At 59.1% G+C, this 57,671-nt stretch carries 50 protein-coding genes and 1 pseudogene (2 of these 51 cut by a window edge); 37 read left to right on the top strand and 14 right to left on the bottom strand.

From position 1 onward, the window contains the following. The 3 genes in view from ACYJRZ_RS24130 to ACYJRZ_RS24120 are tightly spaced (at most 34 nt apart) and all read left to right on the top strand, a layout consistent with a single transcriptional unit that may run on beyond the window. Nucleotides 1–85, top strand: the 3' end of a protein-coding gene (locus ACYJRZ_RS24130) for an ABC transporter ATP-binding protein (RefSeq protein WP_459463286.1). It extends 734 nt beyond the left edge of the window; the window shows 85 of its 819 coding nt (coding positions 735–819); its start codon lies beyond the left edge, outside the window; its stop codon occupies nt 83–85. Continuing rightward, nucleotides 82–852, top strand: coding sequence for an ABC transporter permease (locus ACYJRZ_RS24125; RefSeq protein ID WP_459463284.1), 771 nt, complete (start codon nt 82–84; stop codon nt 850–852). The genes ACYJRZ_RS24130 and ACYJRZ_RS24125 overlap by 4 nt, the downstream gene beginning before the upstream one ends. A gap of 34 nt (nt 853–886) precedes the next feature. Continuing rightward, nucleotides 887–1,918, top strand: a complete 1,032-nt coding sequence (locus ACYJRZ_RS24120; protein WP_459463282.1) for an ABC transporter substrate-binding protein — start codon at nt 887–889, stop codon at nt 1,916–1,918. A gap of 71 nt (nt 1,919–1,989) precedes the next feature. Here ACYJRZ_RS24120 and ACYJRZ_RS24115 read toward each other — a convergent pair whose 3' ends face one another. Next, entirely contained in the window at nt 1,990–2,583 is a 594-nt protein-coding gene (locus ACYJRZ_RS24115; RefSeq protein WP_459463280.1) for a TetR/AcrR family transcriptional regulator, read from the bottom strand. A 133-nt stretch (nt 2,584–2,716) separates the two neighbouring features. On the opposite strand from ACYJRZ_RS24115, the gene ACYJRZ_RS24110 reads away from it, so the two are divergent. Next, nucleotides 2,717–3,940, top strand: coding sequence for an MFS transporter (locus tag ACYJRZ_RS24110; protein ID WP_459463278.1), 1,224 nt, complete (start codon nt 2,717–2,719; stop codon nt 3,938–3,940). 80 nt (nt 3,941–4,020) lie between these two features. On the opposite strand, the gene ACYJRZ_RS24105 is transcribed toward ACYJRZ_RS24110, so the two are convergent. From ACYJRZ_RS24105 to ACYJRZ_RS24095, 3 genes are all read right to left on the bottom strand, one after another. Then, nucleotides 4,021–4,662, bottom strand: coding sequence for a Pr6Pr family membrane protein (locus ACYJRZ_RS24105; RefSeq protein WP_459463276.1), 642 nt, complete (start codon nt 4,660–4,662; stop codon nt 4,021–4,023). Between the two features lie 329 nt (nt 4,663–4,991). Then, entirely contained in the window at nt 4,992–6,620 is a 1,629-nt protein-coding gene (locus tag ACYJRZ_RS24100; RefSeq protein WP_459463274.1) for a thiamine pyrophosphate-binding protein, read from the bottom strand. 313 nt (nt 6,621–6,933) lie between these two features. Beyond that, entirely contained in the window at nt 6,934–7,266 is a 333-nt protein-coding gene (locus tag ACYJRZ_RS24095; RefSeq protein ID WP_459463272.1) for a hypothetical protein, read from the bottom strand. Nucleotides 7,267–7,955: 689 nt separating this feature from the next. On the opposite strand from ACYJRZ_RS24095, the gene ACYJRZ_RS24090 reads away from it, so the two are divergent. The 3 genes from ACYJRZ_RS24090 (at nt 7,956) to ACYJRZ_RS24080 (ending at nt 12,718) form a co-directional block, all read left to right on the top strand. After that, complete coding sequence (locus ACYJRZ_RS24090) at nt 7,956–9,005, top strand: porin (protein WP_459463270.1); 1,050 nt, start codon at nt 7,956–7,958, stop codon at nt 9,003–9,005. A 543-nt stretch (nt 9,006–9,548) separates the two neighbouring features. Beyond that, on the top strand, nt 9,549–11,645 hold the full coding sequence (locus tag ACYJRZ_RS24085; protein WP_459463269.1) for a carboxy terminal-processing peptidase: 2,097 nt from the start codon (nt 9,549–9,551) through the stop codon (nt 11,643–11,645). A 488-nt stretch (nt 11,646–12,133) separates the two neighbouring features. Beyond that, entirely contained in the window at nt 12,134–12,718 is a 585-nt protein-coding gene (locus tag ACYJRZ_RS24080; RefSeq protein WP_459463267.1) for an IMPACT family protein, read from the top strand. A gap of 59 nt (nt 12,719–12,777) precedes the next feature. Here the strand turns inward: ACYJRZ_RS24080 and ACYJRZ_RS24075 are convergent, their stop codons facing one another. Both ACYJRZ_RS24075 and ACYJRZ_RS24070 read right to left on the bottom strand, forming a co-directional pair. Continuing rightward, entirely contained in the window at nt 12,778–14,070 is a 1,293-nt protein-coding gene (locus ACYJRZ_RS24075) for an MFS transporter (protein WP_459463265.1), read from the bottom strand. Nucleotides 14,071–14,137: 67 nt separating this feature from the next. Then, complete coding sequence (locus ACYJRZ_RS24070; RefSeq protein ID WP_459463263.1) at nt 14,138–14,596, bottom strand: VOC family protein; 459 nt, start codon at nt 14,594–14,596, stop codon at nt 14,138–14,140. A 73-nt stretch (nt 14,597–14,669) separates the two neighbouring features. On the opposite strand from ACYJRZ_RS24070, the gene ACYJRZ_RS24065 reads away from it, so the two are divergent. Beyond that, nucleotides 14,670–15,590 carry a LysR family transcriptional regulator gene (locus ACYJRZ_RS24065; protein ID WP_459463261.1) on the top strand — a complete coding sequence of 307 codons (921 nt, stop codon included), beginning with the start codon at nt 14,670–14,672 and terminating at the stop codon, nt 15,588–15,590. Nucleotides 15,591–16,233: 643 nt separating this feature from the next. Beyond that, a complete protein-coding gene (locus ACYJRZ_RS24060) occupies nt 16,234–17,793 on the top strand; it encodes a glycosyltransferase family 39 protein (protein ID WP_459463259.1) in 1,560 nt (519 codons plus the stop codon). A 72-nt stretch (nt 17,794–17,865) separates the two neighbouring features. Here the strand turns inward: ACYJRZ_RS24060 and ACYJRZ_RS24055 are convergent, their stop codons facing one another. From ACYJRZ_RS24055 to ACYJRZ_RS24040, 4 genes are all read right to left on the bottom strand, one after another. Beyond that, entirely contained in the window at nt 17,866–18,486 is a 621-nt protein-coding gene (locus ACYJRZ_RS24055; RefSeq protein WP_459463257.1) for a YdeI/OmpD-associated family protein, read from the bottom strand. 131 nt (nt 18,487–18,617) lie between these two features. Further along, on the bottom strand, nt 18,618–19,049 hold the full coding sequence (locus ACYJRZ_RS24050; protein ID WP_459463256.1) for an SRPBCC family protein: 432 nt from the start codon (nt 19,047–19,049) through the stop codon (nt 18,618–18,620). Then, the gene (locus tag ACYJRZ_RS24045) at nt 19,046–19,369 is read right to left on the bottom strand and encodes an ArsR/SmtB family transcription factor (RefSeq protein ID WP_459463254.1); all 324 of its coding nucleotides are present in this window, start codon (nt 19,367–19,369) and stop codon (nt 19,046–19,048) included. Before ACYJRZ_RS24045 ends, ACYJRZ_RS24050 begins: the two co-directional genes overlap by 4 nt. Nucleotides 19,370–19,503: 134 nt before the next feature. Continuing rightward, a complete protein-coding gene (locus ACYJRZ_RS24040) occupies nt 19,504–20,580 on the bottom strand; it encodes a LacI family DNA-binding transcriptional regulator (protein ID WP_459463252.1) in 1,077 nt (358 codons plus the stop codon). Nucleotides 20,581–20,801: 221 nt separating this feature from the next. Here ACYJRZ_RS24040 and ACYJRZ_RS24035 point away from each other — a divergent pair, with 221 nt between their 5' ends. The 12 genes and pseudogenes from ACYJRZ_RS24035 to ACYJRZ_RS23980 all read left to right on the top strand — a co-directional run bounded on the left by ACYJRZ_RS24035 (nt 20,802) and on the right by ACYJRZ_RS23980 (nt 34,605). Further along, a complete protein-coding gene (locus ACYJRZ_RS24035; RefSeq protein WP_459463250.1) occupies nt 20,802–21,755 on the top strand; it encodes a sugar phosphate isomerase/epimerase family protein in 954 nt (317 codons plus the stop codon). Between the two features lie 59 nt (nt 21,756–21,814). Next, nucleotides 21,815–23,047: an ABC transporter substrate-binding protein gene (locus tag ACYJRZ_RS24030; RefSeq protein ID WP_459463248.1), complete on the top strand. Its 1,233-nt coding sequence runs from the start codon at nt 21,815–21,817 to the stop codon at nt 23,045–23,047. A gap of 70 nt (nt 23,048–23,117) precedes the next feature. Further along, a complete protein-coding gene (locus tag ACYJRZ_RS24025; protein ID WP_459463246.1) occupies nt 23,118–24,005 on the top strand; it encodes a carbohydrate ABC transporter permease in 888 nt (295 codons plus the stop codon). Then, nucleotides 24,005–24,889 (top strand): carbohydrate ABC transporter permease, encoded by an 885-nt coding sequence (locus ACYJRZ_RS24020; protein ID WP_459463244.1) that lies wholly within the window; start codon nt 24,005–24,007, stop codon nt 24,887–24,889. Before ACYJRZ_RS24025 ends, ACYJRZ_RS24020 begins: the two co-directional genes overlap by 1 nt. Before the next feature lie 4 nt (nt 24,890–24,893). Next, entirely contained in the window at nt 24,894–25,976 is a 1,083-nt protein-coding gene (locus tag ACYJRZ_RS24015) for an ABC transporter ATP-binding protein (RefSeq protein WP_459463242.1), read from the top strand. A gap of 30 nt (nt 25,977–26,006) precedes the next feature. Beyond that, the gene (locus ACYJRZ_RS24010) at nt 26,007–27,659 is read left to right on the top strand and encodes a GMC oxidoreductase (protein WP_459463240.1); all 1,653 of its coding nucleotides are present in this window, start codon (nt 26,007–26,009) and stop codon (nt 27,657–27,659) included. A 468-nt stretch (nt 27,660–28,127) separates the two neighbouring features. After that, nucleotides 28,128–28,403 (top strand): annotated as a pseudogene (locus ACYJRZ_RS24005) (xanthine dehydrogenase molybdopterin binding subunit); the annotation flags it as partial. A 5-nt stretch (nt 28,404–28,408) separates the two neighbouring features. Next, nucleotides 28,409–29,257 (top strand): xanthine dehydrogenase accessory protein XdhC, encoded by an 849-nt coding sequence (xdhC, locus tag ACYJRZ_RS24000; protein WP_459463238.1) that lies wholly within the window; start codon nt 28,409–28,411, stop codon nt 29,255–29,257. Between the two features lie 246 nt (nt 29,258–29,503). Beyond that, on the top strand, nt 29,504–31,132 hold the full coding sequence (locus ACYJRZ_RS23995; protein WP_459463236.1) for an MFS transporter: 1,629 nt from the start codon (nt 29,504–29,506) through the stop codon (nt 31,130–31,132). A 327-nt stretch (nt 31,133–31,459) separates the two neighbouring features. Beyond that, nucleotides 31,460–32,554, top strand: a complete 1,095-nt coding sequence (locus ACYJRZ_RS23990) for a hypothetical protein (protein ID WP_459463234.1) — start codon at nt 31,460–31,462, stop codon at nt 32,552–32,554. Between the two features lie 219 nt (nt 32,555–32,773). Then, nucleotides 32,774–33,631, top strand: coding sequence for a helix-turn-helix domain-containing protein (locus tag ACYJRZ_RS23985; RefSeq protein WP_459463232.1), 858 nt, complete (start codon nt 32,774–32,776; stop codon nt 33,629–33,631). 98 nt (nt 33,632–33,729) lie between these two features. Further along, on the top strand, nt 33,730–34,605 hold the full coding sequence (locus ACYJRZ_RS23980; protein WP_459463230.1) for an NmrA family NAD(P)-binding protein: 876 nt from the start codon (nt 33,730–33,732) through the stop codon (nt 34,603–34,605). Between the two features lie 45 nt (nt 34,606–34,650). On the opposite strand, the gene ACYJRZ_RS23975 is transcribed toward ACYJRZ_RS23980, so the two are convergent. Together ACYJRZ_RS23975 and ACYJRZ_RS23970 are read right to left on the bottom strand one after the other, a co-directional pair. Further along, complete coding sequence (locus tag ACYJRZ_RS23975) at nt 34,651–35,709, bottom strand: ATP-binding protein (protein ID WP_459463228.1); 1,059 nt, start codon at nt 35,707–35,709, stop codon at nt 34,651–34,653. Beyond that, a complete protein-coding gene (locus ACYJRZ_RS23970; RefSeq protein WP_459463226.1) occupies nt 35,693–36,385 on the bottom strand; it encodes a response regulator in 693 nt (230 codons plus the stop codon). Before ACYJRZ_RS23970 ends, ACYJRZ_RS23975 begins: the two co-directional genes overlap by 17 nt. 294 nt (nt 36,386–36,679) lie before the next feature. On the opposite strand from ACYJRZ_RS23970, the gene ACYJRZ_RS23965 reads away from it, so the two are divergent. From ACYJRZ_RS23965 to ACYJRZ_RS23950, 4 genes are all read left to right on the top strand, one after another. Then, nucleotides 36,680–37,810 (top strand): efflux RND transporter periplasmic adaptor subunit, encoded by a 1,131-nt coding sequence (locus tag ACYJRZ_RS23965; RefSeq protein ID WP_459463357.1) that lies wholly within the window; start codon nt 36,680–36,682, stop codon nt 37,808–37,810. 7 nt (nt 37,811–37,817) lie between these two features. Next, nucleotides 37,818–40,976 carry a multidrug efflux RND transporter permease subunit gene (locus ACYJRZ_RS23960; protein WP_459463224.1) on the top strand — a complete coding sequence of 1,053 codons (3,159 nt, stop codon included), beginning with the start codon at nt 37,818–37,820 and terminating at the stop codon, nt 40,974–40,976. 352 nt (nt 40,977–41,328) lie between these two features. Further along, nucleotides 41,329–42,900: a gamma-glutamyltransferase family protein gene (locus ACYJRZ_RS23955; RefSeq protein ID WP_459463222.1), complete on the top strand. Its 1,572-nt coding sequence runs from the start codon at nt 41,329–41,331 to the stop codon at nt 42,898–42,900. After that, the gene (locus ACYJRZ_RS23950) at nt 42,897–44,141 is read left to right on the top strand and encodes an amidohydrolase family protein (RefSeq protein ID WP_459463220.1); all 1,245 of its coding nucleotides are present in this window, start codon (nt 42,897–42,899) and stop codon (nt 44,139–44,141) included. The genes ACYJRZ_RS23955 and ACYJRZ_RS23950 overlap by 4 nt, the downstream gene beginning before the upstream one ends. Before the next feature lie 93 nt (nt 44,142–44,234). On the opposite strand, the gene ACYJRZ_RS23945 is transcribed toward ACYJRZ_RS23950, so the two are convergent. Beyond that, nucleotides 44,235–45,149: a proline iminopeptidase-family hydrolase gene (locus ACYJRZ_RS23945; RefSeq protein WP_459463218.1), complete on the bottom strand. Its 915-nt coding sequence runs from the start codon at nt 45,147–45,149 to the stop codon at nt 44,235–44,237. A 54-nt stretch (nt 45,150–45,203) separates the two neighbouring features. Beyond that, nucleotides 45,204–45,986: a LuxR family transcriptional regulator gene (locus tag ACYJRZ_RS23940; RefSeq protein ID WP_132720426.1), complete on the bottom strand. Its 783-nt coding sequence runs from the start codon at nt 45,984–45,986 to the stop codon at nt 45,204–45,206. Between the two features lie 131 nt (nt 45,987–46,117). Here ACYJRZ_RS23940 and ACYJRZ_RS23935 point away from each other — a divergent pair, with 131 nt between their 5' ends. The 12 genes from ACYJRZ_RS23935 to ACYJRZ_RS23880 form a co-directional block, all read left to right on the top strand. Beyond that, nucleotides 46,118–47,008: a proline iminopeptidase-family hydrolase gene (locus tag ACYJRZ_RS23935; RefSeq protein WP_459463216.1), complete on the top strand. Its 891-nt coding sequence runs from the start codon at nt 46,118–46,120 to the stop codon at nt 47,006–47,008. A 51-nt stretch (nt 47,009–47,059) separates the two neighbouring features. Beyond that, nucleotides 47,060–47,998, top strand: coding sequence for an ABC transporter permease (locus tag ACYJRZ_RS23930; RefSeq protein WP_459463214.1), 939 nt, complete (start codon nt 47,060–47,062; stop codon nt 47,996–47,998). After that, on the top strand, nt 47,995–48,846 hold the full coding sequence (locus ACYJRZ_RS23925; RefSeq protein ID WP_459463212.1) for an ABC transporter permease: 852 nt from the start codon (nt 47,995–47,997) through the stop codon (nt 48,844–48,846). The genes ACYJRZ_RS23930 and ACYJRZ_RS23925 overlap by 4 nt, the downstream gene beginning before the upstream one ends. Beyond that, entirely contained in the window at nt 48,843–50,546 is a 1,704-nt protein-coding gene (locus ACYJRZ_RS23920; RefSeq protein ID WP_459463210.1) for a dipeptide ABC transporter ATP-binding protein, read from the top strand. Before ACYJRZ_RS23925 ends, ACYJRZ_RS23920 begins: the two co-directional genes overlap by 4 nt. A 19-nt stretch (nt 50,547–50,565) precedes the next feature. Further along, complete coding sequence (locus tag ACYJRZ_RS23915) at nt 50,566–52,080, top strand: ABC transporter substrate-binding protein (protein WP_459463208.1); 1,515 nt, start codon at nt 50,566–50,568, stop codon at nt 52,078–52,080. Nucleotides 52,081–52,201: 121 nt separating this feature from the next. Further along, on the top strand, nt 52,202–52,486 hold the full coding sequence (locus ACYJRZ_RS23910) for an acylphosphatase (protein ID WP_459463206.1): 285 nt from the start codon (nt 52,202–52,204) through the stop codon (nt 52,484–52,486). Between the two features lie 138 nt (nt 52,487–52,624). After that, entirely contained in the window at nt 52,625–53,266 is a 642-nt protein-coding gene (locus ACYJRZ_RS23905) for a Rieske 2Fe-2S domain-containing protein (RefSeq protein ID WP_459463204.1), read from the top strand. Beyond that, nucleotides 53,266–54,111, top strand: a complete 846-nt coding sequence (locus ACYJRZ_RS23900; RefSeq protein ID WP_459463355.1) for an aromatic ring-hydroxylating dioxygenase subunit alpha — start codon at nt 53,266–53,268, stop codon at nt 54,109–54,111. The genes ACYJRZ_RS23905 and ACYJRZ_RS23900 overlap by 1 nt, the downstream gene beginning before the upstream one ends. Beyond that, a complete protein-coding gene (locus ACYJRZ_RS23895) occupies nt 54,108–54,764 on the top strand; it encodes a glutathione S-transferase family protein (RefSeq protein WP_459463202.1) in 657 nt (218 codons plus the stop codon). Before ACYJRZ_RS23900 ends, ACYJRZ_RS23895 begins: the two co-directional genes overlap by 4 nt. 4 nt (nt 54,765–54,768) lie before the next feature. After that, the gene (locus ACYJRZ_RS23890; RefSeq protein WP_459463200.1) at nt 54,769–56,148 is read left to right on the top strand and encodes an amidohydrolase; all 1,380 of its coding nucleotides are present in this window, start codon (nt 54,769–54,771) and stop codon (nt 56,146–56,148) included. Between the two features lie 21 nt (nt 56,149–56,169). Beyond that, nucleotides 56,170–57,270, top strand: a complete 1,101-nt coding sequence (locus ACYJRZ_RS23885; RefSeq protein WP_459463198.1) for a BMP family ABC transporter substrate-binding protein — start codon at nt 56,170–56,172, stop codon at nt 57,268–57,270. Between the two features lie 7 nt (nt 57,271–57,277). After that, a protein-coding gene (locus ACYJRZ_RS23880; RefSeq protein ID WP_459463196.1) for an ABC transporter ATP-binding protein crosses the window boundary here: on the top strand, nt 57,278–57,671 show its 5' end (the start). 1,130 nt of this gene lie beyond the right edge of the window; the window shows 394 of its 1,524 coding nt (coding positions 1–394); its start codon is at nt 57,278–57,280; its stop codon lies beyond the right edge, outside the window.

Raw genomic sequence — 57,671 nt, 5'->3', positions numbered from 1 at the left:
CAACCAGCTTCATCGCGATATCTGGCAGGCACTGCGCGACGAGGTGATGACCGCCTATCGCCAGAGTAGCGGAGAAATCGCATGAACCGTTCTCTCCTTCTCCTGCTGCAGATCCTGGTGGCTGTGGTCCTCCTGACCATCTGGCATCTGGCGACGAATACCGGCCTCTTCGGCAATCCGAAGACCATATCCTTCTTCTTTGCCGATCCGCTCAAGGTGGCGCAGCGCGTCATCCAATGGTTCGTAATTGGATCGATCTGGTATCATCTCTGGATCACGTTATCGGAATCGATCCTGGCCTTCCTGCTCGGGGCCTTCGGCGGCGTCGTCTTCGGCTTCTGGTTCGCCCGCCGTCCGCTGATTGCTGCCGTTTTCGACCCTTACGTGAAGGCAGCGAACGCGCTGCCGCGCGTCGTGCTGGCACCGATCTTCGCGTTGTGGTTCGGCCTCGGCATCTGGTCCAAGGTGGCGCTCGGCATCACGCTCGTCTTCTTCATCGTCTTTTTCAACGTTTACCAGGGTGTCAAGGAAGTCAGCCAGCCCGTGCTATCCAACGCTCGGATGCTCGGCATGAACGAGCGGCAATTGCTGCGCCATGTCTATATGCCGTCGGCGCTCTGCTGGGTGTTTTCCAGCCTGCATACCTCGGTGGGTTTTGCTGTCGTTGGCGCTGTTGTCGGAGAATATCTAGGCTCTGCCGCTGGCCTCGGCTATCTCATCCAGCAGGCCGAGGGCGTCTTTGACGTGACGGGCGTCTTTGCGGGCATGGTGGTTCTGACCGCTTTTGTCCTGCTGGTGGACTGTCTGATGACGATGGTTGAACGGCGCCTGCTCGCCTGGCGCGGCCAATAGCGCATTGAGAACAGCGAAGTGGAGGAACAAAGACATGGAACGCAGGACATTTCTGATCGGGACGGCGAGCTTCGGTATCGGCGCGTCGCTTGCCGGAATTCTACCGACCGCGGCGCAGGATGCGAAGCCGGAAAAGCCGGATCTGTTGATCGGCGTCGGCGGCAAGCCACTACTCTATTACCTGCCGCTGACGATCGCCGAGCGGAAGGGCTTCTTCAAGGAAGAGGGCCTCAATGTCACCATCAATGATTTCGCCGGCGGTTCGAAGTCGTTGGAGGGCTTGATCGGCGGCTCTCTCGATATCGTTGCCGGCGCTTACGAGCATACGATCCGCATGCAGAACAAGGGTCAGGATATCGTCGCAATCTGCAATCTCGGCCGCTTCCCCGGCATCGTCATCGCCGTGCGCAAGGATCTCGCCGGCGAGATCAAGTCGATGGCGGACATGAAGGGCCGCAAGATCGGCGTCACCGCGCCAGGCTCCTCTACGGCGCTCATGTTCCAATATGCCATGCTGAAGAACGGGCTGAAGACCGACGATGCGTCGCTGATCGGCGTTGGCGGTGGGGCCGGCGCAGTTGCCGCGGTCAAGAGCGGACAGATCGACGGCCTTTCCCATCTCGATCCCGTCATCGCGCAACTGCAGTATGACGGTGACATCAATGTTCTTCTGGATACCCGCACCGAAGCCGGGACCCGGGCGCTCTTCGGCGGCCCGAACCCGGCTGCAACGGTCTACATCAAGCGCGAGTTCGCTAAGGAAAACCCGATCACCACGCAGCGGACGGTCAATGCCTTCATGAAGGCACTGAAATGGATCGCAACGGCAAGCCCCGAGGATGTCGCCAGCGTCGTGCCCGAGGATTACCTGCTCGGCAATCGCGACCTCTATATGCAGGCCTTCAAGAATTCCAAGGAAATGTATTCACCGGACGGCATGGTGACGTTGGAGGGCTATAATTCCATGATGGGTGTCTTGAAGGCGCTTGATCCCGATCTCGCCAATGCCGACGTGCCGTTCGAGAAGACATTCGATCCGACTTTCGCCAAGGCCGCAAAAACCTGACCGAGACAATGGGTGACACGCGGTAACCAGCCTGCCGCCATCATGCACGCGACGTCACGTCCCTTCGGGAATCAGTCCTTGTCGACCCGCAATCCTTCGAGAAAGGTGCGAAAAGCGCCGACCGCCCGTTTCGAGGTCGTCTCTGGATCGTCCGAATTGGCGATCCACTGCGCCGCGCAGCTGCTTGCCGCATTGATGAGGCGAGCGCCCGCTTCCGGATCAATATCGACGATGATACCGTCTTCGCGAAGACAGCGAAGGCTTTCTCTAATCGTGGCGATACAACCGTTGGCGCTCGGCCATCCCGAGGGTTCGCCGAGCACGGCCGGACCGTCGCGAAACATGATACGTTGAATCTCCGGCTCCAGCGCCATCTCGACATAGCCGACATTCTCATCGACGAACGCCTGCCAGCGCGACGGCGCTTGGGATGAGATCTGGCAGAGCCTCGCAGTCATTTCGGCATCGATCTCGTTGACCACGGCCTGCAGCAGCCCCTTCTTGTCGCCGAAGTGGTGATAAAGGGCCCCTCGCGTCAGCCCGGCAGCCGCTGTAAAATCATCCATCGATGCCTCTGCATAGCCGACGCTGCCGAACGCCTTACGGCCGGCGGTCAGCAACTTGGCTCGCGTTTCGGCAATCATTTCACTGCGAGGTTTGCGCATTGCGTCTCCGTCGGCTCTTCACATTCATTTGCATACGCTGCGTATATTAGTTGACATACGCGGCGTATGCAATTATCCATTCACATACGCCGCGTATGCGTACGCAATCTCGTTCAATTCAGGAAATGTTCCGATGTCCAATCCATATAGAGAGATTTTTCGAGCGCCCGGAGCCAAAGGCTTTTCAGCCGCCGCCTTCTTTGCCCGACTTCCGCTTGCTATGGCGCCGATCGGCATCGTCGCCATGCTGTCGCAGACACGGGGTGAATATTGGCTGGCCGGGGCGGTTTCGGCCACCTTCGCCCTGACCAATGCTTTCGTCTCGCCGCAGATATCCCGCTTCGTCGACCGGCTCGGCCAAAGTGCCGTTGTCGTGCCCACCACCATCGTTTCGGTCGTCGCCTTCATCCTTCTGGTCGTCGCGGCAAATCAGGGCTGGCCAGCCTGGACACTGTTTGCCTCGGCCTTTTCCGCGGCCGTCATGCCGAGCATCCCTGCCCTGGTGCGCGCACGCTGGACGGAAATCTTTCGAGACCGGCCCGAATTGAACACGGCCTTCGCATTTGAATCGGCAGCCGACGAACTCGTCTACATTACCGGCGCATCCCTTTCCGTCGGGCTTGCCGTCGCGCTATTCCCGGAAGCCGGAATGGTCGCCAGCACCATCTTCCTCGCGCTCGGATCGGCAGCCTTTCTGATGCAGCGATCGACGGAGCCAAAGGTTCATGCAGCCGATGCGCAAGTGCCGCAACACTCCGCGATCTGGCTGCGGCCAGTCCAGATCATCACGCTCGCCCTGATCTTCGTCGGAGCTACCTTCGCCACGGCGGAAGTCAGTGCTGTGGCCATCACCAAGCAACTCGGCGAGCCGAGTGCCGCAAGCATCGTCATCGGTGTCTATGCGCTCGGCTCCTTCATCGTCGGCCTCATCATTGGAGCGCTGAACCTAAAAATGCCGCTGCAACGCCAACTGCTGCTGGCCGTCACTGTTCTTGCCGTCACCTCCCTGCCGCTTCTTGCAGCCAGCACCTCGGTCGCGCTGCTCGCCTTTGCCGTTTTCCTCAGCGGCGTCGCCATTTCACCGACCTTCATCACTGCCTTCGGGCTGATCGAACGCCGCGTGCCGGAGGCCATGCTGACGGAAGGAGTGACCTGGGTCATGACCGGCATTGGTATCGGCATGGCACTCGGCGCCTTCGTCTCCGGCTTGGTGGTGGATAGTTTCGGTCCCGCTCACGGCTTCTGGGTTTCAGTGGGGGCAACTATCGCAGCCGTCATCGTCGTGGCGCTCGGCCAGGCAAGCCTTTCCGGCGCACGAGCGCCCAGCTCGGCCGCCGTTACGCAGCTGGCCGAATGAGGAAACGGGAGAGCCTTCCGCGGCGGCATATTGCTTCGTGACAAATTTGTCCTCGGAACAACATTGCCTACTCCCGTAGCCTATGCGCGCCGAAAGACCCGTTGCCGGGTGCTGACCCAGTCGAGAAAAGTCAGCACCCCTCCCAAAACCAGAAAGGCTGCGGCCAGCAACCCCATGTTCAACAAGACGGCTTCAAGGCCGATATCGCGAACGTCCAGGAAGGGGTAAGGGTAAAAGCGGGAGACATACCCATGCGCAAGCGTATAAACGGAGTAGCCTGCGGGAAAAGCCAGCCACCAGAACACATCACGCCAGGAAAGCTTGCCGCGTTCACTCAGAAAAACCCAATCCAAGGCATACAGTACCGGAACACAATAATGGAGTATCTCGTCCCCGAGCAGTTGCCAGCCGCGAGGATGCCAAACGTCCCTTAGCATCAAAACATAAACGATGCCCGCAATCCCGACGTAGATGAGAAGGGCGCTTCGTATTGATGGCTTGCTCGACCATCGGCCAATCGACGAGCGCGGCGCGATTTGCGCGCAAAGCAGTGTCACAGCGAGCAGAAAATTGGACTGAATGGTGAAATAGCTGAAGAAATTCACCGTCATCGTCAGCCGTGAAACATGCGCACCGGGTATAATAGCGAAATATGAGATCGCGATACCCGACAAAGCAACAAACGCAAGCAGACAGCGATAGATGCGAATCAAGCCTGCCATGAGGCCTCACTTGCTGAATCGATGCCGAAGCGGAAGCTGCAAAAATTTAACATCGACCCGTTCGATTTCATCGAAATTCCATAGCTCATTGAGGGCAAGGCGCGCCCTGAAACTTCCGCCGACCTTCGCGGCAAGATCGACGGTATTGGAGACATATATCGTCTCGCAGAAGACTATTCGATTGCGGCAAATCGAAAGCAAGCATCGAACGGCCGAAGAAATCCTTCAACTGTGAAACGACCACAGCTCTTCACTGGATCGCCGACTTGATACCGGCACGTTGGTCCTTTGAAAGTAGCTTGCCGCGCGCGCGCCCTCGCAGGATGTCGTCAGATGCGCATTCGCGGCACGTCATTGGGATCGAGACGCAGCTCGATCAGCACCGGGCGATTGCGATTCCTGATGGCGTCCAGAGCCCCTTCAAGCTCATGAGCCGAGCTGACGGCAATACCGTGGCCCCCGAGCGCCCTGGCGACCTCGGCAAACGAAGGCCAGTTGAACAGGGTGAGACCCGGATCCATCTTCCGATCGCAAAACTGGATATGTTCGGCTCCATAGGCGGAATCGTTGCAGACGATGACGATCAGGTCCTGCCCGAGACGTACGGCGGTATTAAACTCGTTGACGCCGCTCATCATGAAACCGCCGTCTCCGGTGAAAAGCACCACCGGCCGATCCGGCGCGGCAACGCTTGCGCCGATCGCTTCCTGCAACCCTAGACCGATCGAGCCGAAATTTGCCGTCACGACGAAGCTCCGCGGATCGCTGACCGAAATCCGGCACCAGACCTCGGTCATGAAACGCCCGCCGTCGGTTACAAGCACCCGGTTCTTAGGCAAGGCCTTTTCCAGCTCTTCGAGAGCCCAGATGTAGTTCACATATCCCGCATTCGTCTTGCCGCGCTGATCGCGTGGGTGGGTGGTGAGCGAGGGGATATCCAGTTCATGCGTGAAGCCGCTCGGCGGAATCTCCGCCTCGTCCAGCCAATGGATGAAGTTGTCTGCCGTCAACCCCGCATCGGCCACCAGGGCAGCATCCGGATGAATGTTCTTGCCGATGGCGCTGGCATCCATATCGATCTGGACGATGCGCTTGCCCTTCAGGAGCTTGCCCCTGTCTGTGGTGAAATCATGCAATCCCGCTCCGAAACAGACCAGGCAATCCGTCCTGGCAATCAGGTCGTAGGCGGCAGGCGTGCTAAGCGTGCCGAAAATGTCCATACTATAGGGATGACCGACGAAGAGCCCCTTTGCTTTCAGCGTCGTCGCAAGCGGAGTCTCCAGCCGATCCGCCAGCCGGATCAGCTGATCGCGCGCACCGCAAGCGCCGCCGCCTGCGAGGATGAGCGGCCGCTTTGCCGAAGCGATTATGCCGATGGCCCTATCCAGCGCATCCCCCTCGGGCACATATCCGGGAGCATCGAAGACTTCGAAGACGGCCCGCTCGTAAGCTTGCTCGCACCACATGAAATCGGCCGGCATGTTCAAGACGATCGGCCGCCGCTCGACGCGGGCGCGGTAGAAAGCGCGAGCGACATCCCGGGTTGCGGTTTCCGGTGAACGCATCTGCTCGAAGCCTGCGCCGGTGGCCTTGACCACCTCGCGCTGGTCGATGCTTTGCAGATGGTGCGGGTTGACGACCGGCGTGTCGCCCGCCAGGAGCACCATGGGGATGGAGCCGCGGGCGCCTTCGGTGAGTGCTGTGACACAATTGGTCAAAGCCGGCCCGTGGGTCACGCTCGCCACGCCCACCCTGCCTGCGACATGCGCATAGGCAAGCGCCATCAGGACCGAACTACCTTCATGCGCTGCCGGCACGAAGTGTCCGCCGCAGCCGCGTACATAATGGTCGATCATGAAGAGATTGGCATCTCCCATGAGACCAAACATCGTGCCGACATCATGATCGCGAACCGCGCGCGCAATCGACTGATACACATAGATCGCATTGTCGGCCATTTCAGGTATCTTCGCCTCCCGCAGAGCGTCAACTCGTTGATGCTCAGAATATCAGGAAGACCATGCAAGAGGTGCGCGATGTGGGGAGAAAGCTCTTCTATCAGCACAAGATAAGCATCGTCTTCGCTTATATTGCGCACAATTCGTGCGGCGATAGACATGATAGTTTCAACATGCCGCACTTCAGGCTGGTGATGCGTGTCAATGTGGTTGATGTCCCGGCAAACCTGCGGAGGCCGCCTCAAAATCCGACGCATCCACAGAACGAGCTCGTTCGCAAAATTCTTCATTGGCCAAAAGGAAATCTCCCCTCCTATCGGGGAAGATGATGCTCTTCGCCTGAAAATGTCTGCTTGGCATCGTCAAGCTTGTTGTAGCCTGCCTGAATAATATCAATATCGCACGCGTGACAGATGCCGGCCAATTTGTAGAGGACATCGCCGACGGCTAGATCCACGCGCGGTTTGTTCTTCGAATAGACCTTCTCAACCATCGGCTTAATAGCACCTTCGGTACCACCAGCGGCAAAATAAAGCTCCAGAGCCCGGTGCAGAAACGCATCTCTGCGATCGTTCAAATCCATCAGAGACTTATTGCTTACAGTCGATGCCAGCAGCCTGACAGCTTTATTTTGGTATTCACTCATATAATCCATCCAAATCTTCTGAACGATATTCGAATCGAAAATCTACTATAGGCTTTGCCCATCTATTCTTTCGCGAGACTGAATCGATTTCGGCAATTGCATAAGCTCCCGCGACGATGATTGCCATTACCGGGCATGGTGGCATACGGCGGTCCTCGGTGCAGTCATTGCGGCGTTTTTCAAGTTCGCAAGTAGGCTGTGGGCGAGTTTGGCTTTGAGCGCAGCCATGAAACACCTTCGTGTCACCACATGTAGACCAAGTGGTTACAAACCCCGCTCTGCCTTCCTTCGACAAGCCGCTAATGACCTTGAGTGAGATCGTGTCGATATTCGCGTTTGTACGCGATTCGCCTTTGCATCTCACAGTATAATTTCTATGCAAATCTTATTATTTCGGCTGAATTCTCCAAAATTAATATACATCTCGTATGTTTATTATGTATATCCGCAGTTTTACATAATTTACATACTAAGATCGCGTTAGTTTTTGGTGTATTTTTGCATCTGTGACGAATTTATGATGAGAAATACATAAAAATTGCGAGTTATTCTATTCCGATGCGTCGTTAGCCTCGCTAGCGTGCCAACACGAAAGTCTTTCGGGCTTTCGGTAAGAGGGAACCCCGAATTGGTGGACGCGGCGGAAACATCCGGCTGCGTTCCGATCCGGCAAATCGATTGGAGAAAAAATGAATATCAAGAGCCTTCTTCTCGGCTCCGCTGCTGCCCTGGCAGCAGTATCCGGTGCTCACGCGGCTGACGCGATCGTCGCAGCCGAGCCGGAGCCGCTGGAATACGTTCGCATCTGCGACGCTTATGGCGCTGGCTACTTCTTCATCCCGGGCAGCGAAACCTGCCTCAAGATCGGCGGTAAGGTTCGTACCGAAGGCAAGTGGTACGACGCCTACAGCCCAGACACTCACTTCGGCACTCTCTGGCACACGCGCGCTGAGCTGCAGTTCCAGACGGCAACCGACACCGAATACGGCCCGCTGAAGACCAACACCGAGCTGCGTTGGGATTGGCAGGAAGGCCAGCCGACCGGCACCAATCTGCTGCACGCCAGCATCAGCCTCGGCGGCTTCACCGTCGGTAAGGAAGACTCGCAGTTCAACGTCTTCACCGGCTACGCCGGCGACGTTATCAACGACGACGTGATCGCCGATGGCCCGTACGAACTGAACCAGATCACCTACAACTACGACGCCGGCAACGGCTTCACGGCTGTGATCTCGGTTGAAGACAGCAACTCCGGTAAGGGTGCCGTTGGTGCCAATGGCGAAGACAGCCACAACCACTACGCCCCGGACGTTGTTGCCGGTGCTGGTTACAAGGCCGGCGCATGGTCCTTCAAGCTCGTCGGCGGTTATGACTCGATCGTCGAAGAAGGCGCCATCAAGGCTCGCGTCGATGCCGACTTCGGCGTCTTCTCGGCCTTCTTGATGGGCGCTTGGAACACCGACGGCAAGAAGCTCAACAAGTATGCGCCTGGCGATTCGATCGGCCAGAGCTGGGGCGATTGGGCTGTCTGGGGCGGCGTTGGCGTACCGGTCAACGACAAGCTGAAGTGGAACCTTCAGCTCGCTTACACCGACAACAAGACCTTCTCGGCAACGACGAACGTCAAGTGGAAGCCGGTCAAGAACCTGCTCGTCGAGCCGGAAGTTACCTACACCAACTGGGACTCCATCAATCAGGACCAGTGGGCTGGTATCCTCCGCTTCGAGCGCTCGTTCTAATCTGATCTGAACTAGACCTCCGATCAGAGACGGAAGAAGATCCGGTTTCCCTCCGGGTCTTCTTCTATAATTCGTTAAGCCGTATTCCGGCAGCCATTCCGATCCGCATGGCACGCGCTCCTCAGAAATGCGCGAGGAAATGCTCGTGTACCGACGCGAAACTTTTCAGCGTAGTGGCCTGCGCCTACTGCGATAGAGGCGCGCTAAGGGAGGACACCGCTTTCGCGACCTCTCCCGTTATCGTGCATTGCCCGCCGCAAAACCCAAGAAGATCCTCCAGCCCTCAGTATCCGAAGACGACACCCGCCCGACACACCTCGGCATGGCCAGGCAACGTTTCGCGCAGCAGGGTATCTCAAGGCCGATATCCGACGGCTTCAGCTTTCTATTCGCGGATGTGTTGACGGTCCTCGCACCTGCGCAACGCAAATGTTTCGAGAAACTTTCCCAAAAGAAAGCATCCATCTGGTTGCCAAAAAACCATAATTGTTCCACCTAGATTATAGATTGAACATTTAACGTTGAGAATCGGGTCAAGACTTGATGCGTACGAAATATGGTTTTCTCTGCCTGTTCCTTGCATTTGCTTCATCGGCATATGCTCTGGAAACCGGTTCCCCGCCAGTTTTGACACCATTGCCGCAGCAAGCGCAGGCCGCTCATTTGACAGCGCAATTTCTGCAGCGCTTCCACTATAAGCCCGTTCCGCTGGACGACGTCCTCTCCGCCAGGATCATGAATCGCTTCATCAAGTCCCTCGATCCGGACCGTGTCATCTTTCTGCAGAGCGATATCGACAAGTTCATGGCAGGCAGCACCAAGATCGATGACGCCATCAATCAGGAAGATTTGAATATCCCGTTTTCCATTTTCAATGTGTACGAGCAGCGGGTCGTCGACCGCATGACCTATGCGCGCAGCCTGCTCAATCAGAAGCTGGATTTCGCCGCCAAGGAAGACTACGCGCTCGTGCGTGACAAGGAGCCATGGCCGCAAACGGAAGCGGAGAGCAACGATCTCTGGCGCAAACGCGTCAAGAACGACTGGCTGCGCCTCAAGCTTGCCGGCAAGGATGATGCCGCCATTCGCGATACGCTCGACAAGCGCTACGAAAACTCCCTCGAGCGCGCCTATAAATACAAGAGCGACGATGTCTTCCAGACATTCATGGACGCCTATACGACCTCGGTTGACCCGCATACCGACTATTTCGGCGCGACCGCCTCGGCCGAGTTCGATATTTCCATGAAGCTCTCTTTGGTCGGTATCGGCGCGGTACTGCAGGAAAGGGATGATTACACCACGATACGCGAACTGGTCGCAGGCGGCCCGGCGCAACTCTCCGGCAAGCTCGCGGTCGGCGATCGCATCATCGGTGTCGGTCAAGGCGAAAACGGCCCTATAAAGGAAGTCGTCGGTACACGGCTCGATGAAATCGTGCAGATGATCCGGGGCGCCAAGGGGTCAGTCGTGCGCCTTGACATTTTGCCCGCCGATGCCGGGCCGGATGGCAAGCATCACGTTATCAGCCTCGTCCGTGACAAGATCAGCCTCGACAAGCAGGCTGCCAAGCAGACGATTCTATCGGTGAAAGACGGCAACACGACGCGCAGGATTGGCGTGATCACTCTGCCCGCTTTCTATGAGGATTTCGAAGCGCGGCGCAAGGGCGACAAGGATTACCGCAGCGCTAGCCGCGATGTCGCCAAGCTTCTCGGCGAACTGAAGCAGGAAAAGGTCGATGGCGTCCTGATCGACCTGCGCAACAATGGCGGCGGCTCGCTGTCGGAAGCGATCGATCTGACGGGGCTGTTCGTCGGCAAGGGTCCGGTCGTCCAGCAGCGCGATGCAGGCGGCGAGGTGGAGGTTGAGAGCGATGATCTTGCCGCCCCGGCCTGGACCGGCCCGGTCGGCGTGCTGATCAATCGCGGCTCGGCATCGGCCTCCGAGATCTTCGCTGCGGCGATCCAGGATTACGGTCGCGGCGTGATCATCGGCGAACCGAGCTTCGGCAAGGGCACGGTGCAAACCGTTGTCAATCTCGATCAGGTCGCCCACAATCAGAAACCGAAATTCGGCGAGCTGAAATTGACCGTCGCTCAATTCTTCCGCGTCAATGGCGGGACGACGCAGCTGCGCGGCGTAACACCGGATATCAGCCTGCCGGGACTTTCTGACCTCAAGACCTTCGGCGAATCCAGCTACGACAACGCGCTGCCTTGGACGCAGGTGAAGCCTGCGAACTACAAGCCTTGGGGTGACATCCAGGCGCTGCTGCCGCAGCTGCAAGGTCGTCATGACGCGCGCGTGAAGGATGATCCGGAATATAAGCGCTTCGTGGAAGACGTCACCACGCTGAAGGAGCAGCGCGACAAGAAAGTCATCTCTCTCAATGAAGCCGAGCGCCGCAACGAGCTGGCCGCCCAGGCAAACCGCATCAAGGCGCGCGGGCAGGCGAATGATGGCATCGATACCGGCGAGGATGATGGCCTGCAAGCCAATGAGCGCAGCCTGAGCGCCGATATCGCCATCGAAAAGGCCCGCAGGAGTGCAAAGGATATTCTGCAGAATGAGGCTGCCTCCATCGTTGCCGATGAGGCGGAACTGCAGGCCGGCATGTCGAGGGCCGCTGCAAAATAGTCATGTCTGGATGCTCAGGATCGACATCACCGCCGTGATGCCGACTGGCTCAATGGCTGCGGGACCTGGGACTCGCGGCTAGAGCAAATGTCAAAAAGGGTGGATAGCTTTCACGCGAACTTCGGCCCTATAGCATTGATTTTAAAGCGAATTCTGATTTCTATTCAAATAGACCTGAATTTATCGAGTTCAGGCGCCTCAGCTACGTTTCAGCTACCCGTTGTAGACTATGTGCGTGCGAATACTTGCGCCCCCAACAAAGTTTCGCACGAGGCGCCGATAAGGCTCTCTGCTCTGCCTCATGCAAATGAGGCAGAGCTTTCTCTATGTGGAATCACGCTCGACGAGCTTCGGCTACGTCATCAGGGGCCTTGTGCCAGCTATCCTTGGCCCAGTTCATTTAACCTCCACGACGCACTACCCGCATGTGATTCCACACGGCGACGGCTTCCTCTTCGCGTGGCGCACGAAATTGGTTAAGAGGCCCTATGTTTGAACTTGTTTCGATCGCCACAGCCAATCAGGAAATCAAGCGAAGCCGGTTCGTTGCGACGGCCGCTCCGATTGCGGATGCGGAGGCAGCAAAGGCGTTTGTCGCACAGCACTCTATCGCAGATGCCAATCACAATTGCTGGGCCTGGCGTATTGGACAGACCTATCGTTTCAGTGATGATGGCGAGCCGAGCGGCACGGCCGGCAAGCCGATCCTCCAGGCCATCGACGGCTTCGAATTGGATACGGTCGCGGTCGTCGTGACACGCTGGTTCGGCGGCACTCTTTTGGGTGCCGGCGGATTGATCCGCGCCTACGGCGGCACCGCCGCACTATGTCTGCAAGGCGCGCAGAAGAGAGAAATACTTCCAACCGTTGCGGCAACGATCGATGTGCAGTTTTCACATCTCGCTCTGGTGAAAGCGAAACTTCTCGCCGAGGCAGGCGTGCAGCTTGTGGAGGAACGCTTCACCGAATCCGGAGCTGTGTTCGAGGTGACCGTAGACGCCTCGATGATCGAACGGGTCGTTGACAATATTCAGGATCTGACAAGCGGTCGGGCAACCGTAAAGTTGGATTGATCGAGATACGCCGAAGGATGAGGCTCTCGACGCGTCGTGATGGAGCCGCGAGAAGCAGCTCAATCGCCTGAGAACACCACACCCTGAGGCTGCCCCGGTACGGAAGCGGCTACGCGCAGCACGCCATGAAATCCGACCCAAAGCGCAATCGACCCGAGTGCAAAACTGCCGAGGATCATGAACATCATGCCATAGCCGATCCCCTGCGCCAGCCAGCCACCGATCGCCGGGCTCAGGGATGCGCCGACCCCTTGCATCGTCATGACAACGCCTTGGCCGACATTGATGCGGCCGGTCCCATTCAGAATGCGGGCAACAAGAGCCGGCACGGCAACGCTTTGCAGGCCGGCGCCGATGCCATCGAGAACCTGGACGGGATAGACGCACCAGGACGTGATCAGATGTGCCGCTACGAAACCGCGGATCGGCAAGGAGATGAACGAAACCAGCAGCACGAGCCATTGCCCTCGCCGTTCCGCCATATGTATCGCGATCAAGGAGGTGATGATCATCGTGCCCTGCGCCACCACCACCGTCAGCGCGACGAAACCCGCCGGATCGGCCTGACCGGCGGAGACGACCGCCAGCCCGAACAATGGCAACATCGCGCCGTTGCCAAGATGAAACAATGCAAGCGCGCCGGCCAGGATCAGCAGCGGCTTCGATTCTGCGAGCACCTTAAAGCCGCTCGGTTTTTGGTGTCTGGCGGGTTCCGCTTGTCCCTGCAAATCGACCGCGGCAAGGCTCGCACCCCGCGCTTCATCATCGTCGATCGCATCGGCCGGGATCATCAGCACGGAAATAATGGTCAGCACGCCGAAGGCGGCTGAGAGCCAGAACACGGCAGTCAGCCCGAACATCCAGCCGAGCCATCCCGACAGCCCGGCGCCGACGAGGTTGCCGGCGTGATTGAATGCCTGATTGTAACCATTCTGCCGATTGAAACCCACTTGCCGGACAATGCCGAGCGTGATGCTATTAAGGGCAGGCCCGATCGCGGCGCCAGCAATAGCGGTCGCAACCTGCGACAGGGCAACAACCCAGAAGAGCTGCGACACCAATATGATCATGGAGGCGAGGACGGTGCAGATGCCAAGCACGATCACGCACGTACGCTTATGTGTCGTCTCATCGATGAAGGCTCCCGCAGGCGCCATCATCACCATCCCCGCAATCCCGCCGATCGTCATGACGGAACCGATCGACCCGCTTTGCCAGCCATTAGCAACGAGGAAAACTCCAAGGAAGGGTCCGATGCCCGCCTGAACATCGGCCATGAAGAAATTCAGAAATCCAAGTGGAATGAGAGCTCGGACTTGCTGCTGCTGGTCGTTGGGGAATGAACGCGACAAATGACAACCACATAGTTCCGGAAACCGTCAGATGAAAAGCGCTTGATGGCAAAAGGTTCCCGTTCATTTAGATGAACGGGGCCCAGGTCCGCGGCCCCAACTGCTCAGTCGTGAACGCTATCTCCTGTCCGAAGGATAATTCAAGCGTATTGCCGTCGGGATCGGCAATATAGGTCCAGCAGCCCACCGGAAGTCCGTCGTCGCGTGGCTTGGACCGCAATATGCCCCGGCGTTCGGCTTCGTTGGCTTGGCGCAGCACTTCCTCGCGCGAAGCGCAGGCGATGCCGATATGTCCGAAAGGGCCAAGCGGCGTATCCTGGAGGCTGCGCGATGCGACGAGAACGAGCGCAAATTGGCGCAAGCCATCCGCCATCCATGCGACCGCGTCCAACGGCGCCTTTGCATCCCGGCGATGGATGATGTGAAGACCGGCAAATTCCTCATAGAAGGCAATGCTTCTGTCAAGATCGCGCACGAGCAGTGCGACATGGGATAACCCCAGATCCGTGTTTGTTGATTGGCTCATAGTCAATTCTCCTTTCCTTTTCAATTTGGATCATTGATGCTAAGAATGGAAATCGAAACACGATATCAAAATCATGCATGAGATGAATAATGTCGCCGCCTCGGATTTGAACCTTTTGCTTGTCCTGGAGGCCTTGCTCGAGGAGCGTCACGTCTCGCGCGCGGCCTTGCGGCTCAACCGCTCGCAACCGGCGGTCAGCCACGCACTAGCGAGACTGAGGGATATCTTCAACGATCCACTACTGGTGAGAGGCAGCGATGGGATGCAGCCGACTGCACGAGCGCTTGAGCTCGCCGAGCCTCTGTCGGAAGCCCTTGCACTTGTGCGCTCTATGGTGGAACAGCCTTTATTCGATATCAGGCTGACCGAGCGCCTTTTCCGCCTGTCGCTGTCGGATTATGGCGCTTCCATCCTCTTGCCCGCCCTTGTCTCGCGACTGAGGCAACTTGCGCCGCTTGTCGATCTCACCGTCGTCTCCTATGGCAGAGATAGAGCACTTGCTGCCTTGGCGGATGGCGAGATTGACCTTGCCGTCGGCGTTTATCCAACACTGAAACAACAGAACCTTCGCGATCTCGATAGCATGCTGCTGTTCGAGGAGCGCTTCGCCTGCCTGGTGGATGCGGCTTCCGCGCCTCTGACCCTGGATCTCGACGCCTATCTGTCGCGGCCGCATATTCAGGTTTCCATCGCGCTACAGGACGACAGCGAGATCGACGTCGCGCTCTTACGATTGGGTCACAAGCGCCGGATCGCCATTCAGATTCCGCATTGGTCGGCCGCGCCGGATCTCGTGCGCGGCACCGATCTCATATTGACCGCGGCACGGCGAAGCATAGAACATCTGTCGGATCAGGATCTTTTGTGTCTTGAGGTGCCTTTCACCCTGCCGAGCTTCCCTTTCGTCCAGACCTGGCATCGTCGCCGCGATCGGGATGCCGCGCATCGTTGGCTCCGTGGACAGATCGAGGAATTGGTGCGGCCGGCGACCTGATAGCTGGTGGTAAACGGCTGGATCAAATCGAGAGGCAAGTTCGTTCGGATCGACACCGACAGGATCGAGTATTAGCGGAAGGTTCGCCGGCAATGTTCGTATCCATACGGAAGGCAAAAGTCCAAACAGCTTAAAAAAGAGAAGGATTCGGAGGGAAAGCCGAATCCTTCTCGTCTTGATCGGAGGTCAACCGATCGGGGTGGGCAGCCGCATCGGATTGGAACGATGGGCTGCTGCTACCGACACAGTGTGTCGGATTGTGGCGGACTCGGAGTTTGAAAACGCCCCCTCGCCCAAGCTTGGCCCCTATATACATACATTCGGTATGTTTGACAACAAGCTCGGTGTGAATTAAGGCAGCAACTGGAAAAAATTCTTGTTCGCACGTGCCGCTGCATTCATATTCCTGCAGCCACAGGCGGTTATCTGACCAGGCGGATTCGCCCAGCGTCATATGGGAGCGCTGAACGCGAACAACGACGAGGATGCTTTGACGACCTGGCTACCCAAGGAATAATATCTGGCAAATCAGATCTGCCCTCGAGATGCCGCCCCCCCTGAAATCTTACTAAAAACGATTGTGTCGCCGCGACATCCATGACATGGCGCCTGCAACGATAGTGCTAATCGCACGGAGAACCGGATGAATCCTCTGGGAAAAGACAGTCTTGCGGGTGCGCATCAGCAGACTGCATCAATCGACGGCAGGTCATCCTCCGACTATTGGTGGGTGCCCGGCGGTCTGGCGATATATTTCATCGTGCAGGCAGCCATCCGCATCGCCATCTCCAACTCGCTGCGGATCGACGAAGCACAGCAGTTTCTCGTCGGCCAATGGCTCGCCTGGGGCTATGACGCCCAACCGCCGCTTTACAACTGGATTCAATACGGCATCTTCGAAATTTTCGGCACGAGCGTCGCATCGCTCGTCATCGTGAAGAATCTTCTGCTTTTCCTGGTCTATCTCGCCTATTACAAGCTTCTGCGATTGCTTGTGGCCGACAAAAGCCTAGCGGCGGTCGGAACGCTATCACTCCTCACGATGCCACAGATGTTCTGGCAGGCGCAGAGAGACCTGACGCATACGGTCGGCACCCTGCTTGCGGTGCTCATGCTCATCTACTTCGTCGTTGCAACCATTCGTCGCCCGACGCTCATCTCCTATGCGCTGATCGGCCTTTGGGCCGGACTTGGCATGCTGACGAAATACAATTTCGCTCTGGTGATCATCAGCGTCCTCGTCGCGACTTTCTTTCATCCGGTCGGGCGAAAAAGGCTCATCGACTGGCGCCTTCTGCTGACGCTGGCAATCGCCGTTCTCGTGTTCCTGCCGCACGCGATATGGATGGTGTCCAACATGGATCGGGTCCTGACAACGACGGTCCACACCATGTCGGAGCAAGGCGCCGGCGGAAAGCTTTCCGACATCGGCTTCGGACTTCTGGAACTGGCCAAGACGGGCGTGACAATCATTGCTCCTACGAGCTTGATTTTTCTCCTGTTCTTTCGCCAATCATTCCTGCGGGCGCTGCGGGCAAGAAGCGAATGGAGTGATTTCCTCGGCAGAATACTTTTAAGCACAATAGCGATCCTGGTGGTCTTGATACTGGTGATTACGCTTACGGAATTCCGCGACCGCTGGCTGCTCCCTTTCCTGTTTCTGCTGCCGGCCTACTTCTGTCTGAAGCTCGATGCAGCGGGACAGCAAAGCCAGGCCGATATAAAGAAATTCCTTTACGTACCCAGCGTCATGATGATTGCGCTGCCTCTTATCATAGCCGGAGGTGTCCTTTTTGCGCGGTTTTTCCATTCTTATGAGCACCTGAACGTGCCCTATGCCACCTTTGTTGACAAGATCGTCACCGCAGAAGGAAAACAACCCTCGGCAGTCGTGACGACGACCTGGCTCAAGGCCGGCAATCTGCGTGTGAACATGCCGCACACATCGGTCATATCGACGGAATATCCTGCATCAGATCTCAGCCCGCAGGCCATAGGAGATGGACCAGTCCTGTTGGTTTGGAACGAACGGGACGGGCATCAATCAACCATGGCGAATGCACTGCAGCAATGGCTCGCGTCTAAATACGGAACGGATGTCGAGTTGCCGCCGCAACAGGATGTCGCCCTTCCGTATCACTACGGCAGGGATCCGGATCGCTATCACTTTGGCTATGCCTGGTATTATCCCAAACGGAACTGACTCGAGATTGCGCAACGGTCCGATCTCATCAGCGGATGAGACGATCGAGCAGCAGGAGACATCAATTGCCAGCTAGCGCTCCAGCGCGCCCTTTCCGGCGAGAATATGATTGCGAAATTTCGCAATTCGCGCCGCCCGGGTTTCGGACTTCTTCACGGAGCCGAGGTTGATCACATAGCTTTTCTTTCGCCCTGGCGTCAGATCGTGGAAAGCCTCCGCCAGTTCGGGATCGGAATCCAGCGCCTCGATCAACTCGTCCGGCAATTCGATTTCACCCACCTCTTTGGCAGGCTTGATGCCGGCTTCCGCATATCCCATGGCCTCCTTCAGATAGGCTCGGATGATGGGCTCCATCTTCGTCACGGCGTCATTGCTAACAAAACGGATCATATCGGGATGCTGGGTATTCTGCCCTTGCTTTTCGAGCACGCCCTCGGGATCCTTCATCAGTGCCGCATTGAAGAAAGTGAGCCGAAAATCGCCGCGAAAGGCGCCGATGATAACGATGTTGCGCCCCTCATGCACGTAACATGGATGGGCCCATTTCACCGTCTCGACGAGTCCCGCCTCCAGACAGATTCGCCGCAGTTCGTTCAGACCGTCAATCCACAGCCTCGTCGAACATTCCGGTGTAGCAAAGCGTTCGCAGCGCCCGCATCCCTTGGTAAAGAAGTCCTCGATATCGGTAATCATCTCCTCATCCCCTTCATATTCCGGCCATCTGGAGCATCCACACCGTCAGCTCGGGCAGAATAAAGGCCTGGTGAAAGCAAGTAGCCAGACCATGCGCCCATGATTGTGTCCCTGGCGCACTGACAATGGCCTCAACTTGCGCTCGTCAGCACCTGTTCAAGTCTGTTGAGGAACTGCCGCCATCCCGCTTTAGCACCTCCATAGGCTTGTTTCTGATCCGGGCCGAAGCCGAGCTGTTCCACGCGCAAATGAGTTCCTCCATCCGTCTGCGTGAGCGTGAACGTCACAACGCTCTTTAGATCGAAAGCCGGTTCATCATGTGCGAAATTCCACGTATAGGACAGTCTGCTATGAGGTTCGATGACGAGCACCTCACAATCCAGGATACCGCCCCAGTCGCCGCGAAGAGTAAACTTATGTCCTAATGCGAGAACGAAGTCGTTCTTCATCAGCCATTCCGCCAACAGATGCGGCTGAGTGAGGGCTCGCCAGACTCGTTCGGGCGGGTGGGCAATTTCCCGCTCGACGACGACAGCGCGCACCTTCTGCGATACTTCCTTCATTGATCCATCCTGCCAAGCAAGTCTTCCAGATCGTCGAGCTTGCTCTCCCAAAAGCCTTTCATTTGGCTTGCCCAATCAACCAGCGGCTCAAGAGCGTTTCGCTGAACGCTATAATGCGTCTGACGTCCTTCGTGCCGATCACTCACCAGCCCCGCCTGTTTCAGAACGGCGAGATGTTTCGAAACACCGGGTTGCGACACTCCGGCATAAGCGGTGAGTGCAGCCACGGTCTGATCGCCATTCCGGCACAATTGCTCGAAGATCGCTCGCCGCGTCGGATCGGCGAGAGCTCGGAAAATTGGATCGTGCGCATCTGCCATGGCAATTCATAACTCTCTGGCTATTGAATTAATTCATAGCCAGAGAGTTATGAATAAGTCAAATGCTCTCGCTGCAGTGATGCCCCTGTTTGGCGAGTGCTTTGCGCCCTGATGAGAGTGATGCAGAGTCGTCCCTAAACAGCTGATGGTGCCGGACCGAAGCTTTCACGCCGAATAAGCTTGCTTTCGATGACATGACGCAAGGTCGTCGCCTTCTCGGGCGCATCGATCCGTTCCAGTAGCAAGCTCACGGCCACATGACCCATTTCCTCGACCGGCTGCTCGATGGTCGACAGCGGCGGCAGCGAATATTCACAAACGGGAGCGCCGTCGAAGGATACGATGGAAAGATCCGCTGGAATTTTCCAGCCCATCCGCTGAACGCAGCTTATGAAGGAAATCGCCATGTCGTCGCTGGTGGCAATGACGGCCGTGGGCTTCAAGGTGAGATCGGCAAAATCCGCCGCCGCGGCAACGCCGATCTGGAAACCATGCTGATAGTCGAGGCTGCCGCCGGACCTCACGATCGCCGTCTCCGGCAGACCCGCGGCCGCAAGCGCTTCAACGGCACCCAGATAGCGTTCTCTATCGTGATAATTGCCCTCCGGACCGGCAAGATAAAGGAAACGTCGGTGGCCGAGAGCGATCAATTCGGCCGTGGCCTCGCGGACGGCCTGCCGATCATTGGTCACGACGCTCGGCAGGGCTGCGTGGCTCATATCGAACAAAAGAGAGACGATCGGCAGGGCGGAATCCTTCAGTGACCGACCGCCATGGACCGGCAGATCCGAGGAGAGAATGATGGCGCCACGTACCGTGCCGCCGAAAGCCAGATCGAGGATATGGCGCTCGGAAGCCTCGTCGCGATCGAGGTTGGCAATCATCAGATGGTAGCCATTCTGGCTCAACGAGCGGTTTATCCCCTGCAGGACCAGGGGAATGACCTGCGAGACACCATAATAGAGCGAGCCTGGCAGAATGATCATGACGACATTGGATTTGCCGACACGAAGCCCCCTCGCCATGGCATTGGGCGTATAGCCGAGCTGCCTGGCGGCGGCATCGATCTTGGCGCGCGTCTTCTCGTTCACACGACCGGGATTGGCGAGCGCCCGGCTCACCGTCGAGATCGCGACGCCTGCCAGCCGAGCGACGTCAGCCATCAAAGGGCCGGAATGCTCTTCTGCCGGCAGATCCTTGTTATTCTTCACTTTTTGGCGTCCTCCCCAATGCCTGTCGCGCGGGGATGCTACGGCAATCCCTACCATTTAGCAAACGTTTGCCAAAAATCGCTTGCATAAAAAAGCGACTTGTCTACTATTCAGGCACGGCAAACGTTTGCCAATCACAGTGCATTGAAATCATTATGGATTATTTGTCGTGGACCATGGTTCAGCGAGCGATCTTCCATGTCTTACGAACGGATAGTCTCATGACTTCAACGGAACGGCTGCGCTTTGGTGTCGATCTCGTCACCTTTTTCCACCCCGGATTTTGGGGCGTGGAGGATTATGACGGCATCATCGCGATATCGCGCAACGAGCCGCGTGGCTTCTGGGATAAGATACTGGACGCCGTGCAAGCCTCCGGCGTTACCGGTGTCGAGCTGACCTTCTCGCCCTTCAACTGGCAGGATGCGACGAAGACCTATGGTTCGGTCGAGAAGTTTGCCACAGAGCTAACTCGGCGAGGACTGACTCTTGCCAGCGGCTTCTTCGCGGAACTCGAAGCCGCCGGCGATTTCACCGAGGCATCCGCCCAGGCGGCCATCATCGACAAGGCCGAAAAATACGCCGAATTCCTCAAGGCGTGCGGCAGCGACATCATGGTCATCGGTGCGCCGCTTCGCCAGACGCTCGGCGCTCAGCCGGTGCGGTTCTTCGATTTCGAGCTGGCGCGCAAGATTGCCGATTTCCTCAATCGCCTCGGTGCCGCTCTCTACGTCAAGGGTGTGCGGCTCGCTCTCCACACCGAGGCACATTCGATCTTTGCGGCAGCGCGCGATGTCGATCTGCTGATGCTGCTGACCGATCCCGCCTACGTGCATATGTGCCCGGATACGGCGCATATCATCGTCGCCGGCTCCGATCCGCTGCAGCTTGTCGATCGTCACCATGAGCGCGTCATCATTGCCCATTGGAAGGATGCACTTGGCCCGATGCCGGCCGACACCGTCATCGACGAACATATCCATGACCGCCATCGCCACTATTTCTGCGGCTTCGGTCTCGGCCGGGTCGACTGGCCGGGCTGGGCCAGGCTCCTGCGCGACCGCGGCTATGAAGGCTGGGCGATACTCGAGCTGGATGCGGCGCCCGATCCGGTCGGCGATATTGCCAACGGCCTGACGCTGGTCAGACAGGCGCTCTTGCCGATTTATCGCTGATACCAACAATCCGAAAACGAATAGCCCCACCAAGAGGGCTTTCCTGAAGAGGTGGAACGATGAAAGATACAGTGAAAATGCTATTGATGGGAGCCGCGCTCGTTACGGCTTCCATTCCTGCCCATGCGGAAGACAAGCCGCAGGCCGAGGTGATGACCTCGTGGACATCAGGCAGCGAAGCCGCTGCCCTCAGCGTCGTCAAACAGGAATTCGAAAAGCGCGGCGGCGCCTGGAAAGACTCTTCCATTGCCGGCTTCGGCGCGGCCGATGCCGCTTTCCAGAACCGTCTGGTCGCAGGCGATCCGCCGACCGCCAAGCAGGCCGTGCTCGGCCTTGCCAATGCCGATTTCGTCAATCAGGGACTTATGAACCCGATCGACGATGTGGCGAAAGCTGGCAAATGGGCTGACGTGCTGCCGAAATCGATCTACGACCTCATCACCTATAACGGCAAGGTCTATCTCTCCCCGACCGGTGCCCATGGCGAGAGCTGGGTGTTCTATTCCAAGGATGCCTTCGCCAAGGCCGGCCTCACCGGCGAGCCGAAGAGCTGGGATGAATTCTTCTCGGCACTCGATAAGCTCAAGGCCGCCGGCATTCAGCCCGTCGCCTGGGGCGGCCAATCCTGGCAGGAGGCCAAGGTCTTCAACATGATCCTGCTGACGCAGGTCGGCATTGATGGCTTCCTCAAGATCTATGCAAACAAGGACAAGGGCGATACATCCGTCGAGGGCGTGAAGAAGACGCTGGATATTCTCGGCAAGCTCCGCGCCTATGTCGACGAGGGTGCCGCGGGCCGCAACTGGAACGACGCGACCGCCATGGTCATCACCGGAAAGGCCGGCGTGCAATTCATGGGCGATTGGGCCAAGGGTGAATTCATTGCCGCTGGCAAGGAACTGGGCAAGGATTATGGCTGCATGCTCGTGCCGCAATCGCCGGGCATGGTCTATGTCGCCGATTCCTTCTCCTTCCCGAAGATCGCCGATGCGTCCGCGCAAAAAGGTCAGACCCTGCTTGCAGAGGTCGCCATGGATCCGGCCGTGCAGGTCGAATTCTCGCTGAAGAAGGGCTCGGTGCCGATGCGGACCGATGTCGACAAATCCAAGCTGGATACCTGTGCGCAAAAAGGTCTCGAGCTGATGAGCGCCGGCAAGATCGTGCCGGATCAGGCGCTGATCCTTTCGCCGCAGCAGGCCGGCGCACTCAACGACTTCGTCGACGAGTTCTGGAGCAATCCGTCCGAGGACAGCGCTTCGGATGCGGAGAAGTTCTTCGCGATCTTCGAATAGCCTTCCAGCGAGCCGATCACCGGAGTTCACGGTCGGTCGGCTCCGCCCATCCTTTCGAGAAAGTTTGCCTATGCAAACCAAGCGCAGACGTCCCCTTGCTGCGACCTTTGCTCTGCTGCCGACATGGATTGCCGCGATCGTCGTCTATATCGGCACCATGGTCTGGTCGGTACGCCTCTCCTTTACGGATTCGACCATTTTCCCGTCGTCCAGCTATGTCGGCTTTGCCCAATATGCCAAGCTGTTCCGGACATCGCGATGGCTCGCCTCCCTGGAAAATGTGCTGATCTTCGGCGTTCTCTACGTCGCCGGCTGCCTTGCTCTCGGCTTCGTGCTCGCCGCGGCGCTCGATCGCAAGGTTCGCTTCGAAAGCCTATTTCGCACCATTTTCCTTTATCCGTATGCCATGTCCTTCGTGGTTACCGGCCTCATCTGGCAGTGGATGCTGAACCCGACCTTCGGCATTCAGGCGACCGTCAGAGCGCTCGGCTGGCAGGGCTTCGTCTTCGATTGGATCGTCAATCGCGACATGGCGATTTATACGGTGGTCTTCGCCGGCGTCTGGCAGGGTGCTGGCCTCGTCATGGTCATCGCACTGTCGGGCATGCGCGGGATCGGCGAGGAGCAATGGAAAGCGGCCCAGATCGACGGCATTCCGGTCTGGCGCATCTATACCTCGATCATCCTGCCGCAGCTTGGACCTGCGCTTGCCGCATCGGGCATGCTGCTCTCCATGGGCGTGATCAAGACCTATGACCTAATTGTCGCGCAGACCGGCGGCGGCCCCGGTTATTCAACCGAGGTTCCCGCAAAATTCATCATGGACAATCTGTTCGAGCGCCAGAACCTCGGCCTTGCGAGCGCCGGCGCCACCGTGCTCGTGCTCTCGGTCGTCATGGCCGTCGCACCGTTTCGCTACGCGCTCCATATGCGCGCCAGGAGAAGGGGAGCACATTGATGGCGGCTCTTCATCCACGTGGTCCCAAGCCGTCGCGGCTCACGGCAGGCCAGATCGGGCTCTATGCCTTCCTCATCCTGTCCGCGCTCTTCTTCCTGCTGCCGCTTTATACGATGCTCGTCACCTCGCTGAAGACGATGGAAGAGATTCGCCAGGGTCGCATCTTCGCTTTCCCTGAGACCATCGATTTCAGCGCCTGGAAAACCGCCTGGTCGGGTGCCTGCATGGGCACGCAATGCCTGGGTGTGCGCATCGGATTCTGGAATTCGGTCAAGATCACCGTGCCGGCCGTGGCGATTTCCGTCTTCATCGGCGCGATCAACGGTTATGCCCTGTCCTTCTGGCGGCCGAGAGGCTCGAGCCTGCTGTTCGGGCTTCTGATGGCCGGCGGCCTCATCCCCTACCAGATCTTCCTCTATCCGCTGGTGCGGCTGCTCGCCAATCTCAGCCTTTATAATTCAGTGGCAGGCGTGGTTCTCGTTCACGTGATTTTCGGCCTGCCGCTGGTGACACTGCTGTTTCGCAACTATTTCGTCGCCGTTCCCGAAGAGCTCTGCAAGGCGGCCCGCGTCGACGGGGCCGGCTTCTGGCGGATCTTTCTTGAGATCATGCTGCCCATGTCGGTGCCGATGGTCGTCGTCGCCTCCATCTTCCAGTTTACCGGCATCTGGAACGATTTCCTGATCGGCCTGGTCTTTGCAGGGCGCGACAATCTGCCGATGACAGTGCAGCTCAACAACATCGTCAACACCACCATGGGCGAGCGTGCCTACAATGTGAACATGGCTGCCACCATTCTGACCGCCATCGTTCCGCTCGCCATCTATTTCTTCTCCGGCCGCTGGTTCCTGCGTGGTGTCGCCGCCGGCGCCGTCAAGGGGTAACGCCATGCAGCCTGCCGTCTCGGTCAAGGATCTCAGGATCGCCTATGGCGATCACACCGTCATCGACAAGATGTCGATCGACATCGCTCCGCGCGAATTTCTCGTGCTGCTCGGGCCCTCCGGCTGCGGAAAGTCGACCCTGCTCAACTCCATTGCCGGCCTGCAGGATATCAGCGACGGCGAGATCTGGATATCGGACAGGAACGTCACGTGGGCCGAACCGAAGGATCGCGGCATCGGCATGGTCTTCCAATCCTATGCGCTCTATCCCCGCATGTCGGTGCGCAAGAATCTCTCCTTCGGCCTGCGCGTGGCGGGTCTTCCCAAGGCCGAGATAGAGGCGCGCATCGCCCGCACGGCTTCGCTTCTGCATCTCGACAAACTGCTCGACCGCCGCCCCTCGGAACTGTCGGGCGGCCAGCGCCAGCGCGTCGCGATCGGCCGCGCGCTGGTGCGCGAAGTGAACGTCTTCCTGTTCGACGAACCGCTCTCCAATCTCGATGCCAAGCTGCGCAACGAATTGCGCGTCGAGATCAAGAAGCTGCATCAGAGCCTCGGCAACACGATGATCTATGTCACGCATGATCAGGTCGAGGCACTGACCCTTGCCGATCGCATCGCCATCATGAAGGACGGCGTGATCCAGCAGCTCGCCAGCCCGTCCGAAATCTATCATCGTCCGGCCAATCTCTTCGTTGCCGGCTTCATCGGGGCGCCGGCGATGAACTTCATCGAGGGCGAGATCGTTTCCAAGGCGGACGCGCCGGTCTTCGAAAGCAACGGACTTGCCATCCCCCTCGCCGGCTATCCTTTCCTCAGCGCCGTCAAGGCAGGCCCCGCCACATTTGGCATCCGGCCGGAGCATATCGCGCCGAATGGCGCCGACGTGGGTTGGCCTACCATCCCGGGCACTGTCTCGGTCGTCGAGCCGATGGGCGCCGATACCGTGCTGTGGTTCGACTGGGCGGGCCAAAGCCTCTCCTATCGCATCATGGGAGATGCCGCCCTTCAGCCAGGTGCGGCGATCACGCCCGGCCTCGACATCGCCAAGGCCTCCCTCTTCGGCGCTGACGGCGCCCGCCTCTAAAACCACTTCCAAAGCATACGGAAATTATCCATGTCTGAGACTGTCTATGACGCGCTGGTAATCGGCTCCGGCGCCGCTGGCTCCTTCGCCGCCAAGGAATTGACCGCCCAAGGACTGTCGGTCCTGCTGCTCGAGGCCGGGCCGGCGGTGACCCAGAAAGATTTCGATCCGAACCGCAAGAAGGCGCCGGCCAGCAGTATCAATATCTGGGAGCGCGCCCGCGCCACACTGAAGGGCCAGCCCATCCAGGCGCGCGCCGCCTTCTTTGCCGAACGCTTCAGCCATTTCTTCGTCAATGATCGCAGAAACCCGTATACGACCCCGAAGGATGCTCCATTCCTGTGGATACGCGGCCGTCAGGGCGGCGGCCGCCTGCACAGCTTTGGCCGGGTGCTGCTGCGTTGGACGGACGATGATTTCAAGATCCGCTCGAAGACCGGCAAGGGCGTCGATTGGCCGGTTTCCTATGATGAGCTGGCGCCCTATTATGCCGAGGTCGAAACGAACCTTGGTCTTTATGGCAACGAGGATGGCGTGGAGACATTGCCCGACGGCGTCTACGCCCATCCGGCGAAGCTGACGCCGGCCGAAGAAATCTTCAAGACGGAAGTCGAAGGACGCTGGCCGAAGCGGCATGTCGTTTCCTGGCGCTATATCGCGCCCGATGCCGAGCGGACGCCGAAGCCACTGCGCGAGGCGTTGGCGACCGGACGGCTGACCATCCGCCATGACGCCATCGTGCGCCGTATCACCACCGACGATGCCGGCGGCCGGGCGACGGGTGCCGAGTTCATCGATCGCGCGACCGGCAAGGTCGAGACCGCGCGCGCCACCATCGTCGTGCTTTGCGCGTCGCCGATCGAAAGTGTGCGGCTGCTTCTCAATTCGGCCACAGCTCGCCATCCCCATGGGCTCGCCAACAGCTCGGGCGCGCTCGGGCACTATTTCATGGATCAGCTTCCGTGTCTTGCCTTCGGCTCCTTCTCCAAAGCCAAGGGATGGGCGGCCGATGATTCCGCGCCTGCCGATCCCTTCTACAATCCATCGGGCGGCATCTTCGTGCCGCGATTTGGAGAAGGCGACGCGGGCCGTGATGATTTCGATTATCAGGGAAGCATCGGTCGAGCGCCGACACCGGATGACGAACCTTCACGGCTCGCTTTCTTCGGCTTCGGCCGCATGCTGCCCTATGCCGACAATCGCATCACGCTCGATGCACGACGGAAGGATGCCTGGGGGATTCCGGTGCCCCATATCCGATGCGTCATGGGCGAGGAGGAACATGCCCTGCTGCGCCGGCAGGAAGAGGTATTGATCGACATGGTACGCAGCGTCGGGGGCGATCTGGAATTCATCGGCTCTCCTACTGGTCTCAGGGAGATGGGCCGCGGCGCCTTCCCCGATGCCGATCCGTTCAGCCGCTTCATGTTCCGCACGTGGTTCCGCAAGACCATGTGCATGGGCGCCGCCATCCATGAAACCGGCGGCGCACGCATGGGGACATCCAGCAAGGAATCCGTCCTCAATGCCCATAATCAGAGCTGGGACATCCCCAATTTGCTCGTGACGGATGCTTCCGCCTTTCCGGGCAGCGGCATTGCCGGCACCACGCTGACCGTGATGGCCCTGACCATCCGTGCCTGCAGGAACATTGCCGATCAATATCGCGCCGGACAAATATGATCAGGCACTCCGTTCGGAGTAGCATTCACAACTTCGGTCGGCCTCCATTTTAGATGTGGAGGCTCGCCGCACTCCTCCACAGCCGCGATGTAGACAGGTTCCATCATCGAACCGAAATAGTTCGGCTTTATCACCTTGCCACTGTAAATATCGTGCATATCCTTCTGCTGGGCTGCATCGAGCGATTATGCAGGAGTAAGGGATGAGTTCGACCACCCCGAAACGGCGCCCAACTCAGAAGAAATTCGCGCCGAAACAGCTTGAAAAATTAGAATGTCTTTCGCGAATTGCGGGGAAATCCGGCTCTAGTGCGCAAAGCCATTAAAAGCGCGCAATCCTCCTCGCACGAAGCGTCGAAAGCACCTCTCGCCGCCCGCATCTGGAGGAGATGCGAGGCAGGTACATGATTTGGCGAGCGTCTCGAACGCTTGGGGAGGAACAATGCTTGAACGACTTTTCAATTTGAGCGCGCCCTCGACCTACAAGATCCCGCTTGCATCCGATCGGCCAAAGATTTTCAATGTGGCTCTGGCCGACCGGTCGGAAGCCAATGAGCCGACGATCCGTCGCTCGAACGCTGTAGGCGAATCGCCGCTGCCACTCGGCCTTTCCGTCTTGCATGCGCTTTCGGATGTCGTGGCGAGCGCGGCCGGCCACCAGATCTGCCAGCGTCTCGACGCACTGGCAACGCCCGAACGGGCGCCGACAGCGATCGAGCGCCTCAAGGCTGGACAAAAGGAGTGAAGGTAATGCCTGCCCGCGAAGACATCTGCGATTTCCTGCATCGGGAGCCGATGTCGATGCTCGTCGAGATCATTGATGTCGCGGGCTCCGCGCCGCGCGATACCGACGCCTGGATGCTGGTGTCGGAACGGTCGATCTTCGCGACAATCGGCGGCGGGCAGCTCGAATATATGGCGATCGACCAGGCGCGGCGCGCCTTGCGTTCAGGTCTCGCGGCCGAGCCGATGAACGTGCCACTCGGGCCGGAGATCGGACAATGCTGCGGTGGCCGGGTTGGACTTGTCTTCAGGGCAGTCACTCCTGAACTTGCGCAGGAGCTTATGGTCCGCAGCGACCGGGAAATGGCCGCCCGACCGCATGTCTATGTTTTCGGAGCAGGCCATGTCGGCGATGCGCTCGCGCTGGCACTTTCGCTTGCCCCCCTGCGTGTCGTCCTGGTTGACACGCGGGAAGAAGAGCTGATCGCCTCCAACCTGCCGCGCGTCGAAACCTGTCTCACGGCCATGCCCGAAGCCGTAGTGTGCGATGCTCCGGCCGGCAGCAGCTTCGTGATATTAACCCATGACCACGCGCTTGATTTCCTGATCGCCGCAGAAGCGCTCAAGCGCTCGGATGCCGCTTATGTCGGAATGATCGGCTCCAAGACTAAGCGCGCCACCTTCCGCAACTGGCTGTCGCACGAAAGCGGCCAAGTGGAGCTTTTCGATCGCCTTGTCTGTCCGATCGGCGGAACGGCGGTGAAAGACAAACGCCCTACTGTCATCGCCACGCTTGCCGCCGCCGAGATCATGACGGCGGCGCTGACCTGGGCGGCTGCAGCACGGTCGGCCACGGCAAAACCTGCTATCGGATGACAGGCAACTGCTTGAAGGGGTTGGCGAACAGCACGCCTATGGCTCCGCGGCTCACAGGAGCTGCTTCCCAATTAACGAGCGGCCTCGACCAAAGCTCAATTCCGCCGTCATTGGCGAGAATATTATTCCAAAATCGTTTCGGAAGTTAGCAAATCACTATAGGGTTGATACCGACTCGACGGCGCCCACGCTTTGAGCGAGTTCGCTTTGCCGTCGAGCAAGACAATCCTGCGAAGAAAAGCCGACATGCCCAAGAGAAGCTCCCCGCTCGTCGCGTTTCAATCCAAGACATTCCGTTCTCTCTGGTCGGCAACACTCATCTCCAATCTCGGTGGATTGGTCGAAGGTGTGGGTGCTGCCTGGCTGATGACCAGCCTTGCCACTTCCCATGGCATGGTTGCACTGGTTCAAGCCTCCACGACGTTGCCAGTCATGATCTTTTCGCTCGCCGCCGGCGCGCTCGCCGACAATTACGACCGAAGACGGATCATGCTGATCGCGCAGACGCTGATGCTCAGCGTATCGGCAACACTGGCGGCGCTGTCCTACAGCAATGCCCTGACGCCCTGGCTGCTGCTTTGCTTCACATTCCTGATCGGCTGCGGCGGCGCGCTGCACAACCCCTCATGGCAGGCTTCCATGGGCGATGTCGTGCCGCGCGAGCATCTGCCGGGCGCGGTGGCGCTCAACAGCATGAGCTATAACCTCATGCGCAGCATCGGGCCGGCGATCGGCGGCGTCATCGTTGCGGCTGCGGGCGCGGCCTTCGCATTTCTCTTCAACGTCTTCTGTTATTTCGCCCTCATCTTCACCTTGTGGCGCTGGAAGAAGGCTCCTGTGCGCAATGCGCTGCCACGGGAGTCTTTCGGCAGCGCGATGTCGGCCGGATTTCGCTACGTCCAGATGTCGCCGAACCTGCTCAAGGTGATGTGCCGCAGCTTCGTCTTTGGTCTGACAGCGATCGTCATTCTGGCTCTGCTGCCTCTTGTTGCGCGCGATCATGTGCATGGCACTGCAATCACCTACGGCATCATGCTTGGCTTCTTTGGTTTCGGCGCCATCTGCGGCGCGATGCTGATCGGCCGTATCCGTGATGCGCTGAGCAATGAATGGGTCATCCGCGGTGCCTTCTTCACGCTGGCCATCAGTTGCTTCTTCCTGGCGCTCAGCGATCAGGTATGGCTGAGCTGCCTTCTGCTCATGCCGGCGGGGGTCGCCTGGGTGCAGGCCTTTTCGCTGTTCAACGTCACTGTTCAGCTTTCCACGCCGCGATGGGTCGTCGGCCGCGCTTTGTCTCTCTACCAGACAGCCACGTTTGGGGGCATGGCCATAGGTAGCTGGCTTTGGGGCGAGCTGGCCGATACCCATGGCGTCACCGGCGCTCTCCTCATCGCAAGCGCTGCTCTCGGCACAGGTGGTCTGCTTGGCCTCCTGTTGCGCCAGCCGGACTTCGAATCTCTTAATCTCGATCCGACGAATAGCTTCAGCGAACCGCAATTGCAGCTCGACCTGCGCCCCAGAAGCGGCCCGATCCTGGTCATGGTGGATTATGACATCGAGCAGGAGGACGTAGAGGAGTTTCTGGCTGTCATGGCAAAGCGTCGCCGGATGAGAATCCGCGACGGCGCCAAGCAATGGTCGCTGTTGCGCGATCTGGAAAAACCGAACACCTGGACGGAAAGCTACCATCTGCCGACCTGGATCGACTATGTCCGCCACGGCCAGCGCCAGACACATGCCGATGTCGAGGTCGCCGAACAGCTGAACAGGCTGCATCGCGGCGACGGCCCACCCGTCATCCACCACATGATCGAACGGCAGACGGTACCCCGGCACGACGATATGCCCCTGAAGCCCTATCTCGATGCGACATAAGGGAGCGGCTGCGGACCTGCCACTGCGGCAGTTGCCATGTTGCCTGCCTTTTCGATCTTGAAATTCAGCTTCGAGCCGAACCGGCTTGGGTTGGCTTCGTCGGTCGATTTTGCGAGACAAAAAGATCACACCCTGAAGGCATTTGATATCCATCTCATCATAAAGTCGGGGAATGACCCACAACCATATATTGAGCTAGCAAGCAAAGTGCCTATTTTTCCGCGCTGCCAATGTAGGCGCCAAGTCGGACCCTCAGGATTTGCGAAGCATATGCTTTTCTCCTCGCCTTGCGACTGCCTACGCAACCATTCGGAGTTCAGGCAGACAATGACATTTCCGACGATTAAGCTTCCCCAGAGAGCCATCATGCTTGCTCAGGGCGTGATCACGATGCCGAAGGCCGTCTATTTCTCCCTGCTGATCCTGATCGCGCTTACGGTCTTCATGACGATTTACGAAGCGCCGGGCATATTAAGGGATTGGACGATCAGCCAAAACCCCGTCAATCTCGTCGATGGCGATATCCGCGACGGAAAATGCTCGACGCGAAAAGGCTTCTTCACCACCTGCGAAGCTCATCTTAAATACGCCTATAACGGACAGACCTACGACAAGGATGTCGAAATCATGTTCGTCGACATCCACACCGGCGACTACGACACGGATCTCGTCATTTCCCGAGATCATCCGGACCTGGCAACACTCAGCCTCGGGCTCGATATGCTCTGGAACCGGATCATAACGCTTGCCGTCTTCGTCGCACTTCTCGGCGGCGCCTCCATCGCCATGATCTTTCAGATCCTGCGCGTATGGCATGTGCGCGGGCAATTGCGCCAGGCTGCCCAGCTCGAGCCGGTCCCTGTGGAAATCACCGCCCTTCAGCGACGCGGCAAGCCGATGATGGTGACCTATGCCGACAAGATCGCCGGCAGGAAAACCGGACGGACGGCTCATACGAAATTCGGACCCGGAGAGGAGCCTCTGGTGGTGGGCGCACAGGGCGGCAAGGCCGTAGCGCTCGCTGTCTGGCATGGAAACTCGGCCCTCCCGGTGCTTTTGGACAGCCGACTGGAACGCATCGACATCTCGCCGGAGGAGCGCGCTGGCATTCTCGGTCCGCTCACAGCGGAACTTGGCGCTCATCCACCGGAACTCGTTGCCCCAGGGAAGAGAGGGCCGTCCGCCATGGCACGGCTTGCCAGGGGCTTCCTCGTGCTATTTCTCTTCATTATCGGAATTTTCGGCTACTGGATCTGGTATGTGACCAGCGCCGACTCGCAATTCACGTCGCCCGCCATGGATCTCAACAATATGATGCCGGCGTCTCTCAACCGCTGGGGCTGCGATCAATTGAAGAAGCGCTTCGGCGATCAACGCGCCCCCTTCGGCTGCGCCGCCTCGGATTATACGAGCTGGAAGTAATATTCGACTAAGCCTCGATGGACGCGGCCTCTCCAGCGAGACCGCGTTCACTCGGCCATTCTGCCGTTCATTTCCTGATCTCCGGCGCAAAAACGTTACCGATGACGCGACCGGTATATGTTTCCGAAGACAACTCGACCGGATACGCCGTCCCACCTATATTCTCCGGATCGAAATCGCCCTCTATTTGGACGGTGGATTTAGCGGAAGCGCATAATCATGGGCCAGTTCAACAATGCCGCTACAGCTCTTCTCTCGAGCAAGGATCGCGCCTGGAAAGGCCTGGAGGCAAATTTCCTTCGCATCCGGGCCGGCCGCACCCATGTGCCGGGATCGCAAACGCATAGGCTCGGCATTCATTTCGGACGGGCGGTGAATGCCTTTTGTGAATGCGACGGCCGTCAATATCGGCGTCGTCAGGCGCATGGCGATATCGACATCGTTCCCGCCGGGCTGGATGGCTGGTGGGAAGATGATGGGGACTGCACCATTCTGCGGCTGAATATTCAGCAGGAACTCCTTCGATCGGCCGCGGAAGCACTCGGCAGAAATCCCGACACGGTTTCTCTGGCACCAAAATTCCAGCTTCGGGATTCCCGGATTGAATCGATCGCCTGGGCAATCAAGGCCGAGATCGAGTCGCCCGTTCCATCGGACAGGACTTATGCCGAAGCATTAGGCCTGGCGCTGGCGATCCGCCTGGTGGAAGGCAGCAGACAAACGTCGCTAGACGTAACCGCGACAGGCGCCACATTGACCAACCGCCAACAGCGATGCCTGGTGGACTTTATTGAAGCCAATATCGATCAATCTCTATCTCTTGCCAATCTCGCCGCGACGGTTGGTTTGAGCGTGTCACATTTGAAGCCGCTCTTTCGCACGACTTTTGGCATGCCGGCCCATCACTATGTGCTGACGCGCCGGGTCGAGCGTGCCAAATCGCTCATTCTCTCCGCCGACATGCCGCTCGCCGAGATCGCTGTGGCGAGCGGATTTGCCCATCAGAGCCACATGACGCATTGGATGCGGCGCATCCTCGGACTTACCCCCGGCATGCTGAGCCGAATGCATTCGTGATTTCGATTGTCGTCCAAACCTGCCATTGACCATCCGAACCTGCGCGATCCGATGCGTCCATAGGGTTAACCTGCAGGGAAACGACAGGAGAAGATGCAATGCACGCAATTCTGGGCGCCACGGGCAAGGTTGGCCGCACGACCATCGCCGCACTGCGCAAGTCTGGCGTCCCGGTTCGCGCAATTTTGCGCGACGGTTCGAAAGCGCAGGCCTTTTTAGATCTCGGCTGCGAGATCGCCATTGCCGATGTGCATGACCATCGGGCGCTGACGGCCGCATTCGAAGGGGCGCGCGCCGTCCAGATCATCTGCCCAGTCGATGTTCGTGCCGCCGAGGCCTATTCCGGCATGAGACGTTTGGTGGACCACATTGGCGAGGCACTGTCAGCCGCCAAGCCGCAAACCATTCTCGCGATTTCCGACTATGGCGCGCAGCATGGCTCCGGCACCGGCGTCACCTTGATCTTCCACGCGCTTGAAGCGCGGCTACGTCGGCTGGAGACCGAAAGACTTATCCTGCTGCGATCAGCCGAGCACATGGAGAATTGGGCGCGCCTGGCAAAGGTAGCGGCAGAAAGCGGCCGATTGCCGAGCTTCTATCATCCGCTGACCAAACTTCTTCCTACCATTTCAGCTTATGACGTGGGTTCGATCGCGGCCGAACTGCTTCTGGAGAAGCAGAACACCGCTTTAAGGATCGCTCATGCCGAAGGTCCTCGCCGCTATACGCCGAACGACGTTGCGGAGGCCATCGGCTCACTGACCGGCCGCAATGTCGTCGCCCAATCGCTTCCGGAGACCGAATGGCAGGCCGCCCTGATGCGGGCAGGCCTTTCCGAAGATTATACACGCCTGCTGGTTGAACTTTATACCGCCCATAATGCGGGCCGAATAGACGCAGAGAAGGGTGTCGGCGAGATCCGTCGAGGTACAACCGAATTGGTGGAGGCGTTGCGGCGGATTCTCAGCGCATGAGAATTGCCGCGTGCCTGCAACACGCGTTTGCTGCCCCGCACGGTTTCAGCAGCGCGGGATCGTCAGCACTACGGTCGTGCCGCCACCTTCCCGGCTGTCGATCGTGGCGTGGCCGCTATGCGCCTCGGCAATCGCCTTGACGACCGAGAGACCGAGACCTGACCCTCCGCCTCTTCGCGTTCTCGCATCGTCGGCCCTCCAGAACCGCTCGAAGGCCCGTTCGCTTTCAGCAGCCGTCATGCCGGGGCCGTTGTCCGAAACCATGATGACGCAGAGGCTGCTGGCCTCGTATGAGGCTATACGCAGCGTCGAGCCTGGAGCATAGCGTGCGACATTGTCGATGAGCGCAAGCACCGCCTGCCGGACTCGTGCCCGGTCGGCGATGACAGCCATCTTCTGCAAGTCGGTTTCGATCCTGATGCTGAGGCTGGCAAGCGACGGCCCAACGGAATCGATGATGTCTGCAATTTCTTCTCCAACGTCGAAACGCGATTGCTGCAGCTCCATGCGCCCGGCATTCATCAGCGAAAGGGTACGCAGATCGTCGACGATGCGGGTCAGCGCATCGATATGGCCGATCAATCCGCGGAATACCTCGTGGCTCGGCTCGAACACCCCATCCGCCAGCCCCTGCATGCGGCCGCGCAGAATTGTCAGCGGCGTGCGCAACTCATGCGCGATGGCCGAATTCGAATATTGGAGCTCCTTTTCCGCCCTTTGCAGCTCTTCCGCCATGCGGTTGAAGTCGCTGATCAGACGGTCCGCTTCGCCGAAATTGCCTTCGCCGGTCGCCCGGCCGGCAAAGTCTCCATCCGCAATGAGGCGGGCAGCCTCGGTCACGGCTGTCAACGGCTTGACCAGGCGTCTGGCGAGACGCCATCCGACATAGGCGCCGACGGCCTGCCCGATCGCCACGTTGATGGCGAGCACGACGAAATCGCTGACGGCCCAATCGTCCGGCGGAGCGGCGTCCTTGAACAGCCATTCGTAGACATAGCCGTAGATCAGGAATCCGAAGAACATCACCGACAGGGCGACGAAGGCGACGATCGTCGTCGACCAGATGATTTGCCTGTTAAGGCTGTTGCTAACCGAAATCGCCAAGACGGTAACCCACTCCCCGCACGCCGTTGAGAAGATCGCCGACACCCGCGGCATCCAGCTTTCGGCGAAGTTTGCTCATGTGGCTGTCCACGGTGCGGTCCAGCGCATCGCCTTCGGGAAGGCAGGCATCGACGATTTCGCTGCGTTCGAAGGCCCTGTTCGGGAACCCTGCCATATATTCGAGGATGCGGAACTCGGTGCGCGTCAGGTTCAACGGCATGCGGCTTTCGCCGTCCTCGACGACAGCCATGTGGGCGACCGGATCGATCGCAAGCCTGCCGACCCGCAGCAATTTATTTGCAGCACTTCCCGTCGCCCGTCTCAAAACCGCCCGCGCCCGGGCGACCACCTCGACAGGGTTAAACGGTTTGACCACGTAGTCGTCGGCGCCGGAGCGCAGCCCATGCAGTTTGTCGAGGTCGTCTGCGAGCGCCGTGACCATGATAACAGGCGTATTGCCTCTCTGGCGAATGGTGGCAAGCACCGTGTGACCGTCGAGTTTCGGTAGCTTGACATCGAGCACCACAAGGTCGGGCCGCAGCCGCTGGTGATGGGAAAGCCCGATCTCGCCATCCGAGGCCGTCAGCACGCGAAACCCCTCACGCTCAAAATAGCGTTCGAGAATATCGGAGATTTCCGGCTCGTCTTCGACGATCAATATCAACGCATTTTCCATCCAAGGCTCCTTTATCGGAAAGAAACGTCAGACAGGGTCTGCACGTCAACATTCCTCTGCACTCGTTCATGAAACCTCCACAAAACATCGACCAAAGACCAACAATCCCAATGTTTGCTTAGGCTCGGACGAAAGTGCCACTCGCGCCCTGCGTTGAAGCGGCTTCTTCAAAATAGGCTCATGCCGTCGAGACTCGGGAGCGACGATCTCCTCGCGCCACGGTCAATTGGGAATACATTTATGCGATCTGCATTCGAACTGCCTTGCGGGAAGGCGATATTGGCGGCAACGGCGATGCTTGTGCTGGCTTCCAACAACGTGCGCGCCCAGGAGAGCGGCGAAATGCCCCCTCCCGCCGTCGGAGTCCTAGAAATCAAGGCGCATCCGGTGCCCGTCATAAGCGAGCTTCCAGGGCGCATTGCCGCGACCAGGATCTCCGAAGTGCGTGCGCGCGTCTCGGGTATCCTTCAGGAGCGCGTCTTCGAGCAGGGCAGCCTCGTGCATCAGGGCGACGTCCTCTACCGGATCGATCCGAAGCTGTTCCAAGTGCGAGTGGCGAGCGCGAAGGCGGCCTTGCAGAAGGCAAAAGCCGTCCAGGTCAACGCGAGGCAGCAGTTGGAACGCCAAAGCTCGCTGCGAGAGCGCAACGTCTCGACCGCCGTCGACTATGATACCGCCGCCGTCAATCTGGCACAGGCCGACGCCGATGTCGCGGCTCAGCAAGCCGCTCTCGATGAAGCTGAGATCAATCTGGACTATACCGCGGTAAAAGCGCCCATTACCGGCATCATCGGCGGCGCCCTGGTGACGGAGGGAACGCTCGTGACTGCGGAAGGCGCGTCCAACCTCGCGCTCATCCAGCGGATCGATCCGGTTTATGCAGATTTTACACAATCCGCGCAGGACTTGCTGGCGCTGAAACGCGCCGTCAGCGAAGGTAAGCTCCAGAGCCCAGAGCCCGGCCAGGCAGCCGTCGAGCTCGTGTTCGACGGCGGAAAGACCTATTCCAAACTGGGCAAGCTGCTGTTTTCGAATGCGAACGTGGATCCCAACACAGGGCAGGTTACACTACGTGCGGAATTTCCCAATCCCAATGGCGATCTCCTGCCGGGCATGTACGTTCGCGTGCGCATCGAGCAGGCCGTCCAGCAAAACGGTATCACAGTTCCGCAAAGGGCGGTGACAAGAGATGCTGAGGGCGCTCCCCAGATCTTCGTGATCGCCTCCGATCAGACGGCGCAAGTGCGCAAACTCGCTCTCGGTGCGTCTATCGGTTCCGAATGGATCGTGCTTTCGGGGCTGAAGGATGGCGAAACCATCGTCGCGGACGGAGTCCAGAAGGTCACGCCCGGCAACAAGGTCGCCGCCGAACCATGGACGCCGCCAAGTGGCGTGCCGAACACTTCAGATCAGGCCGCAAAGTAATCCCATCATGGCACAGTTCTTTATCAGGCGACCCGTCCTCGCATGGGTCTTCGCACTCTTCATCATGATCGCGGGGATCATTACGATCCCCCTGTTGCCGGTTGCGCAATATCCAGCCGTCGCTCCTCCGCAGCTCTCCATTTCCGCTTCCTATCCCGGCGCTTCCCCACAGGAAATCTATCAGGGCGTGACCCGGCTGATCGAGGAGGAGCTAAACGGCGTCCATGGCGTCGCCTATTTCGAATCAACCTCCGACAATTCCGGCTCGGTAAGCATCAACGCCACCTTCGTCTCCGGAACTGATATCGGCAAGGCGACGGTCGACGTGCAGAATGCGGTGCGACGCATCGAAGCGCGGCTGCCGCAGACGGTACGCACGCAAGGCATTCAGGTCGAAGAAGCCAGCGCCGGCTTCCTGCTGATTGCGGCCCTGACCTCGACCGACGGCAAGATGGATGAGATCGCGCTCGGCGACTACATCAACCGCAATATCCTCGGAGAATTGCGCCGCCTTCCCGGTGTCGGTCGTGCGCAGGTCTTCGCCTCGCAGCGGGCGCTACGCGTCTGGATCGACCCGGACAAGATGGTCGGTCTCCATCTTACGGCGGCTGACATCAGTACGGCGATCGCCGCCCAGAATGCACAGGTCGCAGCCGGCCAGATCGGAGCCACGCCCAATCCGATCAGCCAGGATCTGACCGCGACCGTGATCGTCGAGGGTCAGCTCAACAATGCGAAGCAATTCAGCGACATCATCCTTCGTGCCAACCCGGACGGTTCGACGGTGCGTATGCGCGACGTCGCCCGCATCGAGGACGGCGCGGAAACCTATTCGACCGCAAGCCGGCTCAACGGCAATCCGAGCGCCGGCCTTGCCATCCAGCTTTCCTCGACTGGCAACGCCGTTGCCGTTTCGGGAGCGGTCAAGGCGAAGATGGACGAGTTGTCGAAGTTCTTCCCGAAGGGCGTCGAATATTCGATACCCTATGACACGAGTCCCTTCGTCAATGCCTCTATCGAGAAGGTCGTGCACACGCTGATCGAGGCGATCGTGCTCGTCTTCATCGTGATGTTCGTCTTCCTGCAGAATTTCCGCTACACGCTCATCCCGACGCTCGTCGTGCCGGTCGCGCTTCTGGGAACCTGCGCCATCATGTATGCGACGGGCTTCTCCATCAACGTGCTCACCATGTTTGCCATGGTCCTGGCGATCGGCATCCTCGTGGATGACGCGATCGTCGTGGTCGAGAATGTCGAGCGCATCATGGCCGAAGAGGGCTTGCCGCCGAAAGCCGCGACGCAGAAAGCGATGAAGCAAATCACCGGCGCCATCCTCGGCATTACATTGGTGCTGTCCTGCGTCTTCATTCCAATGGCATTCTTTCCGGGAGCTTCCGGCATCATCTACCGCCAGTTCTCGCTGACCATGGTCGTTTCGATCATGTTCTCCGCCTTCCTGGCGCTGTCGCTGACGCCGGCACTCTGCGCCACCTTCCTAAAACCGATCGACGGGAATCACCATGAAAAGAAGGGGCTCGGCGGCTGGTTCAATCGTAAGTTCGACGGAATGACAGCCGGCTACACGAAGACCGCAGCCAGTCTTGCGCGCCGATCAGGACGCGTAATGGGCATCTATCTCGCGCTCGTCGTCGGTCTTGGCTATATTTTCATAAATCTGCCCGGCTCCTTCGTGCCGGAGGAAGATCAAAGCATCCTGATCGTCGACGTTCAGGGACCGCCGGAGGCAAGCGCCAACCGTACGATCACGTCGCTGAAGCAGATCGAGGCGATCTTCAAGACCGAGCCGGCCGTCGAAAACGTCTTTGCCGTCCAGGGTTTCAGCTTCTCCGGAAACGGCCCGAACTCGGCCATCGCCTTCGTGACGCTGAAGGACTGGGCCGTAAGGCCTGCTGGAAGTTCGGTGCCGGAAATCGCTACGCGCGTCAACGCACAGCTCGCCGAATTGAAGGACGCCACCTCCTATGCCCTTTCGCCGCCGCCAATCGAAGGTTTCGGCACGACGAGCGGCTTTTCTTTCCGTCTCCAGGATCGCGCCGGACGCGGGCAGAAGGCTCTCAAACAAGCGGCGGAAGAGCTGATGGCAAAAGCTGCCAAGAGCAGCGTGGTGACGAACGTCCGCGTCGAGGGCATGCAGGAGGCGGCGCAGATCGTTCTTGCGATCGATCGCGAAAAGGCGAACACCTTCGGTGTCGGCTTCACTGACATCAACGATGCGATCACCGCTAATCTCGGCTCGTCCTACATCAACGATTATCCCAATGCGGGCCGCATGCAGAAGGTCATCGTGCAGGCCGACGGCCGCAGCCGCATGCAGGTTGAAGACATGATGCAGCTGAACGTCCGTAATGCCAGCGGCGGGATGGTGCCCCTCTCGTCGTTTGCAGCAGCCGAATGGCGCAAAGGCGATCCGCAGATCGTCGGCTATAACGGCTATCCGACGATCCGCATCACCGGGGAAGCAGCGCCGGGCAGGTCGTCGGGCGCTGCGATTGCCGAGATGGAACGCCTCGCATCCGAACTTCCCGACGGCTTCGGCTACGAATGGTCCGGCCAGTCGCGCGAGGAAATCGCCTCCGGCAGCCAGGCGCCGATCCTGTTTGCCTTCAGCATCCTCTTCGTCTTCTTGCTATTGGCAGGGCTCTACGAAAGCTGGTCGATCCCCCTGTCGGTCATGCTCGTCGTGCCGCTCGGCATTATCGGCTGCGTACTGGCGGCAATCCTGCGCGACATGCCGAACGATCTCTATTTCAAGGTCGGACTCATCGCGATCATCGGGCTGTCGGCGAAGAACGCCATCCTGATCGTCGAGTTCGCTAGGGATTATTACGCGCAAGGCAAGTCTCTCCTGGATTCTGCGGCCGAGGCAGCCCGCGTCCGCTTTCGCCCGATCGTGATGACGTCGCTTGCCTTCACGCTCGGCGTGGTGCCGCTGGCGATTGCAACGGGTCCCAGCGCCGCCAGCCAGAACGCGATCGGCACCGGCGTCCTCGGCGGCATGATCTCCGCGACAGTCCTTGCCGTTTTCTTCGTCCCGGTCTTTTTCGTCTTTGTACTGTCCCTCCTCCGGACCAAGAGACCGGCCGAAGAGAAGGGTGCGGGCGCCGACGTCCCGCCCGCACCCACCGCCAATCTCCCGTTTGGATGACGAGAAGGAGAATGATCTTTCAAGACCGCCTAATGCCGACCTCCTCATGCCGGTGATTTCGAGAATCGTCAGCTGACTGCCACTTTTTCCATCATCCATGCAGGGCGAAATGAATTGTTAGGCATCGGCTGCGGCGATCTCGCTGAAACCACACAAGGCTGCTTTCCTTTGGGAGTTTGACAGCTACGGATTTATTTCAAACAAACACAATAGATTAGCAGACGAAATCCGGAACACTTCCAGCCAGGATTTCCTTATGGCATCAGTATTGCATGCGCGTTTTGCAAATCATGCCGTCACCGTCGCTCAACGTCAAACCGCATCGCCACCGAAGCATCGCTGAAACCCGTTCATGAGCCTTTCTGCTAAAGAGACCCCGCAAACGAATTCGCTTTCCGGCGCAATGATCGCTACGCCGCATTGGCTGGCCAGCCAAGCCGGCGCGAAAGTGCTCAAGCGGGGCGGCAATGCAATCGAAGCGCTTGTTGCCGCCGGGGCTGCCTTATCGGTCACCTATCCTCATTTCTGCGGTCTCGGCGGCGATGCCGTCTGGATGGTGGCGGATGAGAAAGGCAATGCGAGGACCTTCCTCGGCATCGGACAAGCCGCGTCAGCCATGCCGAAGGGCAACATACCTCTGCGGGGCCCGGCCTCCACGCTCACGACAGCCTGCCTCGTCGACAGCTGGGAGAAGGTGCTTGCCTGTTCCGCTGACGAATGGGCCGGCACCGAACAACTGCCAGCCCTTCTCGACGACGCCATCGCGCTCGCCGACGGCGGATTTCAGGTCAGTCAGTCGCAGTCCTTCTGGTACGAATTCCGGTGCGATGAACTGAATGACTGGCCGGGCTTCACCGGGCTCTTCCGATCTGGCGGCATTCAGCACCAGCCCGCCCTAGCCCGGACGCTCGAGGCCATAGCTCGTCACGGCGCCCGCGAATTCTACGAGGGCGCGCTGGCCCGGCGAATTGCGAGCGGGCTTGCCGAGGCCGGTTCTCCGCTCTCGGCCGCCGATCTCGCCGCCACGCGGACCGATGTTATGGCGCCCCTCCGGCAGGCGTATCGCGACACGACACTTCTTGCTCCGCCACCGCCGACGCAAGGCATAACCACCCTCGGCATCATGGGTGTACTCGGCCATCTGCCGATGGCGGAGCTCCCGCCCGACAGCCCGGCCTATTATCATGCGCTTGTCGAGGCTGTGAAACAGGCGTTCCTAGACAGGCACGCAATCGCGGACCCCCGCTTCACCGCAGATGTCTCGAAACACCTTCTCGATCCAGACCGCCTCGTAGCCAAAGCTGCTGCGATCGATCCGGCATGGGCTTTGCCCTGGCCGCAACACTATCGACACGGCGACACAGCGCTGCTTGCCGCCGTGGATGCAAATGGACGATGCGCTTCCCTGCTGCAAAGCATCTATTTCGACTGGGGCAGCGGCGTAGTGGTCGGCGACACCGGCCTCCTTTGGCAAAACAGGGGCGCAGCCTTCAGCACCGATCCGGCAAGCCCCAATTATATCCGGCCTGGAAAGCGCCCTTTCTATACCCTTAATCCCGGTCTTGCATTGAAGAACGGGCGCCCGCATCTGGTCTATGGGACCCAAGGCGCGGACGGCCAGCCACAGACGTTGTCACTGCTGCTCAGCCTGCTGATCGACCACGGACTAGCCCCCGCCGCAGCACTCGCACGCCCCCGCTTTTTGCTCGGCCGAACATTCTCGGACAGCCGCGACAGCCTGAAGATCGAGGAAAACATCGGCGCCGAACTGGTTTCTGCTCTTGCCGCCATGGGACATGAGATCTCCACCATCGACGCTTTCAGTCCGCTCGGCGGCCAAGCCGGTATTATCCGTCTCGGCGAAGACGGAGCGATCGACGGCGCGCATGATCCGCGCAGCGACGGAGGCGCGATTCTGCTGTGAGTGCCAACGGCCAACCGTTCGATCTCATCATTCGAAATGTCCGTATCGTGGAAGATGGCGATTTCGTCGACATCGGCGTGCGGGATGACCGGATCGCAGCCATCGAACCTCGCATTCGGTGCGACGCGGTATCGGACGTCGATGGCGGGGGAAGCTTCGCCTTCGGCGGATTTGTCGATACCCACATTCATCTCGACAAGGCCTGCATTCTCGACCGCTGCGCAATTTGCGAGGGGACGCTGAGCGAAGCCGTGCAAGAAGTCGCCAAAGCCAAGGTGAGCTTTGAAGAAGCCGATGTTTATTCGCGCGCTGTGCGCGTCGTGGATAAGGCGATTTCCCACGGCACGACGCGGATGCGAACCTTCGTCGAGATCGATCCGCGTGCAGGCTTTCGCTCCTTTGAAGCGATCAAGCGTCTCCGTCGGGATTATGCTTTCGCGGTCGATATCGAAATCTGCGCCTTTGCCCAGGACGGGCTCACGAACGAGCCCCAAACATACGATATGCTCGACGCGGCACTTGCCGATGGTGCGGATCTGGTGGGCGGCTGCCCCTATACCGATCCCTCCCCCCACCGGCATGTGGACATGATTTTCGCCCTTGCGTCTAAGCACAACGTTCCGGTCGACTTTCATCTCGATTTCAGTCTCGACCCCGATCGAACCGATCTGCCTGACGTGATCGACGCGACGCTCCGTCATGGTTGGCAGGGTCGCGTATCGATCGGCCACGTCACCAATCTGTCGGCCATGCCGCAGGCACAGGTTCTTGCCATTGCCGATGACCTGGCAAAAGCAGGGATCGCTTTATCGGTGCTTCCGGCGACCGATTTGTTCCTCATGGGCCGGGGTCAAGACCGACTGGTTCCGCGTGGCGTAGCGCCGGCCCATCTGCTCGCAAGAAGAGGGGTCGTCACCTCCATCGCGACCAATAATATTCTGAATCCTTTCACGCCCTATGGCGATGCTTCGCTCATTCGCCTGGCCAATCTTTACGCCAATATCGCCCAGCTTTCGCGTGACGAAGATATGGCCCTGGTTTTCGGCATGGTGAGCGGAATGGCAGCGGGCCATCGCGACGGCAGCACATGTCTGCAAGCCGGCGGCGAAGCGACGATCGTGCTCCTCGACAGTCCCGACCCCGGTGCGGCCGTGCGCGAGATTGCCCGAGTGATTGCCGGCTGGAAAAAGGGGCGCAAGAGCTTCGACAACGGTCGCCCTATGCTCCACAAACCGATCTAGAGCGTTGCGCTATTCCATTAGGGAACCGAATTGATCCACGCCAGAAGAAGCGAGGCGGGCAGCGCAATTGGACACGCCGTTAAGGCTGAACAATCAATCATGCCGCTCCAGGAAGCCTGAAACCGTCCTCAGGCAGAGATCCTTCTCTTCGACATGCGGCATATGGCTCGAATTTTCAAAGAGCACCCACTCGCAACCCCTGACGCGATCGACATAAGGCTTGACCACCAGCGGTGTCGCCTCGTCATATTTGCCCGAGATCAGCAAGGTCGGCGGCTCGATGAGCGGAAGCCTGTCTTCGATCGTCCAATCCTTCATGGTGCCGATGACGTGAAACTCGGTCGGGCCGTTCATGTTGCGGTAAACGGTATTGTCCTCGTCCATCGTGGCGAAGGTGCGGGCAACCTCCTCCGGCCAGGGCACGACGCGGCAGACATGGCGATCGTAGAAGACGCGGGAAGCGGCTATATATTCCGGATCGGTGATCGTGCCAGCCCGTTCGTGCTTCAGCAGCGTGTCCTGCACCTCCTGCGGCAGCTCCTCGCGAAGGCGGTTCGCTTCTGCGACCCAGGTGTGCATGTTGGCCGGCGAATTGGCGATCACCAGTGCCTTCAGACCCTTCGGTCGGCGCACCGCATGTTCTGCGCCCAGCATGCCACCCCAGGACTGTCCGAGAAAGGCATAGCGATCCTGAATGCCGAGATGCTTCAGCAGCGTGTCCAGCTCATCGAGAAACAGCGCCGGCGTCCAGAAATCAGGGCCTTTCTCCGGCAGGCGCGTGGACTTGCCGTTGCCGAGTTGATCGTAGTGAATGACGGCGCGGCCATCGATTTCGGCGATACCCTTGAAACTGTCGACATAATCATGAGTGCAGCCAGGCCCGCCATGGGCGACGACGAGCGGCAGCTTGCCGGAATCGAACGAGCCGGTGATGCGGTACCACGTCCGATATTCACGAAAGGGCAGAAAGGCTTCCTGCGTCGGGATTGCGGCCACGTGTCTCTCCATCTCCTGGCTTCGATGGACCAGACCATAACGCGGCCGAAACGGGTGCGGCAGCTATCACAAGTTATAGGATGGCTGCGCGTCCAGCAGACGATAATGCGTGGCGCGGACGACCGCCTGCGTGCGGTTCTTGGCGCCGAGCTTCTTTGCCGCGGCATTCAAATGCATGACGACCGTCGGCACCGAACGGTCGATGATGCGCGAAATCTCCTTGGCGGAATAGCCCTCCGCGGAATAGCGCAGGCACTCCCTCTCACGCTCCGTCAGCCGGATCTTGCCGACACTCAGCGCTGCGGTATCGAAGAGCGAATAGGCCGTCTCATGAAAGACATGCGCAAGCAGGTTGAAATCGGCGATATAGCGCAGGGCGTCGCGCTCGAACTCCTTGTTGGCACCAAATCGAATTCCGGTGACCGTCGCATAATCGCCGCGTGGCATGTGCACAGGCACGGTGACACCCGTCGACATGTCACGCTCGCTCAGATAGCGCGCAACGGGAACCGTATCCTCGCTCATGAAACGCTTGATCAGCGTATCGGCATCGGGATCATAATTCCAGAAGAACGGCGCTGACGTCCGTAGCGCCACCTGCTGTACGGGATCGATGCGGAAATAGCCGCGATCGAACCAGTACTCATACATGTCGTCGGAAATGTTCCTAAGCTTCAGAAGCGAAGGGATCATGATCTTTCCGTCGAGGTCGTAGGGAACCGGCGAATAATCGTAGATCAGGGCCTCGAAACCGATTGCCTTCATGCCCTCGAAAATATGGTCGATACGGCCGTCTAGCGTCTGATGCGCCGTGAACTGGCGCCTGATGGTTCCGATTTGATCGAACATGCAGCGGTTCCCGTCTGTGCCTGCGACCTCCCAACCTATCACTTCTTATAGCTGGTGCCGAGCGCGGTTTAAGGTAAAAATTTAGCCATGCTCAAATATTGAGCAAGCAGAATCTTTCGCCGGAGTTATCAATGTGGCGTGAAATTGAGCCCGAGGCGCGGCATGTCGTCGAGGTCGATGGCTACCAGGTGGTCGCCTACAGCTTTGGCGGCGGCCCGGAAACGGTTTTCTGCCTGAATGGCGGCCCAGGCCTGCCCTGCGATTATCTGCGCGAGGCGCATTCCTGCCTGATCGACAAGGGGTACAGGGTCGTCGCATTCGATCAGCTCGGCACAGGCGCCTCCGACCGTCCAACCGACAAGAGTCTATGGACCATCGGCCGCTATGTCGAGGAGACTGAAACCGTCCGCAAGGCGCTCGACCTCGGCAAGGTCCATATGCTCGGCCACTCCTGGGGCGGCTGGCTGGCGATCGAATATGCTTTGACCTATCCCGAGAACCTCAAAACGCTGATCCTCGAAGATACCGTCGCCGACATGCCGCATCTGATTTCCGAACTGGAGCGGCTGCGCGCGGCGCTCGGGCCGGAAACGGTCGCCATGATGCAGAAGCACGAGGCACAGGGCACCTATAATCACCCCGAATATCTCGCCGCCGTCACCATTCTCAATTATCGCCATGTCTGCCGCCTGCCGGAGTGGCCGGCACCTGTCCGCCGCTCGCTCGATGATTGGAACATGGGTCCCTATGAGACGATGCAGGGGCCGAACGAATTTCTCTATATCGGCAACCTCAAAGACTGGAACCGTATTCCGGACCTTCCCCAGCTTGCCGTGCCGGTGCTGATCACAGCGGGCGAACATGACGAGTTGACGCCGGCCTGCGCGCTCAGGATGAAGCTTGCCTTGAAGGACGCCGAACTCAAGGTCTTCGCCAATGCCAGCCACATGCCTTTCTATGAGAACCCGCAGGACTATTATCCGGCGCTTCTCGATTTCCTGTCGCGGCATGGGGTAAGCTGATGCAAGCTAAGGCGATCCAACTCCATCGACGACAAGAGGGCGATCGCCGCCATGCATCGCTATAGATTCGTACTGACGCGACCGCTGCAGTTCCTGCCTGTCCTCTTCGGCATCAGCGTCATCACCTTCGTTCTGGTCCGCCTCATTCCCGGCGATCCCGCGCGCAATATCCTCGGCACGCGCGCCACCCCGGCCGCACTTGCCAGCATTCGCGCGCAGTACGGCCTCGATCAGCCGATGTGGCTGCAATATTTCTATTTCATCAAGAATCTCGGCAACGGCGAGATGGGCAAATCGATCCTCTACAAGATCGACGTGCTGCCACTGATTTCAACGCGGATCGAGCCGACCGTCGCGCTGGTCGTCTCGAGCGTCATCCTGTCGATCCTGATTGCCGTGCCGATGTCGGCGATTGCCGCGCGCAATGTCGGCCGCGCCTCGGATCATATCGTGCGCGTCGTCTCGACCTTCGGCATCGGCCTTCCGCCCTTCTGGCTCGGGCTGATGCTGATCATCCTCTTCAGCGTTCAACTCGGGATCCTGCCGGTCTCGGGCTACGGCTCGACGATCGGCGGGAAGATCGCTCATCTCATCCTGCCAGCTCTGACCATTGCACTCTCGCTTTCGACTGTGCTGACCCGCAGCCTGAGGGCGGCGATGATCGAATCCCTTAAATCGGATGTGGCGACTGCGGCCCGCGCCCGCGGCATGCCGGAGAGCATCGTCTTCTGGCAGCACGTCGTGCCTAACTCGCTGGTGCCGACGATCAATCTGCTCGCCGTCAACATCGGCTGGCTGATCGGCGGCACGGTGGTCGTCGAAAGCGTCTTTGCCCTGCCCGGCATGGGGCAACTGCTGGTGCGCGCCATCTTCTCGCGCGACTACATGGTCGTACAGGGCGTGGCGATGGTGCTTGCCTGCGCCACAGTGTTGGTCAATTTCCTCGCCGATATCATTACGGTCTCCGTCGATCCGCGGGTGAAACTATGAGCGTCGATACGACAGTTGTCGCCTCCCCCCGCTGGAACAGACTCTTCGGAAAGCACCTGACGCTGACGCTCGGCGGCGGCATCCTTCTGTTCTTCCTCCTTCTGGCAATCTTGGCGCCACTTGTCGCGCCCTATGACCCGATCTTCCAGAATGCCGACATGCGCCTGCAGGCGCCGTCGTTCCTGCATCCGTTCGGCACGGACAATTTCGGACGAGACGTTCTTTCGCGCGTCATCTGGGGTACGCGCATCGATCTACAGATCGCCGTCATCGGCGTGCTCTTCCCGTTTCTGATCGGCACGACGGTCGGCACCATCGCCGGCTTCTTCGGTGGTATTGTCGATGCGCTCTTCATGCGCATCGTCGATATCATTCTCGCCTTTCCCTTCCTGGTGCTGATGCTATCGATCATCGCCATTCTGGGACCGGGATTGAGCAGCTTCTATATCGCCATGGCCCTGGTCGGTTGGGTCTCCTATGCCCGCCTTATCCGTGCGCAGATGCTGGTGCTGAAGGGCAGCGACTATGCCGTTGCTGCCGTCAGTCTCGGCTTCAGCCGTCCCCGGATTATGTTCCGCCACCTGCTGCCAAACGCCATTGCAGGCTCCATCGTCTTTTCCATGTCGGACGCCGTGCTCGTGCTCCTGAGCGGTGCGGCCGTCAGCTATCTCGGCCTCGGCGTTCAGCCACCGCTTGCCGAATGGGGCGTCATGGTGGCGGAAGGCCAGAGCTTCATCACCACGGCCTGGTGGATCACGCTGTTTCCCGGCCTTTCCATCGTGGGCCTCGCCTTCGGCTTCAGCATGCTAGGCGATGCGCTCGGCGAACTGCTCGGGGTGCATGAATGAGCGAGCCTGTTCTCTCCGTCTGCGACCTCATGGTCAAGGCCCGCCTGGACGACGGCACCCGCACGCTCATCGACGGCGTCTCGCTCGATCTCGGCAAAGGCGAAATTCTCGGCCTTGTCGGCGAGAGCGGCTCGGGCAAGAGCCTCTTGTGCCGCTCGCTCGTGCGGCTGCTGCCGTCGTCACTCCTGAAAATCGAAAGCGGCTCCATCCGTCTCGAAGGGCGCGAACTCACGGAGATCAGCGATGCCGAGATGCTTGAGGTGCGCGGCGGCGAGATCGGCATGATCTTCCAGAATCCGACCAGCCATCTCGACCCCGTTATGCGCATTGGCGACCAGATCGCCGAAGGCATCCGCTACCATCAAGGTCTCAAGGTACGCGAGGCGCGCATAGCCGCGACCGAGATCCTTGAGCAGGTCGGCTTTCCCGATCCCAAAAGACAGTATGACAGCTATCCGCACGAGTTTTCCGGCGGAATGCGGCAGCGTGCCATGATTGGCGTGGCGCTTTCCTGCAATCCGAAGATCCTGATTGCCGACGAGCCGACGACAGCGCTTGACGTCACTATTCAGGCGCAGATCCTGCGGCTCCTGATCGACATTCGCAACAAGCGCGGGCTTTCGATCATCCTCATAACCCATGATCTCGGCATCGTCGCCCAGACCTGCGACAGGATCGCCGTCATGCGCAGCGGCCGGCTGCTTGAACAGGGTCCCAAAAGGATAATCCTCAGCCGGCCTGAAAATCCCTATACGATCGATCTGATCAACAGTCACCCTTCCCTTCCCGACGAAGCGGCAATGACGCGGCCGGAACCCACAAGGCCGGAGCGGTCAGCCAAGCCGCTTCTCGAAATCGATGACCTGTGTGTCGACTTCAGGGTCGGCGGCGGCTTCTATAGGGGTAGCGGCGCAAAGACGATCAGCGCCGTTTCCGGCGTGAGCCTGCAGGTCATGCCGGGCGAAACCATCGGCATCGTCGGAGAATCCGGCAGCGGAAAGAGCACGCTTGCCCGCGCCGTTCTCGGCCTCACCCCGATTTCCTCCGGCCACATCACGTTCGACGGTGTCGACCTCACCCAGCAGAAGAGTGCCGGCCTCGCAAAGCTCCGGCGCGAAACTGCCATGGTCTTCCAGGATCCGTTCAACGCGCTGAACCCGCGGCTGACGATCGGCCAGACGCTTGCCGAGGTGCTGAAAATTCAGGGCAAGGTCGCAAAGGCCAACATTCCCGCGCGCATCGGCGAGCTGCTCGATCTCGTGGGGCTGGAGCGCGAATTCGCCGACCGCAAGCCACGCAGCATGAGCGGCGGCCAATGCCAGCGCGCCGGCATTGCAAGGGCGCTTGCGGTCGATCCGAAGCTCATCATCGCCGACGAATGCGTGGCAGCGCTCGATGTCACCATCCAGGCGCAGATCATCGATCTCTTCCGCGAATTGACGCGCCGGATGAACCTGACCTTGATCTTCATCGCTCACGACCTAGCCATCGTGCGCAATCTCTGTGAGCGGACCGTCGTGATGTATCGCGGCGAGATCGTCGAGGAAGGCCGCTCGCAGGAGATCTTCTCTCGCCCGAAGCATGCCTACACCGCAGCGCTCATTGCAGCCATTCCCGATATCGATCCGGACAAGCCCTTGCATGGCGAACGCGATGCGGCACCCGCAGGGCAGACCCAATCAGCCAAACGCATGCGATAACAACGAAGGGAACGAATTCATGACCAACAAATGGAAGACAATCGGGCTTGCCGCTATTCTCGCCGGCCTGACGCTAACCGCGAGCTATGCGGAAGCCGCCGGCGTGCTGACCATCGGCCGCCGCGAGGATTCGACGACGTTCGATCCGATCAAGACTGCGCAGAATATCGACAACTGGGTGTTCTCCAACGTTTACGACGTGCTGGTGCGCGTCGACAAGACGGGCACCAAGCTGGAGCCGGGTCTCGCGGAAAGCTGGACGACCTCGGATGACGGCTTGACCTATGTCTTCAAGATTCGCGACGCGAAATTTTCCGATGGCTCACCGCTGACGGCTGATGATGCAGCCTTCAGCCTGCTGCGTATCCGCGACGACAAGGCGTCTCTCTGGAGCGACTCATACAAGGTGATCGATACCGCCGTCGCGACTGATCCGCACACACTGACGATCAAGCTCAAACATGCATCGGCGCCTTTCCTTTCGACGCTGGCGTTGCCGAACGCATCGGTCATCTCGAAGGCCGGGATGGAATCGATGGGGCCGGATGCCTATGCGGAAAAGCCGATCGCCTCCGGCGCCTTCTCCGTCGAGGAGTGGCGCCGCGGCGATCGCATCATCCTGAAGAAGAACCCGAATTTCTGGCAGGCCGACCGTGTGAAACTCGACGGCGTCGAATGGATCTCGGTACCGGACGACAACACCCGGATGCTGAACGTGCAGGCCGGCCAGCTCGATACCGCCATTTTCGTTCCGTTCTCGCGTGTCGAAGAGCTGAAAAAGGACCCGAACCTCAACGTGCTGATCGATCCTTCCACGCGTGAGGATCACCTGCTGATCAACCACGCCCATGGCAATCTCGGCAAGAAGGAAGTCCGCCAGGCTCTCGACATGGCGATCGACAAGAAAGCGATCGTCGACGCCGTTACCTTCCATCAGGGCACCGTCGCCAATTCCTACATTCCCAAGGGAGCCTTGTATTACTATGCGGATAATCCGCAACGCCCCTACGATCCGGAAAAGGCCAAGCAGATGCTTTCGGCAGCCGGCGTCTCCAATCTCACGTTAAAATACCTCATTCGCGCCGGCGATGAAGTGGATGAACAGACGGCCGTGCTGGTCCAACAGCAACTCGCCAAGGCTGGCATTACTGCCGACCTGCAAAAGGTGGACCCCAGCCAGGAATGGGACATGACTATCGCTGGCGACTACGACATTTCCGTCAACTACTGGACGAACGATATTCTCGACCCGGACCAGAAGACGACATTCGTTCTCGGTCACGATTCCAACAACAACTACATGACCAATTACAAGAATGATGCGGTAAAGGATCTCGTCGCCAAGGCGCGGCTGGAGCTGGATCCAAAGAAGCGCGAGCAAATGTATATCGATCTGCAGAAGATGGCGAAGGACGACGTCAACTGGATCGATCTCTATTACAGCCCCTATATCAACGTGGCGCGCAAGAATATCGATAATTTCCATCAAAACCCGCTTGGCCGCTTCTTCCTGGAAGACACCGTCAAGAATTGACACAGCCTCAAGCTCCGCTGCCCACAGGGGCGGTGGAGCATTGCTTTGTAAGATGACCCCTTTCGCAAACCCACGAAGCGGTTATTCTGTCATCTTGATGCAAGGCAGGGATCATTGGCGAATGCACGTGCCGCAAGGTGAATTTCGGGAGCGCATGACGATACTGGGCGACCTTAACGCAACCTCATTCGTCCCCTGGATCCAGCGTCACGCCAACAAGCTCGGACTTTCGCAGACGTTTTTCCATTCCGGTGCGGACCGGATCGAACTTGAGGTCACCGGACCTGTGGAACTGATCGACATGCTGGAAATGGGCTGCTCACTCGGTCCTATCGACGTCTGGGTCGAGGAGATTCAACGCAGCGTCATGGATGGACCGGAAACATCGCATCTTAGGGATTCCTGATCTACTGCCTTTTATTTAATCATTGTTGCCAATGCGAATTATTTATGCAAAATCTTTGAACACTACGGGGATGCAGGCATCAGTGCCTGCCTATGACCAGCGGCGCTAAGCCATTGGTGAAATTAGAGAGTTGAGACCATGCCATTTGATGGGGCCGGATCCTGGGCGCCAGTCGCCCTTTCCTCTGATCTGCCGCCAGGAACCGTCATGCCGGCCTGGACATCGGCTGGCCCGATTGCTCTATGGCGCAGCCAGTCGGGTCTCCCAACTGCATCATCCGATCGCTGTCCGCATCGCGGAATGAGCTTGTCACATGGCTTCGTCCGCGGCGAGGCACTCTCCTGCATCTATCACGGGTGGAGCTATTCGCCGTCAGGCGGATGCATTCGCATTCCGGCCCATCCCGATCTTGTTCCGCCGGAAACCATCCGTGTCGCCGTCCAGCAGGTGGAAGAAGCAGATGGTGTTCTGTGGGTGGCAGCCGGACAACCGGCAACACCGCCTCCTCACCTCGACGAATTCATCCCGCTGCGCTCGATGATCGTGGAAACGGGGGTTGCGGAGATCGAGGCTGCGGCAGGGGCAAAGATTGATGCAAAGGGGCTGGTTCGCCTACCTCAATTTCCCTGGATCGGGCTGCTGCTGGCACCTCAGGGAAAACATACGCTCCTTCTTCTCTTGATCGACAGGGATCGCAGCCCGGCAGACCGCATTGCGGCATCCCGAATTGTCGAATCCATCCGCCGTGCCGCGGAAGAGCGCCAAAGGGAGAATGCATGATGAATGGCGGCGCGATGATCGATGAATGGTATCCGGTCGGCCTCTTCAGCCAGCTCGGTGAGAAAGCAACCACGACCTATCTGATGGGCGAGGCCATCGAGGTCGCGCGCGATCAGGATGGCAATGCGCGGGTGACAACCGCCGAGGGAAGAGCCCTCCCCATCCGTGTCCGGTATGGCCATGTCTGGTCCTCCCTCGGGAACCCGGACAAAGAGCTTTTCGCCATTCCGGAGGCCGATCAGCCGGGCCGGCGCTTCGTCGATGTCGGCGTCGTTCGCGTGCGCTGCTCGCCGCTTCGCGCCGTGGAGAACTTTCTCGACATCGCGCATTTTCCCTTCGTTCACACCGACATCCTCGGCGCGGAACCGCATACGGAGGTCGAAAACTATAAGGTCGAGATCCGCGAGAGTGTGGATGAAGTCTGGGCAACGCAGGTAAAATTCTACCAGCCGCAGGCTGCAAAATCCGCGACCGGCGGCATTACGACCGAATATATGTACCGCGTGCCGTCGCCGACCTGTTCCGTCCTCTACAAGACATGCCCTCCGCGCCCCAGCGAATGGGACGTCATTACCTTGTTCGTCCAGCCTCTTGCCGAAGACCTATGCGACGTATGGCCCTGGATGGCACTCTTCGATGATGAGACGCCGATGACGGACCTCATCCACTTTCAACAGACGATCTTCCTGCAGGACCGCTCGATCCTCGAAAACCAGATACCTACGCTTCTTCCGCTCGATCCCGGCATGGAAATTCCGACAAGGGCCGACCTCACCTCGGTCGCCTACCGGCGATGGCTCAAGCGTCATAATTATACCTACGGCGCACAGTTGGTCGCACAATGAAGCTCTACGATTATGTTCTATCGCCGAGTTGCTACAAGGTACGGCTGATGGCCGCGATCCTCGGCATCAAGCTCGACATCCGGCCGGTCGACTTCCATCCCGGCGCGGAGCATCGCGGGCCTGAGCTTCTGGCGCTCAATCCGGCAGGCTCCATCCCGATCCTCGAAGATGGCGATCTCGTGCTCACCGAGTCCTCAGCAATGCTTGCCTATCTCGCTGCCAATGTTGCGCCTGAATGGCTGGGGCAGGGTTCGCCGCAGGAGACGGCGCGCGTGCAGCAATGGCTCTCTTTCTCGCATCGCCTGACGGCCAATCTTGGCGGCGCGCGACTCCACGAAATGCTTCTGCGACCGGGTGACATCAAGGTTCTACAGGCTCAGGGGATTGCGGCATTGCGCGAGCTCGAAGCTGGCCTCTTTGAACAGCGCGAACGCGCCATGCAATTCCTCGCAGGAAGCCGGGCGACCATCGCCGATATCGCCTGTTTTCCCTATGTCGCGCTTGCGCCCGATGGTGGCATCCCGCTTGATCCCTACCCGTTGATCCGGCTCTGGATGCGCACCATCCGCAGCCTGCCCGGTTTCATCGAAATGCCCGGCATTCACCGCCTGCACGAGCTGAAACCCGATCCGCATCCGGCAGGGGAGACGTGATGGAATGACCGGTTATCTCCTGAAAAACTGTGCGGCTGTTATCGTCGATGAGGGCAATGGGCCGAGCGTGCGCCGGAACGTCGACCTACTTACCAAGGGTCCGGCGATCCAGGCGATTGGAGAAAACCTCGCGCTGAGCGCGCTGCCAGAGGGCACTATCGTCCGGGATGCTAGCGGTTGGTTCGTCTATCCGGGGCTCGTCAACACCCATCACCACTTCTTTCAGTGCTTCGTGCGCAACCGGGCCGACCTCGACTGGACGAAGCTTTCCGTCATCGAATGGCTCGACCGCATCTATCCGATCTTCTCACGGCTGACGGAGGACTGCTTCTATCATTCTTCGATCACTGCCATGGCCGAGATGATCAAGCACGGATGCACGACCGCCTTCGACCATCAATATTGCTTTCCCCGCCATGCGGGCAAACGCCTGATCGATCGCCAGTTCGAGGCAGCCGACCTTCTCGGCATGCGCTTCCATGCAGGCCGTGGCGGCAATACCCTGCCGAAGTCCGAGGGATCGACGATCCCGGATGCCATGCTCGAAACCACCGACGAATTCATCGCCGATTGCGCGCGACTGATCGACAGCTATCACGATGCCGGCCCCTTCAGCATGCGCCAGGTGGTGGTCGCACCCTGCCAGCCGGTCAACTGCTATCGCGAAACCTTCGTCGAGTCGGTTGCGCTGGCGCGCGATCGCGGCGTGCAGATGCACACCCATGTCGGCGAAGGCGAAAGCCCCGTCATCGAGGCGCGGCATGGCATGCGCACGGTCGATTACTGCGCCGAATTGGGCTTTGCCGGCCCCGACACCTTCTACGCCCATTGCTGGGAATTGACGCATAACGAGCTGCGCAAGATGGCGGCAAGCGGCACCGGCGTCTCCCATTGCCCGGAGCCGGTTTACTTGGTCGGCGCCGAAGTGACCGACATCCCGGCAATGCAGGCCTTCGGACTGCGTATCGGCCTCGGCTGCGACGGAGCCGCATCGAACGACAACTCGAACCTCATGCATTGCGTCCATTCCGCCTACATGCTGCAGTGCCTAACGGCCTCGACGCGTCAGCATGCCGTGCCCGCCCCGCTCAACTTCCTGCAATATGCAACCAGCGGAGGCGCAAGCCTGTTGGGGCGCAGGGATATCGGGCGACTTACCCCGGGTATGGCCGCGGACCTATTCGCCATCGATACGCGGCGAATGGACTATGTCGGCACACGACACGATCCGCTGAGCCTGATTGCCAAAGTCGGGATCGGTATGCCCACCGATATGACCATGATCAACGGCCGCATCGTCTGGCAAAACGGTGAATTCAACGGACTGGATGAGGCCGCGCTGTTTGCGGCGGCCGAGGTGGCACTTGCAACAGTAGAATTCTGAAAACCAAAAAGGGGAACTGGGATGCAGAAGAATCTGACCCGCAGAACATTGATGAAGAGCGCGGCTGTCGCAGGCCTCGCAACGGCCTTCACCGGCCGCTCTGCCTTTGCCGCCGCCGAACCGCTCGGCATCACGCTCGTCGTGCCCTCGCCGATCGGCGATGTCGGCTGGGGTCATGCGCTGGCCGCAGGCCTCGATCCGATCAAGGCCGCCTATGGCGACAAGGTCAAGGTCACCGTGATCGAGAATATCGCCGAAGGCCCGGATGCGGACCGCATCATGAACAAGACGGTCGCCGATGGAAACCATTTCCTGATCGCCGGCTCGTTCGGCTATCAGAACGGTGCGCTTCAGGTCGCTCGCCGCAATCCGAAGGTGAGCGTCCTGCATGCCTCCGGCTTCCAGGTCGCGCCGAACTTCTCGCCCTTCGCCGCCAAGTATTTCCAGGGAACATACCTGCTCGGCATGGCAGCGGCCGCCGTTTCCAAGACGGGCAAGCTCGGTTCGGTTTCCGCCTTCGCGATTCCGGAACTGATCACGTCTGTAAACGCCTTCACCCTCGGCGCACAGGCGGTGAAGCCCGATATCGAAGTATCGGTCGTCTGGGTCAATTCGTGGTTCGATCCGGCCAAGGAACAGGAAGCAGCCAAGGCTTTGATCTCGCAAGGCTGCGACGTGATCTTCTCGAATGCCCAGGATACGCCTTCGGTCATTTCAGCCTGCGAGGAAGCTGGCGTTTATGCCTTTAATCTGAATTCCTCGATGAAGAAATATGCGCCGAAAACCTATCTCGGCTGCGTGTCCACCGACTGGTCGCCCTTCTTCAAGGCATCGGTCGATGCCCATCTTGCCGGCACCTTCAAGGGTGCCAATGCTTTCCTCGGCGTCGCGGACAAGGTCGTCGAAGTCGTCGACTGGAGCCCTGCAATTCCGGCCGACACCATGGCGAAGATCAAGGAAATCGAAGGTAAGATCGCAAGCGGCGGCTTTTCGCCGTTCACCGGTCCGATCTCCAAGGCCGATGGCAGCGAAGGCGCGGCTTCGGGCGCGACACTGACGGATGCGCAGATCGTTGCAATGGACTGGCATGTCAAAGGTGTGAAGACGCCCTTGCCGAAGTAAGTCGCTCATGACCATTCCGCTGCTGTCGCTGCGCGGCATCTCCAAAAGCTACGGCCAGGTCCATGCCAACAAGCATATCGATCTGGACGTAGCCCCCGGCTCGATCCATGCCATCCTCGGAGAAAACGGCGCTGGCAAATCGACGCTGATGAAGCTGATCTATGGCGTCGAACAACCGGACGATGGGACCATTGCCTGGCATGGGCAACCTCTCAGCCTTGCCTCCCCCGCGGAGGCGAGGCGTACCGGCATCGGAATGGTCTTTCAGCATTTCTCGTTGTTCGAGAACCTGACGGTCGTCGAGAACATTCGCCTGATCGTCTCCGGCCGCAGAGCCGAACTTGCGCAGCGCATCCGCACATTGGGGGATGAATTCGGTCTCGAAGTCGATCCGCTCGCCC

This window comes from Rhizobium sp. No.120, assembly GCF_054558365.1.
The sequence above is the reverse complement of the archived record's forward strand: the minus strand, read 5'-3'. Positions and strand labels throughout refer to the sequence as shown.

Coding starts and splice junctions, on each gene's coding strand:
- ACYJRZ_RS24125 (WP_459463284.1), top strand. CDS start 82: ATGAACCGTTCTCTCCTTCTCCTGCTGCAGATCCTGGTGGCTGTGGTC.
- ACYJRZ_RS24120 (WP_459463282.1), top strand. CDS start 887: ATGGAACGCAGGACATTTCTGATCGGGACGGCGAGCTTCGGTATCGGC.
- ACYJRZ_RS24115 (WP_459463280.1), bottom strand. CDS start 2,583: ATGCGCAAACCTCGCAGTGAAATGATTGCCGAAACGCGAGCCAAGTTG.
- ACYJRZ_RS24110 (WP_459463278.1), top strand. CDS start 2,717: ATGTCCAATCCATATAGAGAGATTTTTCGAGCGCCCGGAGCCAAAGGC.
- ACYJRZ_RS24105 (WP_459463276.1), bottom strand. CDS start 4,662: ATGGCAGGCTTGATTCGCATCTATCGCTGTCTGCTTGCGTTTGTTGCT.
- ACYJRZ_RS24100 (WP_459463274.1), bottom strand. CDS start 6,620: ATGGCCGACAATGCGATCTATGTGTATCAGTCGATTGCGCGCGCGGTT.
- ACYJRZ_RS24095 (WP_459463272.1), bottom strand. CDS start 7,266: ATGAGTGAATACCAAAATAAAGCTGTCAGGCTGCTGGCATCGACTGTA.
- ACYJRZ_RS24090 (WP_459463270.1), top strand. CDS start 7,956: ATGAATATCAAGAGCCTTCTTCTCGGCTCCGCTGCTGCCCTGGCAGCA.
- ACYJRZ_RS24085 (WP_459463269.1), top strand. CDS start 9,549: ATGCGTACGAAATATGGTTTTCTCTGCCTGTTCCTTGCATTTGCTTCA.
- ACYJRZ_RS24080 (WP_459463267.1), top strand. CDS start 12,134: ATGTTTGAACTTGTTTCGATCGCCACAGCCAATCAGGAAATCAAGCGA.
- ACYJRZ_RS24070 (WP_459463263.1), bottom strand. CDS start 14,596: ATGAGCCAATCAACAAACACGGATCTGGGGTTATCCCATGTCGCACTG.
- ACYJRZ_RS24065 (WP_459463261.1), top strand. CDS start 14,670: ATGCATGAGATGAATAATGTCGCCGCCTCGGATTTGAACCTTTTGCTT.
- ACYJRZ_RS24060 (WP_459463259.1), top strand. CDS start 16,234: ATGAATCCTCTGGGAAAAGACAGTCTTGCGGGTGCGCATCAGCAGACT.
- ACYJRZ_RS24055 (WP_459463257.1), bottom strand. CDS start 18,486: ATGATTACCGATATCGAGGACTTCTTTACCAAGGGATGCGGGCGCTGC.
- ACYJRZ_RS24050 (WP_459463256.1), bottom strand. CDS start 19,049: ATGAAGGAAGTATCGCAGAAGGTGCGCGCTGTCGTCGTCGAGCGGGAA.
- ACYJRZ_RS24045 (WP_459463254.1), bottom strand. CDS start 19,369: ATGGCAGATGCGCACGATCCAATTTTCCGAGCTCTCGCCGATCCGACG.
- ACYJRZ_RS24035 (WP_459463250.1), top strand. CDS start 20,802: ATGACTTCAACGGAACGGCTGCGCTTTGGTGTCGATCTCGTCACCTTT.
- ACYJRZ_RS24030 (WP_459463248.1), top strand. CDS start 21,815: ATGAAAGATACAGTGAAAATGCTATTGATGGGAGCCGCGCTCGTTACG.
- ACYJRZ_RS24025 (WP_459463246.1), top strand. CDS start 23,118: ATGCAAACCAAGCGCAGACGTCCCCTTGCTGCGACCTTTGCTCTGCTG.
- ACYJRZ_RS24020 (WP_459463244.1), top strand. CDS start 24,005: ATGGCGGCTCTTCATCCACGTGGTCCCAAGCCGTCGCGGCTCACGGCA.
- ACYJRZ_RS24015 (WP_459463242.1), top strand. CDS start 24,894: ATGCAGCCTGCCGTCTCGGTCAAGGATCTCAGGATCGCCTATGGCGAT.
- ACYJRZ_RS24010 (WP_459463240.1), top strand. CDS start 26,007: ATGTCTGAGACTGTCTATGACGCGCTGGTAATCGGCTCCGGCGCCGCT.
- xdhC (WP_459463238.1), top strand. CDS start 28,409: ATGCCTGCCCGCGAAGACATCTGCGATTTCCTGCATCGGGAGCCGATG.
- ACYJRZ_RS23995 (WP_459463236.1), top strand. CDS start 29,504: ATGCCCAAGAGAAGCTCCCCGCTCGTCGCGTTTCAATCCAAGACATTC.
- ACYJRZ_RS23990 (WP_459463234.1), top strand. CDS start 31,460: ATGACATTTCCGACGATTAAGCTTCCCCAGAGAGCCATCATGCTTGCT.
- ACYJRZ_RS23985 (WP_459463232.1), top strand. CDS start 32,774: ATGGGCCAGTTCAACAATGCCGCTACAGCTCTTCTCTCGAGCAAGGAT.
- ACYJRZ_RS23980 (WP_459463230.1), top strand. CDS start 33,730: ATGCACGCAATTCTGGGCGCCACGGGCAAGGTTGGCCGCACGACCATC.
- ACYJRZ_RS23970 (WP_459463226.1), bottom strand. CDS start 36,385: ATGGAAAATGCGTTGATATTGATCGTCGAAGACGAGCCGGAAATCTCC.
- ACYJRZ_RS23965 (WP_459463357.1), top strand. CDS start 36,680: ATGCTTGTGCTGGCTTCCAACAACGTGCGCGCCCAGGAGAGCGGCGAA.
- ACYJRZ_RS23960 (WP_459463224.1), top strand. CDS start 37,818: ATGGCACAGTTCTTTATCAGGCGACCCGTCCTCGCATGGGTCTTCGCA.
- ACYJRZ_RS23955 (WP_459463222.1), top strand. CDS start 41,329: ATGAGCCTTTCTGCTAAAGAGACCCCGCAAACGAATTCGCTTTCCGGC.
- ACYJRZ_RS23945 (WP_459463218.1), bottom strand. CDS start 45,149: ATGGAGAGACACGTGGCCGCAATCCCGACGCAGGAAGCCTTTCTGCCC.
- ACYJRZ_RS23940 (WP_132720426.1), bottom strand. CDS start 45,986: ATGTTCGATCAAATCGGAACCATCAGGCGCCAGTTCACGGCGCATCAG.
- ACYJRZ_RS23935 (WP_459463216.1), top strand. CDS start 46,118: ATGTGGCGTGAAATTGAGCCCGAGGCGCGGCATGTCGTCGAGGTCGAT.
- ACYJRZ_RS23930 (WP_459463214.1), top strand. CDS start 47,060: ATGCATCGCTATAGATTCGTACTGACGCGACCGCTGCAGTTCCTGCCT.
- ACYJRZ_RS23925 (WP_459463212.1), top strand. CDS start 47,995: ATGAGCGTCGATACGACAGTTGTCGCCTCCCCCCGCTGGAACAGACTC.
- ACYJRZ_RS23920 (WP_459463210.1), top strand. CDS start 48,843: ATGAGCGAGCCTGTTCTCTCCGTCTGCGACCTCATGGTCAAGGCCCGC.
- ACYJRZ_RS23915 (WP_459463208.1), top strand. CDS start 50,566: ATGACCAACAAATGGAAGACAATCGGGCTTGCCGCTATTCTCGCCGGC.
- ACYJRZ_RS23910 (WP_459463206.1), top strand. CDS start 52,202: ATGCACGTGCCGCAAGGTGAATTTCGGGAGCGCATGACGATACTGGGC.
- ACYJRZ_RS23905 (WP_459463204.1), top strand. CDS start 52,625: ATGCCATTTGATGGGGCCGGATCCTGGGCGCCAGTCGCCCTTTCCTCT.
- ACYJRZ_RS23900 (WP_459463355.1), top strand. CDS start 53,266: ATGAATGGCGGCGCGATGATCGATGAATGGTATCCGGTCGGCCTCTTC.
- ACYJRZ_RS23895 (WP_459463202.1), top strand. CDS start 54,108: ATGAAGCTCTACGATTATGTTCTATCGCCGAGTTGCTACAAGGTACGG.
- ACYJRZ_RS23890 (WP_459463200.1), top strand. CDS start 54,769: ATGACCGGTTATCTCCTGAAAAACTGTGCGGCTGTTATCGTCGATGAG.
- ACYJRZ_RS23885 (WP_459463198.1), top strand. CDS start 56,170: ATGCAGAAGAATCTGACCCGCAGAACATTGATGAAGAGCGCGGCTGTC.